Source organism: Microvirgula aerodenitrificans DSM 15089 (assembly GCF_000620105.1).
Classification (GTDB): Bacteria; Pseudomonadota; Gammaproteobacteria; order Burkholderiales; family Aquaspirillaceae; genus Microvirgula; species Microvirgula aerodenitrificans.
Genome location: NZ_KK211072.1, coordinates 55,100 through 100,814, shown reverse-complemented (window position 1 = coordinate 100,814; position 45,715 = coordinate 55,100). Strand labels below are relative to the sequence as shown.

Annotated in this window: 42 protein-coding genes, 1 tRNA gene and 1 CRISPR repeat array (1 of these 44 only partly in view); of the genes, 17 read left to right on the top strand and 26 right to left on the bottom strand. The window is 65.5% G+C overall.

Going from position 1 to position 45,715, the window contains the following annotated elements:
- Positions 1-308 precede the first annotated feature (308 nt).
- From Q352_RS0118510 to cas6e, 6 genes are all read left to right on the top strand, one after another.
- Positions 309-3,062, top strand: coding sequence for a CRISPR-associated helicase/endonuclease Cas3 (locus Q352_RS0118510; protein WP_028500590.1), 2,754 nt, complete (start codon positions 309-311; stop codon positions 3,060-3,062).
- A gap of 416 nt (positions 3,063-3,478) precedes the next feature.
- A complete protein-coding gene (gene casA / locus Q352_RS0118505) occupies positions 3,479-5,062 on the top strand; it encodes a type I-E CRISPR-associated protein Cse1/CasA (RefSeq protein WP_028500589.1) in 1,584 nt (527 codons plus the stop codon).
- Entirely contained in the window at positions 5,043-5,636 is a 594-nt protein-coding gene (casB, locus tag Q352_RS22515; RefSeq protein WP_051529086.1) for a type I-E CRISPR-associated protein Cse2/CasB, read from the top strand. The genes casA and casB overlap by 20 nt, the downstream gene beginning before the upstream one ends.
- A 16-nt stretch (positions 5,637-5,652) precedes the next feature.
- Positions 5,653-6,705: a type I-E CRISPR-associated protein Cas7/Cse4/CasC gene (gene cas7e / locus Q352_RS0118495; RefSeq protein WP_028500588.1), complete on the top strand. Its 1,053-nt coding sequence runs from the start codon at positions 5,653-5,655 to the stop codon at positions 6,703-6,705.
- 3 nt (positions 6,706-6,708) lie between these two features.
- On the top strand, positions 6,709-7,452 hold the full coding sequence (gene cas5e / locus Q352_RS0118490) for a type I-E CRISPR-associated protein Cas5/CasD (RefSeq protein ID WP_028500587.1): 744 nt from the start codon (positions 6,709-6,711) through the stop codon (positions 7,450-7,452).
- Complete coding sequence (gene cas6e / locus Q352_RS0118485) at positions 7,449-8,153, top strand: type I-E CRISPR-associated protein Cas6/Cse3/CasE (protein WP_028500586.1); 705 nt, start codon at positions 7,449-7,451, stop codon at positions 8,151-8,153. Before cas5e ends, cas6e begins: the two co-directional genes overlap by 4 nt.
- An 89-nt stretch (positions 8,154-8,242) precedes the next feature.
- Positions 8,243-9,373: a CRISPR direct-repeat array (repeat unit 29 nt; unit sequence CGGTTCATCCCCGCGTACGCGGGGAACAC).
- A 197-nt stretch (positions 9,374-9,570) separates the two neighbouring features.
- Here cas6e and Q352_RS0118480 read toward each other — a convergent pair.
- Both Q352_RS0118480 and Q352_RS0118475 read right to left on the bottom strand, forming a co-directional pair.
- A tRNA-Asn gene (locus Q352_RS0118480) sits at positions 9,571-9,646 on the bottom strand.
- Positions 9,647-9,721: 75 nt separating this feature from the next.
- A complete protein-coding gene (locus Q352_RS0118475) occupies positions 9,722-13,003 on the bottom strand; it encodes an Rne/Rng family ribonuclease (protein ID WP_028500585.1) in 3,282 nt (1,093 codons plus the stop codon).
- Between the two features lie 526 nt (positions 13,004-13,529).
- Between Q352_RS0118475 and Q352_RS0118470 the strand changes: the two genes are divergently transcribed.
- Genes Q352_RS0118470 through Q352_RS0118455 form a run of 4 tightly spaced genes read left to right on the top strand, consistent with a single transcriptional unit; the run spans position 13,530 to position 16,431 of the window.
- Positions 13,530-14,468 carry an RluA family pseudouridine synthase gene (locus Q352_RS0118470; protein ID WP_028500584.1) on the top strand — a complete coding sequence of 313 codons (939 nt, stop codon included), beginning with the start codon at positions 13,530-13,532 and terminating at the stop codon, positions 14,466-14,468.
- Positions 14,465-15,127, top strand: a complete 663-nt coding sequence (locus tag Q352_RS0118465; protein WP_234412942.1) for an HAD-IA family hydrolase — start codon at positions 14,465-14,467, stop codon at positions 15,125-15,127. The genes Q352_RS0118470 and Q352_RS0118465 overlap by 4 nt, the downstream gene beginning before the upstream one ends.
- Positions 15,103-15,441, top strand: a complete 339-nt coding sequence (locus tag Q352_RS0118460) for a Rieske (2Fe-2S) protein (RefSeq protein ID WP_028500582.1) — start codon at positions 15,103-15,105, stop codon at positions 15,439-15,441. The genes Q352_RS0118465 and Q352_RS0118460 overlap by 25 nt, the downstream gene beginning before the upstream one ends.
- 57 nt (positions 15,442-15,498) lie before the next feature.
- Complete coding sequence (locus tag Q352_RS0118455) at positions 15,499-16,431, top strand: S49 family peptidase (protein WP_028500581.1); 933 nt, start codon at positions 15,499-15,501, stop codon at positions 16,429-16,431.
- A 279-nt stretch (positions 16,432-16,710) separates the two neighbouring features.
- Here the strand turns inward: Q352_RS0118455 and Q352_RS21975 are convergent, their stop codons facing one another.
- The 6 genes from Q352_RS21975 to Q352_RS0118425 form a co-directional block, all read right to left on the bottom strand.
- On the bottom strand, positions 16,711-17,595 hold the full coding sequence (locus Q352_RS21975) for an MlaA family lipoprotein (RefSeq protein ID WP_158537420.1): 885 nt from the start codon (positions 17,593-17,595) through the stop codon (positions 16,711-16,713).
- On the bottom strand, positions 17,576-17,848 hold the full coding sequence (locus Q352_RS0118445; RefSeq protein WP_036386984.1) for an STAS domain-containing protein: 273 nt from the start codon (positions 17,846-17,848) through the stop codon (positions 17,576-17,578). The genes Q352_RS21975 and Q352_RS0118445 overlap by 20 nt, the downstream gene beginning before the upstream one ends.
- Position 17,849: 1 nt before the next feature.
- Positions 17,850-18,467, bottom strand: coding sequence for an MlaC/ttg2D family ABC transporter substrate-binding protein (locus Q352_RS0118440; protein ID WP_028500579.1), 618 nt, complete (start codon positions 18,465-18,467; stop codon positions 17,850-17,852).
- 65 nt (positions 18,468-18,532) lie between these two features.
- Positions 18,533-19,030 (bottom strand): outer membrane lipid asymmetry maintenance protein MlaD, encoded by a 498-nt coding sequence (gene mlaD / locus Q352_RS0118435; protein WP_028500578.1) that lies wholly within the window; start codon positions 19,028-19,030, stop codon positions 18,533-18,535.
- A gap of 17 nt (positions 19,031-19,047) precedes the next feature.
- Complete coding sequence (gene mlaE / locus Q352_RS0118430) at positions 19,048-19,833, bottom strand: lipid asymmetry maintenance ABC transporter permease subunit MlaE (RefSeq protein ID WP_028500577.1); 786 nt, start codon at positions 19,831-19,833, stop codon at positions 19,048-19,050.
- Positions 19,826-20,641, bottom strand: coding sequence for an ABC transporter ATP-binding protein (locus Q352_RS0118425; RefSeq protein ID WP_028500576.1), 816 nt, complete (start codon positions 20,639-20,641; stop codon positions 19,826-19,828). The genes mlaE and Q352_RS0118425 overlap by 8 nt, the downstream gene beginning before the upstream one ends.
- 424 nt (positions 20,642-21,065) lie before the next feature.
- Here Q352_RS0118425 and Q352_RS21970 point away from each other — a divergent pair, with 424 nt between their 5' ends.
- From Q352_RS21970 to Q352_RS0118390, 7 genes are all read left to right on the top strand, one after another.
- Positions 21,066-22,538, top strand: coding sequence for a type II secretion system protein GspD (locus Q352_RS21970; RefSeq protein ID WP_051529084.1), 1,473 nt, complete (start codon positions 21,066-21,068; stop codon positions 22,536-22,538).
- Positions 22,535-23,341 carry a tetratricopeptide repeat protein gene (locus Q352_RS0118415; RefSeq protein WP_028500575.1) on the top strand — a complete coding sequence of 269 codons (807 nt, stop codon included), beginning with the start codon at positions 22,535-22,537 and terminating at the stop codon, positions 23,339-23,341. Before Q352_RS21970 ends, Q352_RS0118415 begins: the two co-directional genes overlap by 4 nt.
- The gene (locus Q352_RS0118410) at positions 23,338-25,026 is read left to right on the top strand and encodes a GspE/PulE family protein (protein ID WP_244879602.1); all 1,689 of its coding nucleotides are present in this window, start codon (positions 23,338-23,340) and stop codon (positions 25,024-25,026) included. The genes Q352_RS0118415 and Q352_RS0118410 overlap by 4 nt, the downstream gene beginning before the upstream one ends.
- A gap of 3 nt (positions 25,027-25,029) precedes the next feature.
- Entirely contained in the window at positions 25,030-26,232 is a 1,203-nt protein-coding gene (locus Q352_RS0118405) for a type II secretion system F family protein (protein ID WP_028500573.1), read from the top strand.
- Positions 26,229-27,077: a hypothetical protein gene (locus Q352_RS0118400; protein WP_028500572.1), complete on the top strand. Its 849-nt coding sequence runs from the start codon at positions 26,229-26,231 to the stop codon at positions 27,075-27,077. The genes Q352_RS0118405 and Q352_RS0118400 overlap by 4 nt, the downstream gene beginning before the upstream one ends.
- On the top strand, positions 27,062-27,907 hold the full coding sequence (gene serB, locus Q352_RS0118395) for a phosphoserine phosphatase SerB (protein ID WP_028500571.1): 846 nt from the start codon (positions 27,062-27,064) through the stop codon (positions 27,905-27,907). The genes Q352_RS0118400 and serB overlap by 16 nt, the downstream gene beginning before the upstream one ends.
- A gap of 327 nt (positions 27,908-28,234) precedes the next feature.
- The gene (locus Q352_RS0118390; protein ID WP_036386983.1) at positions 28,235-29,470 is read left to right on the top strand and encodes an aromatic amino acid transport family protein; all 1,236 of its coding nucleotides are present in this window, start codon (positions 28,235-28,237) and stop codon (positions 29,468-29,470) included.
- A gap of 17 nt (positions 29,471-29,487) precedes the next feature.
- Here the strand turns inward: Q352_RS0118390 and Q352_RS0118385 are convergent, their stop codons facing one another.
- The 18 genes from Q352_RS0118385 to hemG all read right to left on the bottom strand — a co-directional run.
- Positions 29,488-29,799 carry a helix-turn-helix domain-containing protein gene (locus Q352_RS0118385; RefSeq protein WP_028500569.1) on the bottom strand — a complete coding sequence of 104 codons (312 nt, stop codon included), beginning with the start codon at positions 29,797-29,799 and terminating at the stop codon, positions 29,488-29,490.
- 305 nt (positions 29,800-30,104) lie between these two features.
- A complete protein-coding gene (gene mpl, locus Q352_RS0118375; RefSeq protein WP_028500568.1) occupies positions 30,105-31,487 on the bottom strand; it encodes a UDP-N-acetylmuramate:L-alanyl-gamma-D-glutamyl-meso-diaminopimelate ligase in 1,383 nt (460 codons plus the stop codon).
- 55 nt (positions 31,488-31,542) lie between these two features.
- The gene (locus Q352_RS0118370) at positions 31,543-32,943 is read right to left on the bottom strand and encodes a sodium:proton antiporter (RefSeq protein WP_028500567.1); all 1,401 of its coding nucleotides are present in this window, start codon (positions 32,941-32,943) and stop codon (positions 31,543-31,545) included.
- 133 nt (positions 32,944-33,076) lie between these two features.
- The gene (locus tag Q352_RS0118365) at positions 33,077-34,915 is read right to left on the bottom strand and encodes a nitric oxide reductase activation protein NorD (RefSeq protein ID WP_028500566.1); all 1,839 of its coding nucleotides are present in this window, start codon (positions 34,913-34,915) and stop codon (positions 33,077-33,079) included.
- Between the two features lie 19 nt (positions 34,916-34,934).
- Positions 34,935-35,735, bottom strand: a complete 801-nt coding sequence (locus tag Q352_RS0118360) for a CbbQ/NirQ/NorQ/GpvN family protein (protein ID WP_028500565.1) — start codon at positions 35,733-35,735, stop codon at positions 34,935-34,937.
- A gap of 12 nt (positions 35,736-35,747) precedes the next feature.
- Positions 35,748-35,999 (bottom strand): cytochrome C oxidase subunit IV family protein, encoded by a 252-nt coding sequence (locus Q352_RS0118355; RefSeq protein ID WP_036386982.1) that lies wholly within the window; start codon positions 35,997-35,999, stop codon positions 35,748-35,750.
- A gap of 75 nt (positions 36,000-36,074) precedes the next feature.
- On the bottom strand, positions 36,075-36,653 hold the full coding sequence (locus Q352_RS0118350; RefSeq protein ID WP_036386981.1) for a cytochrome c oxidase subunit 3 family protein: 579 nt from the start codon (positions 36,651-36,653) through the stop codon (positions 36,075-36,077).
- Positions 36,654-36,815: 162 nt separating this feature from the next.
- Complete coding sequence (locus Q352_RS0118345; protein ID WP_028500562.1) at positions 36,816-38,201, bottom strand: cbb3-type cytochrome c oxidase subunit I; 1,386 nt, start codon at positions 38,199-38,201, stop codon at positions 36,816-36,818.
- Positions 38,202-38,243: 42 nt separating this feature from the next.
- Positions 38,244-38,669 (bottom strand): c-type cytochrome, encoded by a 426-nt coding sequence (locus Q352_RS0118340; protein ID WP_028500561.1) that lies wholly within the window; start codon positions 38,667-38,669, stop codon positions 38,244-38,246.
- Between the two features lie 305 nt (positions 38,670-38,974).
- On the bottom strand, positions 38,975-39,370 hold the full coding sequence (gene gloA / locus Q352_RS0118335) for a lactoylglutathione lyase (protein ID WP_028500560.1): 396 nt from the start codon (positions 39,368-39,370) through the stop codon (positions 38,975-38,977).
- Between the two features lie 36 nt (positions 39,371-39,406).
- Complete coding sequence (locus Q352_RS21965; protein ID WP_051529082.1) at positions 39,407-40,162, bottom strand: M48 family metallopeptidase; 756 nt, start codon at positions 40,160-40,162, stop codon at positions 39,407-39,409.
- Positions 40,074-40,841, bottom strand: a complete 768-nt coding sequence (locus tag Q352_RS0118325) for a lysophospholipid acyltransferase family protein (protein WP_028500559.1) — start codon at positions 40,839-40,841, stop codon at positions 40,074-40,076. Before Q352_RS0118325 ends, Q352_RS21965 begins: the two co-directional genes overlap by 89 nt.
- A gap of 6 nt (positions 40,842-40,847) precedes the next feature.
- Positions 40,848-41,390: a D-glycero-beta-D-manno-heptose 1,7-bisphosphate 7-phosphatase gene (gmhB, locus tag Q352_RS0118320; protein WP_028500558.1), complete on the bottom strand. Its 543-nt coding sequence runs from the start codon at positions 41,388-41,390 to the stop codon at positions 40,848-40,850.
- Positions 41,391-41,439: 49 nt separating this feature from the next.
- Complete coding sequence (gene glyS, locus Q352_RS0118315) at positions 41,440-43,518, bottom strand: glycine--tRNA ligase subunit beta (protein ID WP_028500557.1); 2,079 nt, start codon at positions 43,516-43,518, stop codon at positions 41,440-41,442.
- Between the two features lie 6 nt (positions 43,519-43,524).
- The gene (locus tag Q352_RS0118310) at positions 43,525-43,989 is read right to left on the bottom strand and encodes a surface-adhesin E family protein (RefSeq protein WP_028500556.1); all 465 of its coding nucleotides are present in this window, start codon (positions 43,987-43,989) and stop codon (positions 43,525-43,527) included.
- 8 nt (positions 43,990-43,997) lie between these two features.
- Positions 43,998-44,891, bottom strand: coding sequence for a glycine--tRNA ligase subunit alpha (gene glyQ, locus Q352_RS0118305; RefSeq protein WP_028500555.1), 894 nt, complete (start codon positions 44,889-44,891; stop codon positions 43,998-44,000).
- A 77-nt stretch (positions 44,892-44,968) separates the two neighbouring features.
- The gene (locus Q352_RS0118300; RefSeq protein ID WP_028500554.1) at positions 44,969-45,613 is read right to left on the bottom strand and encodes a YceH family protein; all 645 of its coding nucleotides are present in this window, start codon (positions 45,611-45,613) and stop codon (positions 44,969-44,971) included.
- A 76-nt stretch (positions 45,614-45,689) separates the two neighbouring features.
- Positions 45,690-45,715 carry the final stretch of a protoporphyrinogen oxidase gene (hemG, locus tag Q352_RS0118295; protein WP_036386979.1) on the bottom strand. The gene runs 1,294 nt beyond the window's last position, so 26 of the gene's 1,320 nt are visible here — the last part of the coding sequence; its start codon lies off the right edge, out of view — the gene reads right to left on this strand; it ends in the stop codon at positions 45,690-45,692.

Sequence of the window (45,715 nt, the reverse complement as noted above, 5' to 3'; positions counted from 1 at the left end):
CGCCGTCGGTTCATCCCCGCGTCCGCGGGGAACACTCTAAAAATAACCAACTGATTAAAAACGACAATTTAACACCTCAAAAATCTACCGATTTTCAGCACGCTTGCAGCAGCGCTTTCCGTCTCGCAGCATGACCGGTATTTCAGGCCCCACCGCCAGCGTTCACAGGCACCAATACCCTACACAAGGTCATGCCATTCGACCACGTCACATCGCCAGCATCATGATGGCCATGTCGATGATTTGAAAAAATTAATCAAACGGAATAGTCTGTTCGCTCACTTCCATGCCGTACGAACAGGATCGTCTTGAAGACTACCGCATCCTACTGGCGCTATTGGGGCAAGGCCTCCCCGGCCACGGCCGACAGTGCCGCCTGGCACCTGTTGCCCCTGCACTCGCTGGATGTGGCAGCGGTCATGCACTGTCTGCTGGAACAGCAGACCGAATGGCTGGCAGTGCTCGCCGCGCGCTGGAACTGGCAACCCCGGGCACTGGCGGAGCATCTGGTCTTCTTTGCCGCCCTGCACGATATCGGCAAGTTCTCCCGCAGTTTCCAGCGACTTTGTCCGCATGATTCTCCCGGGCTGGTGTCATGCGAAAAGGCACGACCGTATACCCAGCGCCACGATACCCTGGGCTTTCTGCTCTGGCTGGACTGTCTGTCGCGCACCTTGCCCGAAAACCTGCTGCCAGCCCCCAGAGACAAGCTGTGGGGCGAGTGGATACGCGTGGTCTGCGGCCATCACGGCCAGCCGCCAAAAGAAGGAAGCAGCAGCAAGCTGCATGCCGATGACTATTTCCTGGTCGATGACCAGACGGCGGCAACGGCATTCTGTCAGGACATGGTGGCGCTGTTGCTGCCGGAGGGGCTGCATGCGCCAGAGGGCATCTCGCGCGAGCACAGCAAAACCGTCAGCTGGCCACTGGCCGGCCTGATGGTTCTGGCCGACTGGCTGGGTTCCAGCCAGGCGTTTTTCCGCTATCACAGCGAGCCGCTGCCGCTCGACGATTACTGGTTCAACCATGCCCTGCCGGCCGCGCGCCAGGCCATCGCCCACAACGGGCTGGGGGCATGTGCGGTGGCCCCCTATTGCGGTGCCGACCGGTTGACCGACTTTATCGACTATCTGCACACCCCCACCCCGCTGCAGCACTATGCCGCCACGGTGACGCTGGATCCGGGGCCGCAGCTGTTCCTGCTGGAGGACGTGACGGGCGCCGGCAAGACTGAGGCGGCGCTGATTCTGGCGCACCGGCTGATGGCGGCCGGTCACGGCAAGGGGCTGTACTTCGCCCTGCCCACCATGGCGACGTCGAACCAGATGTACCGGCGCGTCGGCGCCATCTACCGCAAGCTTTATCAGCCACAGAGCACCCCCTCGATCGTGCTGGCCCATTCTGCCCGGCAACTGGTCGACGATTTCACCCGCACGCTGCAACAGCCGGATCACGGTTACGGCCCGCAGGAAGGCAGCGCCAGCATGCATTGCAATGCCTGGCTGGCGGATGGCAACAAGAAGGCACTGCTGGCCCATGTCGGTGTCGGTTCCATCGACCAGGCCCTGCTGGCCGTACTGCCGGCCAGGCACCAGTCCTTGCGACTGGCCGGTCTGCGCGACAAGGTGCTGGTAATCGACGAAGTTCACAGCTTCGACCCGTATGTCAAAACCCTGCTGTGCCAATTGTTGCGCGCACACGCGGCACAGGGCGGCAGCGCCATTCTGCTGTCGGCCACCGTGCCGCACACGGTCAAAACCGGTTTGCTGAACGCCTTTCGCGCCGGGCTGGGACTGGCAGCCGAATACGTCGAGCCCGATCCGCATTACCCGCTGACCACCCGGCTTGCCGCTCAGGTGACACTGGCAACGCCGTGTGAAACCCGTGCCGAGGTCAGACGCACGGTCGCCGTGCAGCTCTTTGATAACGAGGCCGCCGTTCTTGACCTGATTGCGGAAGAAGCGGCTGCCGGACGCTGCGTCTGCTGGATTCGCAATACCGTCGACGATGCGCGCCAGGGCTTCGCCGCCCTGCAGGCGCGGCTGCCGGCCGAAAACCTGCACCTGTTCCACAGCCGCTTTGCCATTGGCCACCGGCTGGATATCGAAAATCGCGTGCTGGACCTTTTCGGCAAACACGCTACCGCCGCCATGCGCCGGGGTCAGGTGCTGATTGGCACCCAGGTACTGGAACAGTCTCTGGATTTTGATGCCGACATCATGATCAGCGATCTGGCACCGATCGATCTGCTGATCCAGCGCGCCGGCCGTCTGCAGCGGCATGCCCGCCATGCCGATGGCCAGCCGGCCGACGACGGGATCGAGCGGCGCCCGGCTCCCCGGCTGTGCGTGTTCGGTCCGCTACCGGACTCGGAACCGAAAGCCGACTGGTACGGCAAGGTCTTTGCCGGCGCGCAATACGTCTATCCCGACTTCGCCAAATCATGGCTGACCCAGCAGGCGCTGCTGGCCGCCGGCTGCATCATCTCTCCGGGAGTGCCCGGGCAGGCAGGCGCGGTTCGTCAACTGGTGGAAGCGGTTTATGGCGATGACGCCGAAGCCCGGGTTCCGGCGGCCCTGCAGCAGGCATCGGCCAGATGCCTGGGCGAAGCGATGAGCCAGGCCGACATCGCCCGCTTCAATTCGCTGGATCTGGGCAAAGGCTATTGCGAGGGCAGCAGCCATTTCTGGGATGAGGAAGTCAACATCCCGACCCGGCTCGGCGCGGAAACGCGCACCGTCTATCTGGCGGAAGCCGGCGATACACCGGAATCCGGACTGCGCCCGCTATACCGCGATGCCGATCCCCTGCGCCAGTGGTCGATGTCGGCGATCCGCCTGCCCAGCCACCAGCTGCAGGCCCTGAGCGCCGACTGGAAGCAACGTTTTGCAGCTGCGCTGGCGCAGCTGCACAGTGAACAGCCATGGATGAGTGAGTTCGATCTGGTGCTGCCGCTGCAGCCGGACGAGCAGGCCGGGCAATGGATTGGTCATGGCTGCGATGCGGATGGCAGGCCGGTCACGGTGCGGTATGGGCTGGAACAGGGAGGGGTTCTGAGATGACATCCGGGGGCCTGAGCCACCCGGATGTCCACCCTGCGAATGCAGGGAACATGATGGCCGAGATGAAGCCTATGGCTACTCCGTACGGTTCATCCCCAAATAATCGGGGAACGCGCCAATGGTAGCAGATTGACTAAAAACCGTGGCCATCAGCCAAACAACGAAGGAATCATTATAGCTACTCCATACTTAACATTAAGTTGCCATCACTCCCAGAACTGAACTACATTACCTCCCATCTTCACCACTTTGGGGGCTGTATGCGTACTTTTCTGACAGGCCTTGCCATGGCCATCACAAATAATGGCCTGGAGTCATGGACGTTTATTCTATTAATTTTCCTCCTGATCACCGCTGCCAGACTCAAAAGCGTACGCATTGATTTCAAAGAGTAATCCGTAAAGGAAACGCCACGAATGAACCTGCTTGATCCAGACAACCACTGGCTCCTCCTGCGCCGCCTTGACGGCAGCGCGCTGCCGGCCAGTGTCCATGCGCTGTCGCAGCCGGATGTGGTCGATGTGCTGGCCCCGCGGGCCGATTTTCGTGGCGCGCTCTACCAGTTGCTGATCGGTCTGCTGCAGACCGCCCATGCGCCCGCCGACATGGACGACTGGCACCGGCTGTGGCGACAGCCGCCTGATGCGGCAACCCTGCAGGCATGGCTGGCACCATTGCGGCCTGCTTTCGAGCTGGACGGGAATGGCGCCGCCTTCATGCAGGATCTGGACCCGCTGACCGAGGCAAAGGACAACAGCACGGCCGACTTGCTGATCGACCGTGGCTCGGACTCCAATCTGTTCTTCAACAAGCCGGGCTCCTGGCAGGGGCTGTGCCCGGCCTGCGTGGCCCAGGCGCTGTTTACCCTGCAGATCAATGCGCCGAGCGGTGGCGTTGGTCACCGTACCTCGCTGCGCGGCGGTGGTCCGCTCAGCACGCTGGTCTTGCCGGCAAACGCCGAGGCCACGCTGTGGCAGAAGCTGTGGCTGAATGTGCTGCCTCAGGAAACGGGCGACGAGGCCTGGCGGCAGCCGGCACCGCTTGCAGCCAGCCTGCCCTGGCTGACGGCGACCCGCGTCAGTGACAAGAACGGTGTGGAAACCCGCCCCGATGATGTCCATCCGCTGCAAGCCTACTGGAGCATGCCGCGCCGGCTGCGGCTGGATGAGACACAGACACAGGCCGGGCAATGCGAGATCTGCGGCCAGCCGCATGAGCAGCTCTACACCCGCTACCGCACCCGCAACTATGGCACCAACTACACCGGCAACTGGCTGCATCCCCTCACGCCGTACGCCATCGACCCCAAACACGTCAAACCGGCCCTGCCCGCCAAGGGCGGGCGTGCCGCAGGCAGCTACCAGCACTGGCTGAGTCTGACTTTTGGCGAGGACGACAGCATGAAGGTAGCGGCCGTCGTCTCCGACTTCAATCGCCGTGATGGCAAGGCGGACTGCCTGTGCGAACGCGGCGAAGCCCGGCTGTGGTGCTTCGGCTTCGAGATGGACAACATGAAGGCGAGGGCCTGGCACGACAGCACGCTGCCGCTGTACCAGCCCGTCAGCCACGATGAGCGCCGTTTTGCCCAGGCGGTTCGCCAGGTGCTTGGCGTTGCCGAACAGAGCGCATCCCTGCTCGGCGAGCAGGTCAAGCTGGCCTGCGGCAGCAGCAAGAAGGAACCGGCAGTCGAACAGAGTTTCTGGCAGCACACGGAAACGTCCTTCTACGCCGCCGTGCAGCAACTGGCATCACTGCCGCAGCTGGAAGACGAGCACTGTGTCCCTGCTTTTACCCAGTGGCTGAAAGCCGTGCGCAGCCAGACCCTGAATCTGTTCGACCGCTGGATATTGAATGCCCCGGTCGAGGAAATGAACATGAAGCGGGTCATCAAGGCCCGGGACGAACTGCGGCGCGGCCTGTGGCGTGCCAAACCGCACAAGCAGATGGAACAGATGATCAAGCAATTTTCCGGAGAAGCCCATGAAGCAGTTTCTCAGTGAGCCGCAGCAAGCGCTCGTCGTCCTGTGGTGGAACGGTCTGCAGAACGAGAAAGAAAGGCCGGCAGGTCCGTTCGCCATGCTGACCCACGGCGACCGGGCACAGCTGCGCCGCTGCGCCCTGCCCGACGATGTGCTGCTGCTGTCGTCACTGCACCGGCTGGCGCAGGCCTTGCAAAAGGCCGATGGCCCGGCCGTGCCGCTGTCTGCGCTGGCGCTGGCCGCCGGGGTGCTGTCGCATGTCACCGACCACATTCCCGGCAAGGATTTTGCCCGTGCGCTGGGCAGCAAGAACGGCACCGACCGGCCATGCATGAGCGAGTTGCGCTTTCAGCAACTGCAGACCTGCCGTGACGAGGTCGCCTTTTTCCGTCAGGCGCGCCGTGCCGTCGACCTGCTCGGCGGCACGACTGACGTCGGCCGGCTGGCCAACGATCTGCTGAACTGGGTGCATGAATACCGCCAGCCTGATCCGGCCCTGCCGCCCGCGCAACGCCTGAAGCTGCGCTGGGCCACCCTCTATTACCAGGCCGCCCTGCCCGAATCCGCCGACGAACAAGCCCGGCAACCCTCTTGACCCTGGAGCCTCGACCATGACCCGTTTCATCCAGCTGCACACCCTGATTTCCTATCCGCCGTCCAACCTGAACCGCGATGATCTCGGCCGGCCGAAAACGGCGCTGATGGGCGGCGCCGAACGTCTGCGCGTGTCGTCGCAGAGTCTGAAGCGCGCATGGCGCACGTCCGACGTGTTCGCAGCCCGCCTTGGCAGCCAGGTCGGCAGCAGCGACGGCAGCCTCGGTACGCGGACCAAGCGCCTGGGCGCAGACGCTTACGAGCGTTTCCGGGCCGCCGGTTTCAATGAAAAACTGGCCGGCGACAGCGCCGGCAAGATTGCCCAGGTCTACGGGGCGCTGAAAAAGGACAAGTCGTTCGAGATCGAACAGCTGGTCCATGTGTCAGCGGAAGAAAAGGCCACGCTCGATGCGCTGATCGCCACGCTGATCGCCGGGAAGCGCGAACCGGAGCAGGCTGAACTGGACGCCCTGCTGCACACCCAGCACGCAGTGGATATCGCCATGTTCGGCCGCATGCTGGCCAGCAAGACCGAATACAACGGGGAAGCGGCAGTCCAGGTGGCACATGCCCTGGGCATTCACGCCTCGGTGCTGGAAGACGACTACTTCACCGCCGTCGACGACCTGAATGTGCAGGACGCCGGTGCCGCCCACATCGGTGAAAGCCCGTTCGCCGCTGCCGTGCTCTACCAGTACCTGTGCATTGACCGGGAACTGCTCAAGCGCAATCTGGGCGGCGACGAGGCCCTGCTGAACGCCGCGCTGCAGGCATTGATCGAAGCGGCGCTGACCGTCGCTCCGACCGGCAAGCAGAACAGCTATGCAAGCCGCGCCTATGCCCACTATGCGCTAGTGGAAAAAGGCAGCCGCCAGCCACGCAGTCTGTCGCTGGCCTTCCTCAAGCCGGTAGCAAGTAACGATTACGCCAGCGAGGGCATCCAGGCGCTGACCACGCTGCGTGACAATATGGACAAGGTTTACGGTGCCTGCGCCGATGCCCGTGACGAGTTCAATGTCCTGACCGGTTCGGGCAGCCTGGCCGGATTGCTGGCATTCGCGGCGGAGTAAGCCATGCACTCATATCTGGTACTGCGTCTCTATGGACCAATGGCCAGTTGGGGCGAGGTCGCGGTTGGCGAACAGCGCCCTGGCGCGCCCCATCCGTCACGCTCGGCGCTGCTGGGTCTGCTCGGGGCGGCGCTGGGCATCCGCCGTGACGATGAGGCCGGACAGCAGGCGCTTGGCGCCGGCTATCGCTTCGGCATCAAATTGCTGTCGGCCGGACTGCCACTGCGCGATTACCACACCGTGCAATGGCCGGACCTGCCGAAGAAATTCAGCTACGCCACCCGCCGTCAGGAAATGCGCGCCCCGGACAGGTTGAACACCATCCTGACCAGCCGCGACTACCGCTGCGACAGCCTGTACACCGTGGCCATCGAGGCGACGGCGGATGCGGCATACGATCTGGCCACGCTGGGTGCGGCCATCGAGCGCCCGGTCTTTGTACCCTATCTGGGGCGCAAATCCTGCCCGCTGGCCCTGCCGCTGAACCCCCGGCTCGAATCGTTTCCCAGCCTGAAAGCCGCACTGGACAGCCGCGATGACGAGACGCTGATCCCGGAGGACCGCCATCACCAGTCTGCCTGCCTGCGCCCCGACCGCCTGGCCCGCTATTACTGGGATGCGAGGATGGACAGTGCCGGCATGCCGGTCACGCTCAGGCAGACCCGGCATGACGAGCCGCTGTCGCGCCGGCGCTGGCAGTTCGACACCCGGCAGGAAAACGTATACCTGGCCGAAGGAAGACAATGAGCTACTTCTCCCGCATCAGCATCAAGAGCGGCGCGCTGGCCGCGCAGGAAGGCGGCCTCGACGCTGGCGACGCCTATCGTGACCACACGCTGATCTGGCGCCTGTTCCCTGATTCGCCCGACAAGGCGCCGCGTGACTTCCTGTTTCGCGCCGCCAGTGCGGCAAGCGGGACGCTGCTGTACTACCTGGTCTCGCAACGTCAGCCACAGTCCTGGCATCCGCTGGTCACGGTGAACAGCAAACCCTTCCAGCCCCGGCTGGAGACAGGCGAATGGGTCGACTTCAGCCTGCGCGCCAATCCGACAGTGGCCATCGCCAGCGCCCCCGACCAGCGCGGCAAGCGTCACGACGTCCTCATGCATGCCAAGACCCTCGCCAGACAGGCCGGGCTGCAGGGTGAGTCACTGCAGCAGGCAATCCGGCAGGCTGCGCTGGCCTGGCTGGACAAGCGCGCTGCCAGCTGGGGCCTGCAGATCGACCCGGACCAGATCCAGGCCGATGGCTATTGCCAGCACGTTCTGCGCAGCAAGGGCCGGGAACTGCGCTTCTCCAGCGTCGACTATCAGGGCATGGCGCGCGTGCAGGACCCGGAGCGTCTGACCCAGGCAATGCTGGGCCAGCCGCTCCCGGGAAAGAACGCCAGCCTCGGCCACGCCCAGGCATTTGGCTGCGGGCTGCTGCTGGTCAAGCGACTGGCGTGATCGCAGGCAGGCCCGGCGGGGGTCCGTTCGGCCGTTCTTCGCCTGAGCGAGGCCCCCCCATTGACGCTGATGCAGGCAAGGCCCGCAAGCGGTTTATCCCCGCGTACGCGGGGAACACAGCTGATTGAATTGCGCGCGGGAAAGGGTTTTCGGTTCATCCCCGCGTACGCGGGGAACACCCGCGCGGGACATTCCGGCTCACGGTCGGCGTGCGGTTCATCCCCGCGTACGCGGGGAACACGTAAGCAACGCGGCTGATTGCTGCGCCGTTCGCCGGTTCATCCCCGCGTACGCGGGGAACACGATTTTCACGGTTTTTTCATACGAATCTATGGCGGTTCATCCCCGCGTACGCGGGGAACACCCTTCGAAGCGGCCTTTGTGCAGCCGGATCGACGGTTCATCCCCGCGTACGCGGGGAACACGCCACGATGCCGTCAATGCGGTCGCGCGATTTCGGTTCATCCCCGCGTACGCGGGGAACACTCCAGGCACTTGCTGCGCAGGTGGGTGTCGTCCGGTTCATCCCCGCGTACGCGGGGAACACAGGGCGCTGCTGCCGCGTTCCGGTTCTCCCAACGGTTCATCCCCGCGTACGCGGGGAACACCTTGGCATAAGACCTGCGCAGGCCGTCAACGTCCGGTTCATCCCCGCGTACGCGGGGAACACATAAAGGGCTGCAGGCAAACAGCATCGGAAATCGGTTCATCCCCGCGTACGCGGGGAACACATGTAGACCTCTACCGGGGAAAGTACCTGCCTCGGTTCATCCCCGCGTACGCGGGGAACACTTAGCGAACCGTATGGCAAGCATTTGTGCGTCCGGTTCATCCCCGCGTACGCGGGGAACACCTACGCAATGCCTCTGTATCGCGTTCAGTTGGCGGTTCATCCCCGCGTACGCGGGGAACACTCATGTGCCGCTCATGACCTGCTCATGTCGTGCGGTTCATCCCCGCGTACGCGGGGAACACGTGGGCACCCGACCTCGGGCGCTATACCGGCGACGGTTCATCCCCGCGTACGCGGGGAACACTTGCGGATCAGCGCGTAGTCGGTTGCCACCTGCGGTTCATCCCCGCGTACGCGGGGAACACACTACTCATATCCATCAAAAGCACCTCTCGTTCGGTTCATCCCCGCGTACGCGGGGAACACTATTCCACGGTCAAAATCCCTAAGAGAGGTTACGGTTCATCCCCGCGTACGCGGGGAACACTCTAAAAATAACCACCTGATTAAAAACGATTATTTGCCACAGCAAAAATCTACCGATTTTCAGCCCCCGGCAAGGGGGCTCATGCACACCGCAGCCAGTACGATAGCAGCCTCGCACACCGGCAGCCATCCGGCCTGTTTCTCCCGGCAATCCACAAATGAAAACGCCGTGAACATGCGTTCACGGCGTTTGAATTCTGGCTCCCCGACCTGGGCTCGAACCAGGGACCTACGGATTAACAGTCCGGCGCTCTACCAACTGAGCTATCGGGGAATCGAGAAAAGAGATTCTACGGAAGCCTGCTGATTCCGTCAACCCCCTGCGTGCAGAAGGTTGACGGATTTCCGCTTAGTGGCGCGTCTCGACCTGCGACAGGCCGTTCTGGCCAGCGTCGCCGGCAGCGGCGGGCTGGGCCACGTCGGCGCGGCGGCGGGCTTCGGCGGCCGGGGTCTCCTCGGCCGTATCGGCCGGGGTGTCATGGCCGGCGGTCTCGATCTGGACCAGCGATACCGGCTCGGCCACGACGGGCTGCTGCTGGCGCTGCTGGTTGCGACGGCGGACCGGGGCGGTCGGGACCACTTCGGTTTCGGCAACCGGGGTGGTAACGGCCCTGGTGCTGACCATGACCAGCCCGTCGGCGACCGGGGCGGCGACTTCAGCAGCCCTGGCTACCGGCGCTTCGGCCTTGATTTCGACCGGTTTGGGCGCTTCGACGCGTTCCACCACCGGTGCTACCTCGACCCTGGCTTCGACCTTCTCGACCACCGGAGCGGCTTCGATCACCGGTGCCACGGCTTCGGCTTCGACCTTCGGCGTTTCGATCACTGCCGGCGCGGCCGGCTTTGCAGCCACCGGTTCGGCTTCGGCCAGAATCTGGGCCGGTTTGGCCGGCACTTCTTCCGGCGTCGTGTTCAGCATGTCGATGCCGGACTGCGAACCGCCCTCTTCGATCCAGGTGGCGCGGGCATCGGCCTGCACTTCGCGGGCTTCTGCCGGTGCCGGTTCAGCGATGTCGGCACGGACTTCCTGCGCCGGCTGCTCGGCCACGACCGGGCGTTCCTGACGCTCCTGACGCGGCTGGCGTTCCTGGCGCGGCTGGCGCTCCGGCCGTTCCTGACGCTCCTGGCGTTCTGCGCGCGGTTCGGCAGCCGGTTTCGGCTCGGCGGCAAGCGGCATGTCACCGTTGCTGGCGACGCCGTTGTCTTCCGCTTCCGGGCGACGTTCTCCGCCACGACGGCCGCGACGACGACGGTTGCTGCGTTCGGCGCGCTCGGTTTCGGCTTCCGGTGCTTCTTCTTCGGCCGGCGGCAGGTCACCGATGGTGACCGGCTTGTTGATCAGCTCGTCGGCAGCCGGGGCATCGCGCTGTTCTTCACGGCGCGGGTTGCGGCGGCGTTCACGCGGTTCGCGCGGCTGACGGCCTTCGGCGGCTTCGGCGCGGACTTCCGGTGCCGGCACGTCCTGACGTTCCTGGCGTTCCTGACGCTCGACCGGGCGGCGTTCCGGACGCTCGCCACGTTCGGCCCGTTCAGCGCGGACGTCATTGCGTTCGCGGCTTTCCGGGTTGCGATCGCCGCGTTCGCGACGTTCGTGGGTGTTGCGTTCCGGGTTGCGTTCGCCACGTTCCTGACGGTTGTCACCGCGTTCCTGGCGATTGTCGTTGCGTTCGCCACGGTTTTCCGGCGTGCGGTCGTTGCGATCGCGGCCTTCCTGGTTGCGATCCTGACGTTCGCGGCGCGGCGTGCCTTCGCCCTGTTGCGGCGAGCGGCGGCGCTGTTCTTCGGTCTTGGCGTGACGTTGCTTGCGGTCGCGCTTCTGGCTGGCATCGCTGCCGCCGGCCTGTTGCGCAGCCGGCGTCGGACGCGGGCGGGCAGCCGGGGTGGCCGGTTTCTTGTCGGTATCGCCCTGGAACCAGGCGATGATGCGCTGGAACAGGCCCTGCGGTGCGGCAGCGGCGGTGGCCGGACGGGCAGCGCTCTGGCGGGCAGCCGGTGCGGCCGGTTCTTCGCGGACCGGGGCCGGTTGCTGCGGGGTGATGCCCTGCACGGCGGCCTGCGGACGCTCCGGCTTCACGCGGTCGGCCAGGTAGGCTTCCATCGCGTCTTCTTCCGGTGCTTCGGCCAGGCGATAGCTCGGGCCGTCGTCTTCGACGATTTCCGTCATGTCGTCCTGGCGCAGACGGGTGATCTTGTAGTGCGGGGTTTCGAAGTGGATGTTCGGGATCAGCACCACTTCGACCTTCAGGCGGGCTTCGATGCCGAACAGTTCGGCACGCTTCTCGTTCAGCAGGAAGGTCGCGACGTCGACCGGTACCTGGACGTGGACCGCGCCGGTGTTTTCCTTCATCGCTTCTTCGGTCAGGATGCGCAGGATGTGCAGTGCCGACGATTCGATGCCGCGGATGAAGCCGGTGCCATGGCAACGCGGGCACGGCATGTGGCTGGTTTCACCCAGGCTCGGCTGCAGGCGCTGACGCGACAGTTCGAGCAGGCCGAAGCGCGACAGTTTGCCCATCTGGACCCGGGCGCGATCGGCACGCAGTGCGTCCTTGAGCCGGTTTTCGACTTCGCGCTGGTTCTTCGGGTTTTCCATGTCGATGAAGTCGATGACGATCAGGCCACCGAGGTCACGCAGGCGCAGCTGGCGGGCGATTTCATCGGCCGCTTCGACGTTGGTGTTCAGCGCGGTGGTCTCGATGTCCGCGCCCTTGGTGGCGCGGGCCGAGTTCACGTCGATCGACACCAGTGCTTCGGTATGGTCGATGACGATGGCGCCGCCGGACGGCAGCGCAACCTGGCGCGAGAACGCCGTTTCGATCTGGTGTTCGATCTGGAAGCGCGAGAACAGCGGAACGTCGTCCTTGTACAGCTTGACGCGGTTCACGTTGCCCGGCATCACGTGGCCCATGAACTGACGGGCCTGGTCCCAGATTTCTTCGGTGTCGACCAGCAGTTCGCCGATGTCCGGCTGGAAGTAGTCGCGAATCGCGCGGATGACGAGGCTGCCTTCCTGGAAGATCAGGAACGGCGCGGCCTGGGCACCGGCGGCGGATTCAACGGCGGTCCACAGCTGGAGCAGGTAGTTCAGGTCCCACTGCAGTTCGTCGAACGAACGGCCGATGCCGGCGGTGCGGGCGATCAGGCTGGTGCCCTGCGGGGTTTCGAGCTGGCTCATCAGTTCGCGCAGCTCGTTGCGTTCTTCGCCCTCGATGCGGCGCGATACGCCACCGCCACGCGGGTTGTTCGGCATCAGCACCAGGTAGCGACCGGCGAGGCTGATGTAGGTGGTCAGCGCTGCGCCCTTGTTGCCGCGTTCGTCCTTCTCGACCTGGACGATGAGTTCCTGGCCTTCGCGCAGCACGTCCTGGATCTTCGGACGACCGCCTTCGTAGGCGTTGAAATAGGTGCGGGAGACTTCCTTGAACGGCAGGAAGCCGTGACGGTCGGTGCCGTAGTCGACGAAGCAGGCTTCCAGCGAGGGCTCGATGCGGGTGATCACGCCCTTGTAGATATTGCCCTTGCGCTGTTCCTTGCCGACCGTCTCGATGTCGAGATCGATGAGCTTCTGCCCATCGACGATCGCGACGCGCAGCTCTTCGGCCTGCGTCGCATTGAACAACATGCGTTTCATGTTTGGTGTTCCCAGCACGCACGTCGCACGGGAATTGCAGCCAGTTTTTGACCATCCGCCGGCTTTGCGGGCGGATGCTATCCGAAAGATGCGCCTTCGATGGAAAGATCGGGAACGGAGTATCGCGTTAGCCGGCGTCTCATGTATTGCACGGCCCGGAACATCGCGTCAGGCGCGACGGCATCGACAGTGTCTGGCGGTGCCGTTTCGGGGTGTGGGCCGTGTCGGGTCAAACTTCGCTGCATGGTTTCCTGACTGGCTAGGGCATCAGGAAACAGGAACTTGCCTAAAGTGCGTCGTGCGCTCAAATGCATTAACATCGCTACTTTTCGGTGAGCGATACAAACCTTTTTGTCGCCAGCCGTCATTTCACCGCGTCAGGTCGACGCAAAAACTGCGTCGCCGGCTGTGCGCCCCAGACCCGCTGGCGGCGAAATTTTCGTTTCGCAACCGGTCGAAGGCGTTACGCTTCACCGCCACCACGCGCGTCGCGTCGCAACGATAAAGCGACCGAAGTATAAGCAATATGACCCCTCCGAGCAAAGATTCCGTCACCTTCCATTCCATCGATGAAGACGAGGCCGGCCAGCGGATAGACAACTGGCTGCTGAAGATCCTGAAAGGGGTGCCGAAAAGCCATGTGTACCGCATTCTCCGCGCAGGGGAAGTGCGGGTGAACAAGGGACGCATCGACGCCAGTTACCGCCTTGCCGGCGGCGATCTGGTGCGCGTGCCGCCGATCCGCATCGCCGTGCGCGACAATGCCGCGCGGCCGGTGCCGGCGGCGGTGTTCCCGATCGTCTACGAGGACGATGCGATGCTGGTCATCGACAAGCCGTCCGGCGTTGCCGTCCACGGCGGGTCCGGCGTCAGCTTCGGCGTGATCGAGCAGTTGCGTGCCGCGCGGCCCGAAGCCCGCTTCCTCGAACTGGTTCACCGCCTCGACCGCGATACGTCCGGCCTGCTGATGCTGGCCAAGAAGCGTTCGGCGCTGGTCAAGCTGCATGCGATGATGCGCGACAATATTCCGGACAAGCGCTATCTGGCACTGGGTGTCGGCGAATGGGCGGCGGCGCGCAAGTCGGTACGCAAGCCGCTGTTCAAGTACACGCTGCCGGACGGCGAGCGCCGGGTGCGCGTCGACGAGCAGAACGGGCTGGCCTCGCAGACCGATTTCCGCATTGTCGAGCGCCTGCCGGGCTTTACCCTGGTCGAGGCGCGGCTGCGCACCGGTCGTACCCACCAGATTCGCGTCCACATGCAGTCGGCCGACTGTCCGATCGCCGGCGACGACAAGTATGGCGACTACGATACCAACAAGATGCTGGCACGCCAGGGACTGAAACGCCTGTTCCTGCATGCCTGGCACCTCAGCCTGCCCCACCCGCTGACCGGCGAACCGCTGCTGTTCGAAGTCCCGCTGCCGCGCGAACTGGTCGCCTTTGCCGAAAGCCTGAAGTCATGATGGTTGCTCCTCCCTCCCTGCTGGTGTTCGACTGGGACGGTACGCTGATGGATTCGACCGCGCACATCACCCGCTCGATCCAGCGCGCCTGCGCCGATCTCGGTCTGCCGGTGCCGGAACGCGAACGCGCGTCGCACGTGATCGGTCTCGGCCTGCGTGACGCCATGCGCGTCGCCTGCCCGGGTCTGGCCGAGTCGGACTACGGCGGCATGGTCGAAGCCTACAAGCGCAACTACCTGGCCGGCGAAGAGACGGTCGAGCTGTTCCCCGGCGTGCGCGAGGCGCTGCAGGCCTACCGCCAGGCCGGCTATTTCCTCGCCGTGGCCACCGGCAAGGGCCGCCCCGGGCTCGACCGCGCGCTGGAAGCCAGCGGGCTGGCCGGCCTGTTCGATGCCACCCGCACCGTCAACGAGTGCGCGTCCAAGCCCGATCCGGAGATGCTCGACCAGTTGACCGACTACTTTGGCGTCGAGCGCGGCGCCAGCCTGATGGTCGGCGATACCACCCACGACCTGCTGATGGCGAAGAATGCCCGCGTGCCTGGCTGCGGGCTGGCGCAGGGCGCTCATCCGCGTCAGCAGCTCGAGGCCGTGGCGCCGCTGGCGGTGTTCGACGACTTTGCCGGTTTCGATACATGGCTGACCTCGCTGCCACGCTGATCTGCCCGTCGTCGGCGCTGGTCGACGGCGGTGACGGCGTGCGCTTCGCCACACCGCGCGGCGAGGCGTTCGTGGTCCGCTACCGCTCGCAGGTGCGCGCTTACCTGAATCTCTGCCGCCACCGGCCGATGCCGCTGGACATGAACGACAGCCGCTTCTTCAGCCTCGACGGCCATCACCTGGTCTGCAGCACCCATGGCGCCCATTTTCGCGCCGACAACGGCCTGTGCGTGCTCGGCCCCTGTCCCGGCCAGAAACTGGAACCGGTGACGGTCATCGAGCGCGACGGCAGTGTCTGGCTGGTGGCCGACTGAGCCTCCGGGTTTCTGTTAAGCTCGCCCTCGCCCTTCTGACCGGAAATCGATACGCATATGAGTGAAAACTGGGAACGCCAGGTGGTCGAAAAAACCCTGCTGGCTGCCGTCGTCGAACAGCGCCGCACGCGGCGCTGGAACATTTTCTTCCGCCTGACCTGGCTGATCGTCATTGCGCTGGTGCTGTGGCCGCTGTTCGCCAGCATGTCCGGCGATTCGACCGAAGCCCTGCCCGGCGCCGGCACGCGCACTGCCGTGCTGCAGCTCAGCGGCACGATTGACGGCAACAATGACACCGCCAACCGGATGATCGACGGGCTGAAAGCCGCCTACAAGGATTCCGGCACCCGCGGCATCATCATCCGCGCCAACAGCCCCGGCGGCAGCCCGGTGCTGTCCGGCATGGTCTACGACGAGATCATGCGCCAGAAGAAACTGCACCCGAAGATCCCGCTGTACGTGGTGGTCGAGGATGTCTGCGCCAGCGGCTGCTATTACATCGCCGCAGCGGCCGACAAGATCTTTGTCGACAAGGCCAGCATCGTCGGTTCGATCGGCGTGCTGTCGGACGGCTTCGGCTTTACCGGTCTGATGGACAAGCTCGGCGTCGAACGCCGGCTGGCCCACGCCGGCCGCGACAAGGGCATGGGCGATCCGTTCAGCCCGGAAACGCCGGAACAGCGCGCCATCCGTCAGGGTCTGCTCGATGCGATCCACACCCAGTTCATCACCGCGGTCAAGCGCGGCCGTGGCGCGCGGCTGAAAGGGGACGAGTTGTTCACCGGCCGGGTCTGGATCGGCGAACAGGCGATTCCGCTCGGACTGGTCGATGGCTACGGCTCGGTCAATTCGGTCGCCCGCGACGTGATTCATGCCGAAGACACGGTCGACATGACGCCGAAGGACGGCCTCAGCGACCGCATCGCCAAGCGTTTTGGCGTCGGCGTGTCGGCCGGACTGCGCGATCTGATCGAGGCACGCTGGCTGTAGGACGCCGTTTCGGCCCGGCCCCAAAGCCCCTGACCGGATGGTCAGGGGCTTTTGACTGCTCAGGAGTGGGCTGCAACGGTCGCCGTGGTGCCGGTACACGCCCGGCTGACAGCAAGAATCGTGAATGCGGCAGTCTGCCTGACCGGGCCCTGCCCCTTCCGTTCCCGCCACGACGGGGAGATCCTGCTTCGTTGGTCCATTCCGGATGGACGGAACAGCAGAAAGCCCCTGACCGGAGGGTCAGGGGCCTGGTTTCTGGCGCGGAAAGCAGACGGCACGCTACGGCGTGACGACGGCTTCCTTGCCGGCTTCCGGCGCTTCTGCGGCAGCGGCATGCGCAGCATGGGCGGTATGCACCATGTGTTCTTCCGGCTCGACCGGCGCAGCCGGCATTGCATGCTGCGGCTCGGACTCGGCACCGCCGTGATTGGCCGGGACCAGTTCGTTGATGTCGATCTCTTCGTTGTCGTCGCCATTGCCCAGCGGCGGCGCAATGCCGAGCTGGCGGGCACGGATCGCCATCCACGCGTCGCGGGTGAACGTGTACTCGTCGAGGGCGGCATCACGCGCCGGGTCCAGCGGCAGCAGGCGCGCGCGCTGGTCGACCAGGTTCACCATCACCGCCGAGGCGTCGGTATAGGTCGTGGTGAACAGTTCGCGCGTCGGCACCGTCAGGTAGTCGACACCGAGACCCAGCGTGTCGCGGATGGTCGACGGCGGGAAGAACGGGACCATGAAGTAGGCACTGTTCTGCCAGCCATAGTGCGCCAGCGTGTCGCCAAAGCCCTTCTGGTCCTTGTGCAGGCCCATCGGCGTGGCAATATCGAGCAGGCCGCCAAGGCCGAGCACGGTATTGACGCTGACGCGCATGAAATCGCTCATCGCCGGCACCGGACGCAGCATGACGATATTGTTCGCCAGGCTCAGCATGTCGGCCAGGTTGTCGAAGAAGTTGCGGATGCCGGTCCGCGCCGGTTGCGGCGTGACCTTCTGGTAGCCTTCGGCCACCGGACGATAGACGTGGCGGTCAAAGCCACTGTTGAAAGCGTAAACCTTGCGGTTATAGCCTTCATACGGATCGGACGGGTTGGAACCCGTTGCGCATCCGCCGAGAGCGATCAGGAGACCGAGCGCCGTCAGGGCCCTAGTCGGCTTGAGAGACAAAATGTTCCACTCCGTACAATTGGGCCAGTGTGGCCAGTCCGTTCGGCAGGGCCGTCAGGGTCAGTTGGCGGCCGGCGGCGGTCGCCGCGCGCTGCAGGCCGAAGACCAGCGCCAGCGCCGAGGAGTCGGCAGACTCCACCGCCGACCAGTCCAGCACGCAATCATCGCGGGCGACGGCCGGGGTCAGCGTGCGCAGCAGGGCTGCGCTGTCGGCCAGCGTCACGCGGGTGGGCAGGGCCAGCCGTTCGCTCATGTCAGGCACCGCCCTTGGCGGCCAGCTGCGCATTCTTGTCGCGGATCGACTGGATCAGGCCGTCGATACCCTGCTTGCTGACCACTTCGTTGAAATTGCTTCGGTAGACAGTCACCAGGCTCGCGCCTTCGACCGTGACGTTGTAGACCTTCCAGCCGGCAGCAGTCCGGTACAGCGTGTAGTCGATCTGCACCGGCTTGTTGCTGGCGTCGCCGGTCTGCACGCTGCTGCGCACCGTGGCTTCACGGCCATTGCTGCTGACGATGGGGTTGTCGGCGACCGACACCTGGGCATTCTTGAAGCGGATCATCGTCGAGGCATAGGTCCGGACCAGGAGCGTCTGGAACGCGTCGGTCAGCTGTGCCTGCTGCTCAGGCGTAGCCTGGCGCCAGCCGCGGCCGACAGCCAGTGCCGTCATGCGGGTGAAGTCGAACTTCGGCGTCGCCAGCGCTTCGATCTCGCCGCGCAGACGGGCAGGATTGCGGCCGGTGTCCTTGCGGATGGTTTCCAGAACCTGCTGCGCAGTCTGTCTGACCACGGCATCGGGGTTGTCTGCGTAGGCTGCCACGGGCATGAAGCCACAGGCAAGGAAGGCAAATACAGCGGCAATGCGTTTCATTTTTGATATCTCACAATGTATCGGTCAGTCGTCGCCACCCGGTCAGCGGGCGGCGGATAGCGTGTTCATTTGAGCGAGGCGGCCGACTTGGTCGCACCGTCGTCACCCCCCTTTTCGGCAAAGCTCAGCATGAACTTGCCAATCAGATCTTCCAGCACCAGCGCGGACGAGGTCATGCTGATGGTGTCCCCGGCACGCAGCGGCTCGCTGTCGCCGCCGTCCAGCAGCGCGACATACTGCTCGCCGAGCAGGCCCGAGGTATTGATGGAGGCCGCCACGTCGCGGGCAAACGGGTAGCGGCTGTCCAGCGCCAGCATCACCCGGGCCCGCATGGTCTTGCTGTCGAGGCGAATGTCATCGACCCGACCGACGATGACGCCTGCGGCCTTGACCGGCGCACGGACCTTGAGGCCGCCGATATTGTCGAATTCGGCCGTCACCCGGTAACTGCTGGCACTGGAAGCGGTGGTCAGGTTCGCCACTTTCAGTGCGAGGAACAGGATGGCAGCAAAGCCGATGACGGCGAAGATGCCAACCCACAGATCAATTGTGGCTCTTTTCATAGTGAAAGCTATCCGTATCAGAACATGAAGGCGGTCAGCACAAAATCCAGTGCCAGAATGACCAGCGCGGAAGTCACCACCGTGCGCGTTGTCGCCGCCGAAACACCCGCCGCAGTCGGCTGGGCGTCATAACCTTCGAACACGGCGATCAGGGTGACCGCCACGCCAAATACCAGACTCTTGATCACGCCGTTGAGCACATCGTCGCGCAGGTCCACGGCCGCCTGCATCTGCGACCAGTACGAACCATGGTCGAGGCCGATCATCACCACACCGATGAAATAGCCGCCGAAGATGCCCATCAGGCTGAACAGCGCCGCCAGCAGCGGCATCGAAAACACGCCGGCCCAGAAGCGCGGGGCGACCACGCGGGCGATCGGATTGACCGCCATGACCGCCATCGCGTCCAGTTGCTCGGTCGCTTTCATCAGGCCGATTTCAGCCGTCATCGCCGAGCCGGAGCGGCTGGCGAACAGCAATGCCGCCAGCACCGGGCCCAGTTCGCGCAGCAGCGACAGCGCCACCAGGCTGCCGAGCGCATCGGCGGAGCCGAAGCGCATCAGCGTGGTATAGCCCTGCAGCCCCAGCACCATGCCGACGAAAGCGCCCGACACGATGATGATGACCAGCGACAGGACGCCGGCGAAATACACTTCGCGAATGGTCAGCTGGAAACGCAGCAGCGCCGTGCCCGAGTGCGTCAGCACGGCCAGCAGAAAACGCAGGGCAAAGCCGAGCCGCCATACGCCTTCGATGATGCGGTGGCCGATACCAGTCAGGCCGGCGCGCAGTCCGTCAAGCATGTCCGGCCCTCCCCAGTCCCAGATCCGTCGCGTAGTCGCGCGCCGGATATTGCAATTTGACCGCACCGTCGGCCTCGCCGTGCACGAACTGGCGCACGAACGGATCGTTCGACACCCGCACCTCGTCCGGCGTTCCCTGGGCGACGATGCCGCCATCGGCGACGAAATAGATGTAGTCGACCACGTCCAGCGACACGTGGACGTCATGGGTGACCATGACCGCCGTGGCGCCGAGTGCCGCGTTCATCCGCTTGATCAGGAAGGCGATGGTGCCGAGCGCAATCGGGTCCAGCCCGGTGAACGGCTCGTCGTACAGCATCAGTTCCGGGTCGAGTGCAATCGCGCGGGCCAGCGCAACCCGCCGCGCCATGCCGCCCGACAGCTCGGCCGGCATCAGCCCGGCCGTACCGCGCAGGCCGACCGCTTCGAGCTTCATCAGCACCAGGTCGCGAATCATGCTTTCCGGCAGATCGGTCTGCTCGCGCAGCGGAAATGCCACATTGTCGAGCACCGACAGGTCGGTAAACAGCGCGCCGAACTGGAACAGCATGCCCATGCGCCGGCGCAGCCGGTACAGGCCGGCGGAATCGATGTTGTCCACCCGCGCGTCACCGACCGTCACCCGGCCACGGTCAGGCCTGACCTGGCCGGACAGCAGTTTCAGCAGCGTGGTCTTGCCGCTGCCCGAGCCGCCCATGATGGCGACCAGCTTGCCTTTCGGCACGCACAGTGACACATCGCGCAGGATCTGCCTGTCGCCATAGCTGAAATCGACGTGCTCAAGCTCTATGAAGTTGCCTTGACTCAAACCAGCCCCTATCCCCGCGCTTGCAACGATATCCGGAAAGCATTAAAAATGATTTTGTCGGCAAAAACCGAAAAACAGCTACTGAATACAGCAAATTATCAATTTATTAGCATATTTGTCTCTTATCGCCCCGGCATACCCGGCGGCGACACCCGCGCCAACACATTGACGTGGCCGAGCATTGTAAGGCGGCACGCCGTCTTCGCCAAATGGGAAGCATCAGAAATATCCGCATACGACGTATGCGCGTTGCGCCCATGCCACGCCCCGGGGATTCCGAATGCCAAGTACCCGCGTGTCCCGCCCTGCCCACTTGTTGCTTTTTCTGTCCCTGCTGCAGGGCGGATGCGCAGCCTTTCCCGACCTCCCGCCCACGCCGCCCCCGGTGCCGGGCAGACCGCCTCCCGCACCGATCCCGCCGCCGGTGCTGGCCCCGCCCGTGGCCGATGCCGATGGCGGCCGACGCTACAGCATCAGCCTCGACCGGCCGGCGCCCTTGCGCGAATTGCTGACCCGGCTGGCCGGCGATGCCGGCATCGACATTCATCCGCAGCTGCAGGGCCAGGTCAGCCTGCATGCGATCCGCCAGCCACTGCCGCGCATCCTTGACCGCCTGGCGGAGCAGGCCGACATGCGCTGGCGGCGCGACCGCGATACGCTGGTCGTCGAGCCGGATACGCCTTACCTGCATCACTACACGCTCGACTACGTCAATATTTCCCGTCATTTCCAGTCCACGCTGAATGTCGACGCCAATATTTCCGGCGGGGCGGCCCCCGTCGCCGCCAGCAGCAACCCGCAGGACAACGGGTCGTCGACCCGGATCGGCAGCCATGCCGGCAATGATTTCTGGCACAGCCTGACCCGCCACCTCGCCGTGCTGCTGCAGGCAGACCCCGATGCCGCGGCCGGCGACAGCCGCCTGCCTGCTCCGCCCGGCATGTCGCGCACGCCGGGCGCCCCCCCGGCCGGCCGGCCGGCCGACCCCTGGTCGCGCCCCCCCGACGATGGCGAGGGCGGCAAGCTGGCCGTTCATCCCGAGACCGGCCTGATTTCCGTCCGCGCCACCGCCCGCCAGCACCGTCAGGTGCGCACGCTGCTGGAACGGGTCCACCGCCGGGCGATGCGTCAGGTGCTGATCGAGGCAACCATCGTCGAAGTGGAACTGTCGAATCATTACCAGTCCGGCATTGCCTGGGACCGCCTGTTCGACCATTTCCGCCTGATCGGCAACTTTCCGTCCGGTGCCGGCTCGCCGGGCGCCAGCCTGATCTGGAAAGGGGCCGACCTCAGCGCCGCACTGCGTCTGCTGGAAACCTTTGGTCGCACCCGGGTGCTGTCCAGCCCGAAGCTGATGGCGCTGAACAATCAGGTCGCCATTCTCAAGGTGGTGCGCGACGTGCCGTACTTTTCCATCCGCGTCACCCGCGACTATGTCGGCAGCCGGAGCCGGGATGGCGCCACCCCGAGTTACACCTACGAAAGCAAGGTCCATACCGTGCCGGAAGGCATCGTGCTCAGCGTGGTGCCGCAGATCGGGGCCAGTGGCCGCATTTCGCTCAGTGTGCGTCCGACCATTACCCATATCACCGGCTATGTGCCTGATCCGGCCCTGCAGATGATGGAGGCCAGGGTCGAGAGCCGGGTGCCGGAGGTCCAGGTGCGTGAGCTGGAGTCGACGCTCGGGCTGCAGAGCGGCGAGGTCGGCATTCTTGGCGGCCTGATCCAGGACCGGCTGATGCATGACAATCGTGGCCTGCCGTGGCTGGCCCGGATTCCGTATCTCGGCGTGCTGTTCGGCAGCCGTGACGAACGCACGGTCAAGACCGAACTGGTGGTGTTCATCAAGCCGACACTGGCCGGTGATCCGGCCGCCCTGCTGGAGGCCTCCCGATGACCGCCGGGCCCCGGGACGGACGCGTACTGCAAACCGGTGACACCGCCAGCCCGGAACCGGTGCCGGTCGATGCCGATCCGGATCAGGATGCCGGTGCGCCCCTGCCGCTGTGGCAGGCATATGGCCGGCAGCAGGCCCGACAGCGGCGGCGGCGCATTGCCGCGCTGGGCGTACTGCTGCTGTCGCAGCTCGGGCTGGCCGGCTATATCGTCCGGGCGATGCAGCCGGCGCCCCCCGTCCCCGCCCTGCCCCGGGCGGCGGCGGCCCCCGCAGCGGACACCCTGCCCATGACCGCCATCGATGCCCCCCTCGTGGCCGAGGCCGACCCGCCGCCCCCGCCGCAGGACACGCCTGATGCTGCCGGGACCGGCCCCACCGACGGGATGGACGATACGGATGCGGAAGAGACGGATGCGGACGTTCCCGATGCCGCCCCTCCCGCGCCGCCCGCCAGGCTGCGGCTGCGCATCCAGCCGGACGGCGGCCGCCTGATTTCGCATGCGGACACGCCGGTCCCCCCGCCACGCCCGGCAGCGCCGATCGACCCGCGGCTGGCGCCGGCCCGCCAGGCCAGCGCCGATGGCGACTGGGCCCGCGCACGCAGCGGCTGGGCCGCCCTGCTGGCAGCCGATCCGGCGCAGGCCGACCATGCGTACAACCTCGCCGTCGCACTGGACCAGCGCGGCGAGCGGCAGGAAGCCATCCGCCACTACCGGATGGCCCTGGCCCTGGCCGACGCCCGGCCCGCCCGGTTTCCGCGGGCACCGACCCTGCGCCGGCTGGCAACGCTGGAGGAGGAATGATGAGTGCCCCGGAAGCAGAATTCACCCAATGGCTGCTGGCCCGGGGGCTGCTGACGCCAGCACAGCTGCGCGTGGTGCAGGCCGAACAACAGGCTACCGGTGTTGCTCTCGATACGCTGTTGCTCCGGCTCGGCTTCGTCAGTGCCGCCGCCCTGCAGCAACAGCCGGTGTCGACCGCCGTGCCGGTGCTCGGCGCCCTGCGCCGGCAGGTGAGCGACCCGCGCCTGCTGGCGCTGCTGCCGCGCGAGCTGGCCATCCGCCACGCGGCGTTCCCGCTGGCCTTCGACGCCGACAGTGGCACGCTGGACCTGGCCATGTCGCGTCCGCACGACAATGTGGCGCTGGCGCATATCCGCCAGCAGGGTGGCGCGCGTTGCCGCCAGCTGCGTACCCACCAGGCGGCGGCGGCCGACATTGCCCAGGCCATCGGCCGCGCCTACGGTCATGCGGCGGCAGTGGACGGCGCCCTGCGCGCGCTGGACGGGGCCAGTGCCGAGGTCATCGGGCGAGCGCCGGTCGACGGCAATCCGGTGGTGCAGCTGGTGGACAGCCTGATTGCCGATGCCGCCGCCCGCGATGCCAGCGACATCCACCTGGAGCCGGAGCAGACCTTCGTTCGCATCCGCTATCGGCTCGATGGCGTCATGCAGCTGTTCCGGACGCTGGACAAGCGTCACTGGCCGGCCATGCTGACCCGGCTGAAAATCCTGTCCGGCATGAATATCGCCGAGACGCGCGCGCCCCAGGACGGTCGCTTCTCGCAGTCGCCGGATGGCCGCCGCCTCGATGTGCGCGCCGCCACCCAGCCAACGCTGCACGGCGAGAACCTGGTGCTGCGGCTGCTCGATCGCCAGCGCGAGTACCTGTCGCTGGACGGACTCGGCCTGCCGGACGCGCAACAGGCGCTGCTGCGGGCGCTGAGCGCGCGGCCGGCCGGCATCCTGCTGGTCACCGGGCCGACCGGGTCCGGCAAGACCACGACGCTGTACGCGGTGCTGTCACTGCTCGACAGCACCGCGCTGAACATCATGACGCTGGAAGATCCGGTCGAGTACCCGATGCCGGGCATCCGCCAGACTTCAATCACCGACAACGTCAAGCTCGACTTCGCCAGCGGCATCCGCAGCCTGATGCGCCAGGACCCGGATGCGATTCTGGTCGGCGAAATCCGCGATGCCGACACCGCGGCCATGGCGTTCCGCGCCGCAATGACCGGCCATCAGGTCTTTGCCACGCTGCATGCGCCGACCGCGCTCGGCGTGCTGCCACGGCTGCTGGACCTCGGTGTATGCCGCGACACGCTGGTCGGCAATGTGAGCGGCATCCTCGGCCAGCGGCTGGTGCGCCGCCTGTGCCCGCATTGCCGGCAGGCGGACCGGCCCGACGCCGGCGAACGCCGGCTGCTCGGCGTCAGCGACGGCGAGGTCTGCCTGTTTCGCCCGCGCGGCTGCGAGGCCTGCCTCGGCAGCGGTTACCGCGGCCGCTTCATGGTTGCCGAGCTGCTGCGCATCGATGCCGACATCGACGCCGCCATCGGCCGGCACGATGACCCGGCCTCGCTGCGCCGGCTGGCGAAGGCACGCGGTTTCAGCGAGCTCGCCGAACAGGGCTGCGCGCGGGTGCTGGCCGGCGATACCTCGCTGGAAGAAATCATCCGGACCATCGATCTGTCGGAGAGGCGCTGATCCATGCACTATCAATTGCTTGCCGCCGACCGCGACGGGCGCGTCCGCCGCCACCGCCTGAACGCAGCCAATCTGGCCGATCTGGAACAGCGGGCAGCGGCGCTGGGGCTGACGGTCATCCATCTGGAAACCCGCGCCGGTCTGCTGACCCGCGCCGCGCCGCGGCGGGTGTCGCGGCGCACGCAGATCGATTTTTTCCTGCAGCTGGAACATCTGCTCGGTGCCGGCCTGCCGCTGCTCGATGCCCTGCGCGAACTGGACGACGACAGCGTCGATGCCGCCATGCGCCATGTACTGGCGGTCATGTCGCAGGACCTGGAGCGCGGCAGTACGCTGTCCGCCGCCATGCGCGCCCACCCGCGCGCCTTCGGGCCGGTCATCGTGGCGCTGGTGGAAGCCGGGGAACTGAGCGGCGAACTGCCGGTGATCTGCGCCCGGCTCAGCGACATGCTGCGCCGGGACGACGAGCAGCGCACGCACAGTATCCGGCTACTGATGTATCCGCTGTTCGTCGCCAGCGTGTTGCTGGCAGTCTGCGTCTTCCTGCTGCTCTACCTGCTGCCGCAACTGGTCGGCTTTCTCGACAGCCTCGGCGCCGCGCTGCCATGGCAGACCCGCCTGCTGATCAGCACCGCTTCGGTGGCGGAACGGTACGGGCCGTGGCTGGCAGCACTGCCGCTGCTCACGCTGGCCAGCTGGCGCCTTGCCTGCCGCCGGTTTCCACCGCTGCTGCTGCACGCCGACCGCTGGCGGCTGGCACTGCCGCTGCTGGGCCCGATCCGGCACCAGATCGCGCTGTCGCGCTTTGCCGCCGGTTTCGCCCTGCTGTACAGCGCCGGCATTCCGCTGCTGACCGTACTGGAACGCTGCGAGCAGCTGGTCGGCAACCGGGCAGTCGCCGCCGCGCTGGCCGATGCCCGGCGCCGGGTCGCCGGCGGCAGTACGCTGGCCGATGCGCTGGCGACCGGCGGCCTGTTCCCGCCCCGGCTGCGCCGGCTGATCCGGCTCGGCGAGCAGACCGGCGCACTCGGCCGGATGCTGGCCCACGCCGATCACGGCTACCAGCGCGATATCCGCGCCGGCATCGACCGGTTGCAGCGGCTGATCGAACCGTCGCTGACCGTGCTGCTGGGACTGATCCTGGCCTGGGTGCTGAGCGCCGTACTGTCGCCATTGCACAGCGCCACGCTCGAGCTGACGCGATGACCGGCATCGGTCATCGGCCCGGCTTCCTGTGCCTGACACCGGGACTGGCCACGCTCTGGACCCACGACCGCCGTGGCGCCTGCCGGCTGGCAAGCTGGACCGACGCCGAGTGCGAGCAGGCGGCCGCACAATGCGCCGGCAGCGCCGGCCTGCACCTGCTGATCGAGGACCCGGCCGACCCGCTGCATGTCGAGCAGACGCCACCGGTCGCCCTGCACCATCGCCGGCGCTGGGTGCACTTTCGCCTCGAGCGCCTGTTTCCGGATGCGCCCTGCCGCGGGCTGCACCGGCTTCCGCAGCGGCGGGTGGCGTTTTCCGCACCGGCAAGGCCGGCGGCGCCGGGCCGGTGGCTGGCGGCGTTGTACCGGCATGGCGTCACGGTCCACAGCGTGCAGTCGGTCACGCTGCTGACCGCTGCGCTGGCCGCACGCATCGCGGCCGGGCACGATGGCGTCGTGCTGTGTCTGCCGGCCTTTGCCGATCACAGCCTGCGTTTTCTGCGCCTCGACCCGGACCGGCCGCTGTCGCGCGTCATCTGCGCCGACACACCAGGCACGCTGTTCGACAGCGAGTGCCGCCATCTGGCCGACGATCTGCCCCGGCAGCCCGAACCGGTGCTGATCGTCGTTACCGACGCCGGCTTTGCGCCGACGGCTGCGCCCGACTGGCCGTTCGCCCTGCATCGGCTGCCGGCCAGTCAGCTGGACGACTGCGCGGCACCGAGCGCGATCGGCGCCGTGCTGCGCGAGGCACAACGCGGCCACGGCCTGCTGTCCCCTCCCGCGCGTGGCCTGCGTACAATGGACGCCACTCATCTACTGGAGCCGTCATGCCCCACAACCTGATCATTCAGGCGCCGGTCGACCCTGCGCCGCACCTGGACACGCTGGCATCGCTTTCCGGCGCCCGCGATACCAGCACCGTCGCACCGGGGCTGGCCTACCGGCTGGCCGGCGCCGATCCGGAACGTCATGCTGCCGTCGATGCCTTCTGCGACCAGCACCGGATCGACTTTGCCTTCGTGCCGGCCGGCCGCCGCCTGGCCGACTACGGCCTGCTGGTCTCGGATATGGACTCGACCCTGATCACCATCGAGTGCATCGACGAAATCGCCGACATGTTCGGCGTCAAGCCGCAGGTCGCCGCCATCACCGCACGTTCGATGGCCGGCGAGCTGGATTTTGCCGCCTCGCTGCGCGAACGGGTCGCCCTGCTCGAAGGATTGCCGGTCGATGCGCTGGCCCGCGTCTACGACGAGCGGCTGACACTGATGCCCGGCGCACGCGAACTGCTGGCCGACTGCCGCGCCAGCGGCATCCGTACCCTACTGATTTCCGGCGGCTTCACCTATTTCACCGATCGGCTGAAAGAAGAGCTCGGCCTGGATTACGCCATCGCGAACCAGCTTGAAATCATCGACGGCAAGCTGACCGGCCGGATGACCGGCCCGCTGATCGATGCCCAGGCCAAGGCCGACTGGCTGGTCCGCCTGCGCGGTGAACTGGGACTGGAACCGGAACAGGTCATCGCCATGGGCGACGGTGCCAACGACCTGAAAATGATTGCCGCCGCCGGTCTTGGCGTCGGCATGCACCCGAAACCGGTCGTTCGCCAGCACGCTGACGTCTCGCTGCGTTTTGTCGGGCTGGACGGGTTGTCCCGGCTGTTTGCATGATCGAAAGTCATAATTGACGTTCGGGTATTAACTTTATTTACTTTTATTTTTTCGTTTTGCAACCAAAAGCGGCCAAATGGCCGCTTTTCATATTCACTATCCAACATTCAGTTCGGCCAGACAAGCGACCGGTAATCAAGGGCTTGGCGCCACATTGCGGCATGGAAAGACAGATTTGGCACGATAGTGCCAGCCGCAACGGCATTCCATTTTATAATCGTTTCATGATTTACGAACGGATGCCCCCGTGGCATCCGAAATCATTTCCGTCCATGCGCGGCCAGCGAGGCCACGCTTCATAGAAAGGGTTCAATCTTGAACGCGAGCATGACACGTCAGGACATGGAATGGGTGCTGACGCTATTCGGTACCGCCATCGGCGCCGGGATTCTGTTCCTGCCGATCCAGGCTGGCCTGGGCGGCATCTGGCCGATGATCATCCTCACCCTGATCATCCTGCCCCTCACCTACATTTCGCACCGTGGCGTCACCCGCATGGTGGCGTCCAGTGAACAGGCAACCGACATCACCGGCGTGGTCGAAAACGATCTCGGCCGCAACTGGGGCTTTGCCATCAGCGTGCTGTACTTCCTGTCGATCGTGACCATCTGTGTCGGCTACGCAACCGGCGTGACCAACATCGTGTCGTCGTTCCTGGAAAACCAGATGGGCATCGACGGCATCTCGCGTCCGATGCTGACCGGCATCCTGCTGGTCGGCCTGACCGGCGTGATCGTGGCCGGCGAGAATACCGTGCTGAAGGTCACCTCGATCCTGGTCTACCCGCTGATCGCCATCCTGTTCGGGCTGTCGCTGTACATGATTCCGTACTGGAACCTGTCGGTATTCCAGCAGCCGATCGAACCGGCCAGCCTGGTCCGCAACCTGCTGCTGACCTTCCCGGTACTGGTGTTCTCGATGAATTTCTCGCCGATCTGTTCGGCGCTGGCCAGTTCGTACCGCGGCAAGAGCGCGACACCGGACGAAGCCGTGAAGCGCACCGACCGCGTGGTGTGGTGGAACAGCCTGATCCTGCTGGTGTTCGTGATGTTCTTCGTGTTCTCGATCGTGCTGTCGCAAACGCCGCAGAGCATGATCGACGCCAAGGCCAACAACGTCGACGTGCTGACCATGATCTCGCTGCAGTCGAATGAACCGTGGCTGCGCTACCTGATTCCGATCGTCGCGCTGATCGCCATCGTGACCTCGTACTTCGGTCACTTTATCGGCACCCGCGAAGGCCTGGACGGCATGATCTATCGCCTGGCGACCTGGAACGCCGACAAGGACAGCAAGGCCGCATTCAATCACAGGAAGCTGCGCACCTGGACCACGATCAGCATGATCGCCGGCCTGTGGATGCTGGCCGTGTTCAATCCGCCGATCCTCAAGATCATCGGCGCGATGTCGGCACCGGTCATTGCGCTGTACTGCTACGTGATGCCGGTCGTGCTGATGAAGCGCGTCCCGCGACTGATGATCTACCGCTCGACCTGGGGCGGCGTGGTGTTCGTGTTCGGCCTGATCACCATCATCGGCTACGGAGTGGCCGAGTATATGTAACAGGCCCCCGGGCCGTGTCAGATCGAAGCCAGCCGCTCCATGGTATCCGGGTAGCGTTCTACCAGACGGATCAGGGTTGCGGCCTGGGCATTGGGTTTGGCACGGCCCTGCTCCCAGTTTTCCAGCGTGCGCTCGTTGGTACGCAGATAACGGGCAAAGACGGGCCGCGACAGATGCAGCCGGGTACGCAAGGCCAGCAGTTCTTCAGCGCTGACACAGGGCGGGGCCTTGCGCTCGACCTGATGCTTGCGCAAGGTCACCTTGCCCTCTCGTTCCGCGCGCAGCGCATCCACGCCTTCAGTCAATTCAGCAAACAGATTGCGTTTCATGATTGATTCCTCATCCTGATTTCCTGCTCAAGTCTCTGCTTCAGACCCTTGCGCCCTTCCGCAGACAAGTCCGTCGCCTCGTCCTTCCGGGATGACATCACCGGCATCGGGTTTGTTCAGCAGCCACTGTGCAGGCAGCAGAATGCGTCGTCATCCAGCTAGTCCTGACGATAGCGGGCAACTCGGTAAAGTTCGCATTCATTAAAAATGAAATGTACGCAACTTGCGTTGAGTTTTCAAATACATCCGAAGATGCAGTCCATAAAAAAATCGGCCCCGAAGGGCCGCATCCTGTTCAGGCACGTTCAGTTTCCCGCCAGCGCCTGCAGCAGCTTGCCGTGCACGCCGCCGAAACCGCCATTGCTCATGACCAGCACCTGATCGCCGGGCCGGGCGACGGCGGCGACGCGGGCCACCAGCGCATCCAGATCGTCAAAGGTTTCCGCCTTGCCGCCCAGCGGCGCCAGGGCATCGGCCGGGTTCCAGCCCAGCTGGGCGCCATAGCAGAACACGCGGTCGGCCTGTGCCAGGCTGGCCGGCAATTCCGCCTTCATCGTGCCGAGCTTCATGGTGTTGGAACGGGGTTCCAGCACGGCCAGAATGCGGGTGTCGTCACCGATCCGGGCACGCAGGCCGGCCACGGTGGTCGCGATCGCCGTCGGGTGATGGGCAAAGTCGTCGTAGACGGTCACGTCATTGACCACGCCCTTCACTTCCATCCGCCGTTTGACGTTGCTGAAACGGCCGAGCGCCGCGCAGGCGTCCGCCGGTCGCACGCCGACATGGCGGGCAGCGGCCACGGCGGCCACGGCATTGAGCCGGTTGTGCTCGCCCATCAGCGTCCAGCACACGCGGCCGACCACGGTGCCGTCGAGCAGCACGTCGAAATGGCCGTCGGCATTGGCGTCGCCGGCCTGCCAGCCGCCCTCGGCACCGAAGCGTTCAACCGGCGTCCACGCACCGCGCGCCAGCACCCGGTCCAGCGCCGGTTCACGGCCATTGACCACCAGCCGACCATTGCCCGGCACGGTCCGCACCAGATGATGGAACTGGGTTTCGATGGCGGCCAGGTCGGCAAAGATGTCGGCGTGGTCGAATTCGAGATTGTTCAGCAGCGCCGTGCGCGGCCGGTAGTGGACGAACTTCGAGCGCTTGTCGAAGAACGCGGTGTCGTACTCGTCGGCCTCGATGACGAAGAACGGGCTGCGCCCGCCCGGCTCCGCCGGCGGCTCGCCGGGCAGGCGCGCCGACAGGCCGAAGTTTTCCGGGATGCCGCCGATCAGGAAGCCCGGCGCCAGTCCGCAGTCTTCCAGCACCCAGGCCAGCATCGACGAGGTCGTGGTCTTGCCATGGGTGCCGGCCACCGCCAGTACCCACAGCCCGTGCAGCACATTCTCGGCCAGCCACTGCGGACCGGACGTGTACGGCAACCCGCGGTCGAGGATCGCCTCCATCAGCGGCATGCCGCGCTTGACCACATTGCCGACCACGAACATGTCCGGGTTCACGCGGTCGAGCTGGTCGGCGTCGAAGCCGGTCATCAGGTCGATGCCGAGCGCTTCGAGCTGGGTCGACATCGGCGGATAGACGTTCTGGTCGCAGCCGGTCACGGTGTGGCCGGCGGCGCGGGCCAGCGCGGCGACGCCGCCCATGAAGGTACCGCAGATGCCGAGAATGTGAATATGCATGGAGACGACTCGCAAGGCTGTCCGGGCGCGGCATCCCGCCGTGCCCCGGCGTGTGTTACAGGGAGAAGAACAACAGGGTCATCAGCACGAACAGCGGGATCAGGATGGCGCCCGACCACAGCATGTAGCCGAAGAAACCCGGCATTCTAACCCCTCTCGACTCGGCGATCGCCTTGACCATGAAGTTCGGTGCATTGCCGATGTAGGTATTGGCGCCCATGAACACCGCCCCGGCCGAGATCGCCATCAGCGTCGACGCCATCGGCCCCATCATGTGTACCGGGTCGCCATGGGCGAGATTGAAGAACACCAGATAGGTCGGCGCATTGTCGAGGAAGCTGGACAGTGCCCCGCTGAGCCAGAAGTACATGCTGTCGATCGGCGCCCCGTTGCCGTCGGTCACGGTCCGCACCAGCGGCGCCAGCGCGCCATCGGTGCCGGCACGCAGGATGGCGATGGCCGGGGCCATGGCGACGAAAATGCCGGCAAACAGCTTGGCCACTTCAAGGATCGGGCCCCAGTCGAATTCGTTGCGTTCGCGCACTGCCTTCGGCGTCATCCACAGCGACAGCGCCGCGCAGCCGAGCATCAGCCCGTCGCGCACCAGATCCTGCAGGCCGGTATCGACACCCAGCAGCGAAACGCTCACGCCCGGCTTCCACAGCCCGGACAGCAGCACGGCAAACACGATGACCGCCAGCAGCGCGAAGTTGCCCTTGCCTTCCACCCGCAGCGGCGAATCCGGCGTCGGGTCGATCCGGCGCACGCCTTCCTGGCGGTACAGCCAGCTGTCGATCGCATAGAACAGCGTCAGCAGCACGGCGGCGGCAAAGGCAACCGGCAGCAGCATGTGCTGCAGGGTCCAGAAGAAGTCGATGCCCTTCAGGAAGCCGAGGAACAGCGGCGGATCACCGATCGGGGTCAGCCCGCCGCCGATATTCGCCACCAGGAAGATGAAGAACACCACCACATGCACGTTGTGCTTGCGGTTGTCGTTGGCGCGCAGCAGCGGCCGGATCAGCAGCATCGCCGCGCCGGTGGTGCCCATCAGGCTGGCGCACAGGGTGCCCAGCGCCAGCAGCCCGGTATTGAGCCGTGGCGAGCCGTGCAGGTTGCCGCTGATCAGGATGCCGCCCGACACCGTATACAGTGCGAACAGCAGGATGATGAATGGCAGGAACTCTTCCAGCAGCGCATGGGCGACCACGCTGCCGGCGACGCCGGTGCCGTACAGCGCCACGGCCGGCAGCAGGAAGGACAGCGCCCAGAAGGCGCTGACCTTGCCGAAATGGTGATGCCAGAAATGCGGCAGGAACAGCGGGCACAGCGCAATCGACAGCAGGATGCCGACGAACGGCAGCCCCCAGGCCAGCGACAGCTCGGCACCGGGCAGGCCGGCGGCTTGCGCCGCCAGTGGCGCGCAACTCAGAAACAACAGGATCGGCAGTTTGGTCATGGCTCGGCAGGTTGCGGGCGGCAGGGACGCCCGGCGTGACAAGTCCCGGCAGGGGCCGGGACAAAAGCGCCGATTATACCCATGCCCCTCCCCCGCTCAGGCGACCCGGATCAAGAACCCGCCTGGCCGTCGCCTATGCCGGTGCCGCCAGTCTCAAATACAACCGTGGCAGCAGTCGCGGCAGCTCGGCGGCGTCGCGGGCGACCACGAAACCGTGGCTGCCGAACAGATAGGGCAGGTATTCGCCGGCATCGCGGTCGATGGTGACGCAGAACGGCAGCAGCCCGCGCGCACGCGCCTCGGCGACTGCAACCCGGGTGTCCTCGATGCCGTGGCGGCCTTCATAGCGGTCGAGGTCGTTCGGCTTGCCGTCGGTCAGCAGCAGCAGCAGGCGCCGCTCGGCCGGCTGTTCGGCCAGGATGCGGGTTGCGTGGCGAATGGCGGCGCCCATGCGGGTATAGAAGCCGGGCTTGATCGCCGCGACCCGGCCACGGGCGGCCTCGTTCCACGCCTCGCCGAAATCCTTCAGCACGTGAAAGCGCACGTGTTCGCGCCGCACCGACGAGAAGCCGTACACACCGAAGCGGTCGCGGCTCGCAGCCAGCGCCTCGGCAAACACCATCAGCGCGTCACGGATCACGTCGACGACCCGTGCCTCGTTGCCGACCCAGGTATCGGTCGACAGCGACAGATCGGCCAGTACCAGCGTCGCCAGACTGCGCGCGCCGCCACTGTGGCGCCGGTACAGCCCGCTGTCGCCGACATGGCCCGTGGCGCGTTCGGCGGCAAAGCGCACGACCGCATCCAGGTCCAGCTCGTCGCCATCCTGCTGGGCATTCAGCCGCACCCGGACCGGCTGCAGCAGCTCGAACTGGCGCCGCAGCCGTCGCGCCAGCGGTGCCAGCGACTCGGGCAGCGCACAGGGCGGCGCCTCGTCGGCCTGCATCGGCTCGATCCGGCAGTAGTCGGGCAGATAGGCGCCGGTTTTCCAGTTCCACTCCGGATAGAGGATGCCGGCGCCGATCGGCCGGTCGTCATCGCTTTCCGGCGGCAGGTCGAGGTCGAAGCGCAGCCGCTTTTTCGGTGCGCGACCGCCCCGGGCGATGCTGAGCTTGTCCAGGTCGTCGGCAGCACGCGGATCGGGGTCCTCGTCGTCGTCCAGCGGCCGGTTGACCTCCAGGTATTCGGCCCAGCTGAAAATGCTCTCCGCGCGGAACACCATCAGCATGCCGTTCCTGTTCTCCGGCAGCTCGACCCGCTCTGCGCTGCGGCGCACGCGGTCGGCCTCGTCCTGACGCATCAGTTCGCCCTTGTCGCCGTCCGCATCGGCCGCGTCGGCACGCGGCGCCAGTGCCGCGGTCGTCGGCGGATCGGGATGCAGCCACAGCGGTACCGGATGCGGAGGCCAGCGCGCCGGTGGCGGGGGCGCTTGTTCGATTTCGGGTCTGAGCAGCGCGGCACGGATCGCCCGCTCCCATGCCGCCTCGTCCGCCGGCAAGCGGGTCGGGTCCGGCCGGCTGCCCAGATGCGCATCGACCAGTCGGTAGTAGCGCGACGCCAGCCCGGGCAAGCGGGCCAGCACACTGGCTGTGGCACGCCGGCTGCGCGACAGCCACTCGCCACCGACCGGTGCCTGGGCCGCCAGCGCGGTCAGCCAGATATACAGTTCGCGATTGAGCGCCGCCTCAGGCATGGCATCCAGCCCGGGCGGCAGGTACAGCGCGTCGTCGTCGGCCCAGCCATGGCAGGTCTGTTCGCCGATGCCGGCCACCCGTTCCAGCCAGCGCCGGCGCGCGCCATGCGCTTCCTTGTCGGATGCCTTGATCTGCGCGGCACCGGCACCGCCAAATGCCCGGTACAGCGGCGCCAGCATGCCGCTGACCTCGTCCAGCCTGACCCGGGCCGCCGGATGGCCGCGATAAGCCGCCCGGCGCACCCAGCGGTCCCATATGCCCCCAACCCATTCTTCCATATCGTTCTGCTCTGCCCGGTCAGTCGGCGAAATGGGCGCGAATGATCTCGGCCAGCGCCATGCGGGTGGCCGGTTCATCGCTCAGCGGTTCGATCACCGCCACCCGGCAGGCACTGCCGGCCGGCAAACCGGCCTGCATCAGGCGGGCGGCATGGATCAGCAGCCGGGTGCTGACTGCTTCGTCCAGATCATGCGCGGCCAGCCGGCGCAGGTCGGTCGCCAGCGCAACCAGCGCGGCCGCCTGGTCGTGGCTCACGCCGGCCTCGGTGGCCACGATGCCGGTTTCGATCGCGGCGGCCGGGTAGTCGAAAGTCAGCGCGACAAAGCGCTGGCGGGTCGACGGTTTCAGCGTTTTCAGCGCGTGCTGATAGCCGGGGTTGTACGACGCCACCAGCATGAAGGACGGCGGGGCTTCCAGCTCCTCGCCGGTGCGTTCGACCGGCAGGATGCGGCGGTCGTCGGTCAGCGGATGCAGCACCACGGTGGTGTCCTTGCGCGCTTCGACCAGTTCGTCGAGGTAGCAGATTGCGCCCTGGCGCACGGCGCGGGTCAGCGGGCCGTCCTGCCAGCGCGTCTCGCCGTCGCCAAGCAGGTGGCGGCCGACCAGGTCGGCAGCCGACAGGTCATCCTGGCAGGCCACGGTAATCAGCGGCACGCCCAGTCGGGCTGCCATGTGGGCGACAAAGCGGGTCTTGCCACAACCGGTCGGCCCCTTGATCAGCAGCGGCAGCTGCTGGCGGAAGGCGAGTTCGAACACGGCGCACTCGTCGGCGACGGGCTGATAGAACGGGGGCCGGATGGCGGCGGGGTCGGCATGCATGGGGCAATCCTTCTAGAACGTGGGGCGGAACGCGAACGCCAGGCCGGCCAGTACCAGCAGCAGCCAGCCGAGCACGGCGGCACGCAGCCAGCCGGCCGCGTGCGCAAGCCCCATGAAACGGTCGATGATCCAGCGTCCCTTCAGCAAGGTCAGTCCGCCGAGCAGCAGCGGCAGCGCCGGGCCGGCGCGACCGGTCTCGGTCAGCACGAAGCCCAGCGCGGTCAGAGACAGCAGAAACAGCCAATCGAAAGTGGAACGGGACATGACGGCATCCAGGGTTGAACGGAAAAACACGGGGCGGCAGGTGGCCGGGCACCGGCCCGGACCCGCAGCAGCCACTCAGCGCAGCAGGTAGAGCAGCGGAAACAGCACCACCCACACCAGATCGACCATGTGCCAGTACGAGGCGACGGTTTCCACGCCATCGTGCGCTCTGGCGTCATAGCCGCCACGGCCGGCCTTGAGGGCCACATAGCCGAGCATGACCATGCCAAGCAGCACATGCAGGAAATGGAAACCGCTCAGCGACAGGTAGAACATGTAAAACAGGTCGGTCGACAGTGAGATGCCGGCAGCGAAGACAGCACCGAGCTCGGCCAGCTTGACGCTGGCGAACACGGCGCCGCAGGCGACCGCCCCCCACATCCAGCGGGCACAGCGCTGCGACTGTCCGCGGCGGATGGCCGCGACCGCACGCACGACGGCATAGCCGCCGCTGAGCAGCGCCACGGTATGCACGACGCCGGTCAGCGGATTCAGCCCGGCCTGTCCCTGCTCGAACAGCGCCAGGTGATGCTGGCGGGCAAAGGCGTAGGCCAGAAAGAAGACGCCGAACACCAGCAGTTCGGCAAGAATGAACAGCCACATGGCCAGGTCACCCGGATAGCGGGGCGGATCAAGGGCAGAAGCGGTAGACATGATGGAACGTCCTCGGGGGCCGGATGAGATCAGGCAGGCAGCCGTACTCACGATCTCCCCTGTCAGTCAGGCATGCACCGGCGCCACGGTGACCGCCGGTACCCACCTTTGTCAGCAGCCCGGGGCCGGGCGGAAAATCCGCCCGGCCCCGGGCTTGCACCTTCAGGCGTTGCTGCGTGCCGGCGCGGACTTGCCGCCGACAAAGAACGACGCCACGTACAGCAGCAGACCGGCCAGGAACACCAGCCCGGACACTTCACGCATCCAGTAGATCGACGAGATCTGGTCCTGGGCGACCATGAAGTTCATCGGCGTGTCGGTCAGGCGTTGCAGCATGACCTGCTTGAAGCCGGCAGCGGTCAGGAACAGGGTGATGGCGACCATGGCCAGGGTCATCATCCAGAACGACGCGATTTCCATCCGCTGCGACGCCTGGCTGTTGGCTTCACGACCGCGCATCAGCGGCATCGCATACGAGATCATGGTCAGCACCACCATCACGTAGGCACCGTAGAACGCCATGTGGCCGTGGGCGGCGGTCAGCTGCGTGCCGTGGGTGTAGAAGTTCACCGGGGCCAGCGTGTGCAGGAAGCCCCACACCCCCGCGCCCAGGAAGGCCATCACCCCGGTACCGAGCGCCCACAGCGTGGCGGCGCGGTTCGGATGGTCGCGCTTGCGGCGCTTGACCATGTTGAAGGCGAACACCGTCAGCATGAAGAATGGCACCGGCTCGATGGCGGAGAACACGCTCCCCATCCACAGCCAGTATTCCGGCGCGCCGATCCAGAAGTAGTGGTGACCGGTGCCGATGATGCCGGAGATCAGCGTCATGGCAATGATCACGTACAGCCACTTCTCGACCACTTCGCGGTCGACCCCGGTCACCTTGACCAGTACGAAGGCCAGCATGGCGCCAAGAATCAGTTCCCACACCCCTTCCACCCACAGGTGCACGACCCACCACCAGAAGTACTTGTCCAGCACCAGGTTTTTCGGGTTGTAGAACGAGAACAGGAAGAAGATCGCCAGTCCCCACAGGCCGAGCAGCATGACCAGGCTGATGGTGGTCTTGCGTCCGCCCAGCACCGTCATCGAGATGTTGAACAGGAACACCAGCGCCACCACCACGATACCGACCTTGGTCGGCAGCGGCTGTTCAAGGAACTCGCGCCCCATGGTCGCCAGCAGATCGTTGCCGGTCAGTCGGGCCAGGGTCGCGTACGGCACGGACAGGTAGCCGACCACGGTCAGCGCCCCGGCGGCCAGGAAGATCCAGAACATCCAGCGTGCCAGCTTCGGGCTGTAGAGTTCGCGCTCGCTTTCTTCCGGGATCAGGTAATACGCCGCCCCCATGAAGCCGAACAGCAGCCAGACGATCAGCAGGTTGGTGTGGACCATGCGGGCCACGTTGAACGGGATCTGGGGAAACAGGAAGTCCCCGATTACATACTGCAGGCCCATGATGAGGCCGAAAATGATCTGCCCGATGAACAGGCCGATCGCGGCGACGAAATAGGGCTTCGCCTCCGCCTGCGACTGGTATTTCATCTTTTTTCTCCGCGTGGATGGCGCAAACGGTCGTGATGGTGCTCAACCTTCGACATTGGGCGGCCAGTTGTTGGTGTTGATGCCGTTGGTGTACTTGAGGAAGGCCACCAGGTCGTCAAGTTCCTGATCGCTCAGGTGAAACTGCGGCATCTGCCGGCGGCCGGGAGCCCCGGTCGGCTGCGCCTTGATCCACGCCTTGATGAATTCCGGTCCGCGCCGGGTATAGACATTGCCGAGCTCGGGCGCGAAGTACGCACCTTCACCCAGAATGGTGTGACAGCCGATGCAATTGCGCGTTTCCCAGATGTGCTTGCCGCGCATCGCCTGATTGGTCAGCAGTGCCCGGTTGTCACGCTTGGGCAAGGTATTGACCGTATCGAAAGTCAGGCCGAGAAAAAGCAGAAAGAAAAACACCGCGCCACCGTAAAAGATGTTGCGCGCGGTTGACTTGGTGAAGCTTCCGCTCATGGCACTCCCCTGTGCATAAATTAGCATGCAGATAGTGCGGTCCGGCACAGGACATCATCATTGATTCGTATCAACGCTTTTCAGACCGGAGGGGAATCGGAAGCATAAATCCGGCTTTTTTCGGGTTATTTTAACCCTGCCATAATCAGGGTTTATTAGGCATGGCCGGCAACGCCGTTATAACCCCATTTATAATGCGGGAATACACGCCGGCTTTGCCGGCAGGTGCATATAGCCTGCAAAACAGGAAAAAGAAAGGACTGACCGTATTCAAATACGGTCAGTCCTTTTTTCATTCACTGCGATCAGTCGTGCTGGGTACCGGCCTGAATGAATTCGATCTTGTAGCCGTCCGGGTCCTCGACAAAGGCGATGACGGTCGAACCATGTTTCATCGGCCCGGCTTCGCGCGTGACCTTGCCGCCCAGGCGGCGCACGGCATCACAGCTGGCAGCGGCATCGGCGACTTCCAGCGCGATGTGGCCATAGCCGTTGCCGAGGTCGTAATGGTCGGTGTCCCAGTTGTGGGTCAGTTCGAGTACCGAGGCCTTGTCCTCGTCGTCATAGCCGACGAAAGCCAGGGTGAAGCGGCCGTCCGGATAGTCATTGCGGCGCAGCAGCCGCATGCCGAGCACCCCGGTATAGAAAGCGATCGAACGGTCGAGATTGCCGACACGCAGCATGGTGTGCAGCAGGCGCATGGTATTCCTCCAGAAAAGTCAGGGATGTTGTGGCGCTTACACGACGCCGCACAGCGCGGCGTTGCGCTTCAGCCAGACATGGCCGCGCTGCCAGTCCGGATACAGTCGGGCGACTTCGGCCCAGAAGCGCGGCGAATGGTTCATTTCCAGCAGATGGGCCAGTTCGTGCGCCATCACGTAGTCGATGGCGTAATCGGGCGCCATGACCAGCCGCCAGGCGAGATTGACCGTCCCGCGCGAGGTGCAGCTGCCCCAGCGCTTGCGCGCCGACGACAGTTTCAGCGCCCGGGGCGCCCGCAGCCAGTGGCCGGAAAACGCCTGCAGCCGGGCCGGAAAATCGGCGGCCGCTTCGGCGCGCAGCGCGCGGGCAATCAGCGGCTGTGCCGCTTCCCAGTCGGCGGCGCCGACCACCACGCACTGGCCATCGCGAAACAGCGCGCGGCGCGGGCTGCCGGGAATGAAATGCAGCGCATGCCCGATGCCACGCAGCAGCACACTGTGCGGCGTGGCCAGCCTGGCGGCGTCGCGGGCCATGACTTCGGCCTGCTTGCGCCGGATCCAGTCGGCCTTTTCGCGCACGAAGCCTTCGATGCGTTCGCGCGGCAGGGTCAGCGGCGCACGCGCCTCGACCCCCTGCCCGGTCACGTGCAGCGCCAGCGTCCGCCGCGCGCTGCGCACGACTGCCAGTTGCAGCGGTTCGCGGTCAGCCAGCGAGACGTGCCAGACGACGGGCGCGGTCTTCGGGACTCGCGCACGGGCCGACGCCGCTGATTTCGGCTTGGCGGGCTTCAATCCATTCCTCCACTTGACGCATCATCGCTTCCGGTCCGCCGGCATCCGCCGCCATCACCGGCTTGCCGATGACCACGGTAATCTCGCCCGGGTACTTGAAGAAGCTGTTGCGCGGCCAGAATTCGCCGGAGTTCAGCGCCACCGGCACCAGCGGCACACCGATGTCGCGGGCCAGCCGCGCGCCACCGAGCTTGTACTTGCCGCGCTTGCCCGGCGCGGTGCGCGTACCCTCGGGGAAGATGGTGATCCAGAAGCCGTCGCGAATCCGCTGCTCGCCCTGCTCGATCAGTTGCCGGTTGGCCTGCATGCGATTGCGGCGATCGATCATGATCGCGCACGCCGCCGCCAGACCCCAGCCAAAGAACGGGATCCACAGCAGTTCACGCTTGGCGACGAACACCTGATGCGGAAAGATCGATTGCAGTGCCAGGGTTTCCCAGCCGGACTGGTGCTTGCTGGAAATGATCGACGGCGTATCGGGGATGTTCTCCCGACCGATCACCTTGTACTTGAGACCGACCAGGTGTTCCAGCGCCCACATCAGCACCAGCGCCCACGAGGCAATGACCCGCTGGCGGAAGCGACGCGGCGCCGGCAGCAGCAGCAGGCCAATGATCGAGTAAGGCGGCATGCTGATGCACAGCACCAGCCAGTAAAGCAGATTTCGGAATATGAGCATGAGTCTTCAGGAAACGTGGGCTATCAGCCATTCGGCGGCGACAAGCAGGTTGTCGAACACCTCGGTGCGCGGCGGCAGATCGCCGGCCTTCTCCGTCTGCCGCCCCTTGCCGGTGCGGACCAGGATCGCCTTGCCGCCGGCGGTGTCGATCGCCTGCAGGTCGCGCAGGCTGTCGCCGATCAGCCACAGGCTTTCCGGCTTGACGCCGAAGCGCTCGGCAATGTCCAGCACCATGCCCGGGGCCGGCTTGCGGCAACTGCAATGGGCCTCGGGCTTGTGCGGACAGAAGAATACCGCGTCGATGCGGCCGCCGGCCTTGCCGACCAGGTGGTGCATCTTGTCATGCATGGCGTTCAGCGCATGCATGTCGAACAGCCCGCGCCCGAGCCCGGACTGGTTGGTCGCCACAACCACGCGCCAACCGGCCTGGGACAGCAGGGCAATCCCGTCCAGTGCACCGTCGATCGGCACCCACTCGAGGCTGTTCTTGACGAAATCGTCGCGATCCTGGTTGATCACACCGTCCCGGTCGAGGATGACGAGTTTCATGGGGCTGGCACCGTGATGGGACAATGGACGTCCTTGTGACGGGCGTGGGTCATTCCGCCAGCAGCGAAATGTCGGCCACGCGATTGAACAGACCGGCAAGTTTGCCGAGCAGGGCGAGTCGGTTGCGACGCACGGCGGCATCGTCGGCCATCACCATCACGCCGTCGAAGAACGCGTCCACCGGCGCCTTCAGCGCCGCCAGGCGCGACAGCGCAGCGGTGTAGTCACGACCGGTGCAGGCGGCATCGACATCGGGCAGTACGGCGTCGATGGCGGCAGCCAGCGCGCGCTCGGCCTCCTCGGCAAAGCGTGCCGGGTCGATGGCAGTCGGCACCTCGCCGTCCACCTTTTTCAGGATGTTCTTGACCCGCTTGTTGGCGGCGGCCAGTGCGGCGGCTTCCGGCAGCGCGCGGAACGCGGACACCGCTGCCAGCACGGCGCGGATTTCGTCCAGCCGGGTCGGCGCCAGCGCCAGCACGGCGTCGACTTCGTCGGCGCGAATGTCGGCGTCGGCGGTCAGCAGGTTCTTCAGCCGTTCGAGCATGAAGCCGTACAGGGCGTCGGCAGTGCCGTCGGCCAGCGTGCCGGCCGGGAAGGCGGCGACGGCCCGTTCCAGCAGTGCGCGCAGGTCCAGCGGCTGTTCCATCAGCATGCGCAGCACGCCGAGGGCGTGCCGGCGCAGGCCGAACGGATCCTTGTCGCCGGTCGGGATCAGGCCGATGCCCCAGATGCCGGTCAGGATTTCCAGCTTGTCGGCCAGGGCGACGGCGGTCGCGATCGCGCCTTCCGGCAGCGAATCACCGGCAAAGCGCGGGTGGTAATGGCCTTCGATGGCGGCAGCGACCTCGGCCGGCTCGCCATCCAGGCGGGCGTAATAGGTGCCCATCACACCCTGCAGTTCCGGGAATTCACCGACCATGTCGGTCAGCAGGTCGGCCTTGGCCAGCCGGGCGGCGCGGCGCGCCAGCGCGGCGTCGGCCCCCAGTTGCGCGGCCACTTCGCCGGACAGGCGTTCGAGGCGTTCGACGCGTTCGAGCTGGCTGCCGAGCTTGTTGTGGTAGACCACATCGGCCAGACGCGGAATGCGCGCTTCCAGCGGCTGCTTCTGGTCCTGTTCATAGAAGAACTTGGCATCGGACAGCCGTGCGCGCAGCACGCGTTCGTTGCCGCGGATGATGTGGGTCGGATCGGCGGTTTCCAGATTGGACACCAGCAGGAAGCGGTTCATCAGCTTGCCGGCGGCGTCCAGCAGCGGGAAGTACTTCTGGTTCTGCTGCATGGTCAGGATCAGGCATTCCTGCGGCACCTTGAGGAACTCGGCCTCGAAACCGGCTTCCAGCACCACCGGCCATTCGACCAGCGCCGTCACTTCGTCCAGCAGCGCGTCATCGGCCGCCAGCGTGGCGCCGAGTGCCGCGGCACGGTCGGCCAGGTGCTTGTCGATCAGCGCGTGGCGGGCTTCGAAGCTCGCCACCACTTTGCCCTGTTCGTACAGCGTACGCGCGTAGGCATCGGCGGACGGAATGGCAATGTCGCCGGCGGACAGGAAGCGGTGACCACCGGTCACCCGGCCGGACTTCAGGCCGAGGACTTCGCCATCGATCACGCGATCGCCATGCATCATGATCAGCGCATGCACCGGACGCACGAAGGTGACGTCGCTGTCGCCCCAGTGCATCAGTTTCGGGATCGGCAGCTTGCGCAGCGCTTCCTGCACCGCAGCCGGCAGCACCTGGTCGAGCCGGGCGCCGGTGGCGGTGTAGGTGTAGAAGAAGGTTTCACTCTTGCCGTCCTGGCGACGCTCGAACTTCGCCACCGCGTCGAGCGGGATAGAACGGGCTTCGAGCTTCTTCACCAGCGCCGGGCTCGGCTCGCCGGCAGCATTCAGCGCCACGCCGACCGGCATGATCTTTTCGGTGACATCGTGGTCCGGCGCCTGGGCCAGCACCGGGGAGATGGTCACGCCCAGCCGGCGCGGGCTGGCAAACGGGTGGACGACGGCGGCATCGTCGATCAGACCGGCGCGCGCGAGTTCGGCGCGGACGGTGTCGGCAAAACGCTCGCCCAGCTTTTTGAGCGCCTTCGGCGGCAGCTCTTCGGTAAACAGTTCTACGAGCAGGGTGGTCATGGCAGTTTATTCGGTCTTGTAGGCAGGGTGGCGGACGGTCTGGCAGGCGATATCCAGCATGCTGGCGCCCATCGAACCCTCCTCCACTGCTTGGAAACGCCACAGGTGCGGCGGCAGCGGGAAGGTCGTCGCCCAGACGAGCTTCCCGTTGCGATCCAGGTAATCGGAAGAAACAAGGGCATAACGGTCGTTTGCGCAGTCCACCACCACGGTATTGGTCCGGACGAAATAGTGCACCTTCAGCGTCGGCTCGGTCTTCTGGTCGGCGAAGGTTTCACGATGACGGAACTGCAGCAGCCCGCCGTCGACCCAGCGGAACGACGCACGGTCGATGGCCAGTTGCAGCTTGGTTCCGTTCTGGTAGGTCATCCACACCGGCGTCGGCGTGGGGGCCCGGGCGGAAACCGGGGCGGCGTGCGCCGACGACAGCAGGACGGCGGACAGGACGGCGGAAACGACGGTTTTCCTCATCTAGCGACTCACGATCCGGTTTGGCACATCGGGAAGCCCAGGGCTTCGCGACTGTCGTGGTAGGCCTGGGCCACCAGCCGCGCCAGCGCGCGGATGCGGCCGATATAGGCGGCGCGCTCGGTCACCGAGATTGCACCGCGTGCATCGAGCAGGTTGAACGCGTGTGCCGCCTTCAGAATCATTTCGTAGCCGGGAATCGCCAGCCCGGTATCGAGCAGGCGGCGGGCCTCGCTCTCGAACTGGTTGAACTGGCCGAACAGGAACGGCACGTTCGAATGCTCGAAGTTGTAGGTCGACTGCTCGACCTCGTTCTGGTGGTACACGTCACCATAGGTCAGCGTGCGGCCTTCCGGGGTCACGGTCCAGACCAGGTCGTAGACGTTTTCCACCCCTTGCAGGTACATCGCCAGCCGCTCGATCCCGTAGGTGATCTCGCCGAGCACCGGCTTGCAGTCGAGGCCGCCGACCTGCTGGAAATAGGTGAACTGGGTCACTTCCATGCCGTTGAGCCAGATTTCCCAGCCCAGGCCCCAGGCGCCGAGGGTCGGGTTTTCCCAGTCGTCCTCGACGAAGCGGATATCGTGCACGGTCGGGTCGATCCCCAGTTCGCGCAGGCTGCCGAGGTACAGTTCCTGGATATTGTCCGGGCTTGGCTTCAGTACGACCTGGAACTGGTAATAGTGCTGCAGGCGATTGGGGTTTTCGCCATAGCGGCCATCCTTCGGCCGGCGCGACGGTTGCACATAGGCCGCATGCCACGGTTCCGGGCCGATGGCGCGCAGGAAAGTCGCGGTATGGCTGGTGCCCGCGCCCATTTCCATATCGTACGGCTGGAGCAGCGCACAGCCCTGGCGACCCCAGTAGGTCTGGAGCTTGAGGATGATGTCCTGAAAAGTCAGCATGACAGCGTGGATCCGGCAATAAATTAGCGGTGGATTCTACTCGTTAAGCCCTTGTCGAATCAAAGGCAGCCCATTTGCTACAGGCCCAGCTCGCCGCACACCCGGTCCAGACGCTCGCGCAGTCCGGCGACCTCCTCCTCCAGCTGTTCGACCCGCGCCTGCAGCGCCGCATCGCTGCGGGGTGCCGGTCGCGTGTCGGCGGACGGGGCCAGCAGCTCCGGCCCGGGCTCGCCGCACAGCAGGTGCATCCAGCGGTTTTCCCGGCTGCCGGGGGCCTTGGGCAGCATGCAGACCAGCGCGCCGTCGCCGCGCTCGGACAGCTCGTCGAGAAAAGCCTCGACGGCCGACACGTCGGCAAAACGGTGCAGCCGCTCGCAGTTCGCGCGCAGCTCGGCGGCCGTCTGCGGACCGCGCAGCATCAGCGTGGACAGAATGGCGACCGACTGGGTCGGCACCGACAGCACGCGTTCGGTGTTGTGTGCGTAGCGGATCACGCGTCCGCCGGAAGATTCGATGACGAAAGAATGGCTGCGCAGCGCATCCAGCGCGGCCAGCACATCGGACTCGCCGGCACTCATCACCGGGTCGCGGCTGGTCTTCTGATTGCAGCCGGCAAGCAGCGCATTCAGCGACAGCGGGTAGGTATCGGGCACGGTGCGCTGTTTTTCCACCAGCACACCGAGAATGCGCGCTTCAAGCGCGGACAGAACGGGAACGGACATGGGCAAACGATACAGGGGTCATGGCAATGTCCTTTATACCGTTAACCGCGCCGCCGCGCACGGGGCAAGCGCGCCTTCAGGCGCCGGTCCGGTCGCCGGCCA

What these genes read in the sequence shown, in the direction of transcription:
- casA (WP_028500589.1), top strand. Translation starts at nt 3,479, where the DNA reads ATGAACCTGCTTGATCCAGACAACCACTGGCTCCTCCTGCGCCGCCTT.
- casB (WP_051529086.1), top strand. Translation starts at nt 5,043, where the DNA reads ATGAAGCAGTTTCTCAGTGAGCCGCAGCAAGCGCTCGTCGTCCTGTGG.
- cas7e (WP_028500588.1), top strand. Translation starts at nt 5,653, where the DNA reads ATGACCCGTTTCATCCAGCTGCACACCCTGATTTCCTATCCGCCGTCC.
- cas5e (WP_028500587.1), top strand. Translation starts at nt 6,709, where the DNA reads ATGCACTCATATCTGGTACTGCGTCTCTATGGACCAATGGCCAGTTGG.
- cas6e (WP_028500586.1), top strand. Translation starts at nt 7,449, where the DNA reads ATGAGCTACTTCTCCCGCATCAGCATCAAGAGCGGCGCGCTGGCCGCG.
- Q352_RS0118475 (WP_028500585.1), bottom strand. Translation starts at nt 13,003, where the DNA reads ATGAAACGCATGTTGTTCAATGCGACGCAGGCCGAAGAGCTGCGCGTC.
- Q352_RS0118470 (WP_028500584.1), top strand. Translation starts at nt 13,530, where the DNA reads ATGACCCCTCCGAGCAAAGATTCCGTCACCTTCCATTCCATCGATGAA.
- Q352_RS0118465 (WP_234412942.1), top strand. Translation starts at nt 14,465, where the DNA reads ATGATGGTTGCTCCTCCCTCCCTGCTGGTGTTCGACTGGGACGGTACG.
- Q352_RS0118460 (WP_028500582.1), top strand. Translation starts at nt 15,103, where the DNA reads ATGGCTGACCTCGCTGCCACGCTGATCTGCCCGTCGTCGGCGCTGGTC.
- Q352_RS0118455 (WP_028500581.1), top strand. Translation starts at nt 15,499, where the DNA reads ATGAGTGAAAACTGGGAACGCCAGGTGGTCGAAAAAACCCTGCTGGCT.
- Q352_RS0118445 (WP_036386984.1), bottom strand. Translation starts at nt 17,848, where the DNA reads ATGAGCGAACGGCTGGCCCTGCCCACCCGCGTGACGCTGGCCGACAGC.
- Q352_RS0118440 (WP_028500579.1), bottom strand. Translation starts at nt 18,467, where the DNA reads ATGAAACGCATTGCCGCTGTATTTGCCTTCCTTGCCTGTGGCTTCATG.
- mlaD (WP_028500578.1), bottom strand. Translation starts at nt 19,030, where the DNA reads ATGAAAAGAGCCACAATTGATCTGTGGGTTGGCATCTTCGCCGTCATC.
- mlaE (WP_028500577.1), bottom strand. Translation starts at nt 19,833, where the DNA reads ATGCTTGACGGACTGCGCGCCGGCCTGACTGGTATCGGCCACCGCATC.
- Q352_RS0118415 (WP_028500575.1), top strand. Translation starts at nt 22,535, where the DNA reads ATGACCGCCGGGCCCCGGGACGGACGCGTACTGCAAACCGGTGACACC.
- Q352_RS0118410 (WP_244879602.1), top strand. Translation starts at nt 23,338, where the DNA reads ATGATGAGTGCCCCGGAAGCAGAATTCACCCAATGGCTGCTGGCCCGG.
- Q352_RS0118405 (WP_028500573.1), top strand. Translation starts at nt 25,030, where the DNA reads ATGCACTATCAATTGCTTGCCGCCGACCGCGACGGGCGCGTCCGCCGC.
- Q352_RS0118400 (WP_028500572.1), top strand. Translation starts at nt 26,229, where the DNA reads ATGACCGGCATCGGTCATCGGCCCGGCTTCCTGTGCCTGACACCGGGA.
- serB (WP_028500571.1), top strand. Translation starts at nt 27,062, where the DNA reads ATGCCCCACAACCTGATCATTCAGGCGCCGGTCGACCCTGCGCCGCAC.
- Q352_RS0118390 (WP_036386983.1), top strand. Translation starts at nt 28,235, where the DNA reads ATGACACGTCAGGACATGGAATGGGTGCTGACGCTATTCGGTACCGCC.
- Q352_RS0118385 (WP_028500569.1), bottom strand. Translation starts at nt 29,799, where the DNA reads ATGAAACGCAATCTGTTTGCTGAATTGACTGAAGGCGTGGATGCGCTG.
- mpl (WP_028500568.1), bottom strand. Translation starts at nt 31,487, where the DNA reads ATGCATATTCACATTCTCGGCATCTGCGGTACCTTCATGGGCGGCGTC.
- Q352_RS0118370 (WP_028500567.1), bottom strand. Translation starts at nt 32,943, where the DNA reads ATGACCAAACTGCCGATCCTGTTGTTTCTGAGTTGCGCGCCACTGGCG.
- Q352_RS0118365 (WP_028500566.1), bottom strand. Translation starts at nt 34,915, where the DNA reads ATGGAAGAATGGGTTGGGGGCATATGGGACCGCTGGGTGCGCCGGGCG.
- Q352_RS0118360 (WP_028500565.1), bottom strand. Translation starts at nt 35,735, where the DNA reads ATGCATGCCGACCCCGCCGCCATCCGGCCCCCGTTCTATCAGCCCGTC.
- Q352_RS0118355 (WP_036386982.1), bottom strand. Translation starts at nt 35,999, where the DNA reads ATGTCCCGTTCCACTTTCGATTGGCTGTTTCTGCTGTCTCTGACCGCG.
- Q352_RS0118350 (WP_036386981.1), bottom strand. Translation starts at nt 36,653, where the DNA reads ATGTCTACCGCTTCTGCCCTTGATCCGCCCCGCTATCCGGGTGACCTG.
- Q352_RS0118345 (WP_028500562.1), bottom strand. Translation starts at nt 38,201, where the DNA reads ATGAAATACCAGTCGCAGGCGGAGGCGAAGCCCTATTTCGTCGCCGCG.
- Q352_RS0118340 (WP_028500561.1), bottom strand. Translation starts at nt 38,669, where the DNA reads ATGAGCGGAAGCTTCACCAAGTCAACCGCGCGCAACATCTTTTACGGT.
- gloA (WP_028500560.1), bottom strand. Translation starts at nt 39,370, where the DNA reads ATGCGCCTGCTGCACACCATGCTGCGTGTCGGCAATCTCGACCGTTCG.
- Q352_RS0118325 (WP_028500559.1), bottom strand. Translation starts at nt 40,841, where the DNA reads ATGCTCATATTCCGAAATCTGCTTTACTGGCTGGTGCTGTGCATCAGC.
- gmhB (WP_028500558.1), bottom strand. Translation starts at nt 41,390, where the DNA reads ATGAAACTCGTCATCCTCGACCGGGACGGTGTGATCAACCAGGATCGC.
- glyS (WP_028500557.1), bottom strand. Translation starts at nt 43,518, where the DNA reads ATGACCACCCTGCTCGTAGAACTGTTTACCGAAGAGCTGCCGCCGAAG.
- Q352_RS0118310 (WP_028500556.1), bottom strand. Translation starts at nt 43,989, where the DNA reads ATGAGGAAAACCGTCGTTTCCGCCGTCCTGTCCGCCGTCCTGCTGTCG.
- glyQ (WP_028500555.1), bottom strand. Translation starts at nt 44,891, where the DNA reads ATGCTGACTTTTCAGGACATCATCCTCAAGCTCCAGACCTACTGGGGT.
- Q352_RS0118300 (WP_028500554.1), bottom strand. Translation starts at nt 45,613, where the DNA reads ATGTCCGTTCCCGTTCTGTCCGCGCTTGAAGCGCGCATTCTCGGTGTG.